This is a genomic window from Pseudomonas sp. rhizo25 (assembly GCF_031931935.1).
GTDB lineage: Bacteria > Pseudomonadota > Gammaproteobacteria > Pseudomonadales > Pseudomonadaceae > Aquipseudomonas > Aquipseudomonas synxantha.
In genome coordinates this window covers 1-57,199 of the sequence record NZ_JAUJXA010000003.1, presented here as the reverse complement: position 1 = coordinate 57,199, position 57,199 = coordinate 1, and the positions used below count along the sequence as shown (strand labels likewise).

The following is a 57,199-nucleotide window of genomic DNA, read 5'->3' as shown; positions in this document are numbered from 1 at the left end:
GATGGTGCCCTTGAGGTTATGCCCAACCAGGTCTTCGTTGACCAGCCGCGTCCAGCGAAAACGGTGCAGCCAGGCGATGGCGGGCACATTGATCAAGGGTGAGGCGATAGCTATAAACAGTAGGAAAGTGGCCGAAGCCCTGGGGGATTCGCGCAGGACAAAGGTGGCGACCACCACATGGACGAGGCACAGGAACGCCACCGGCAACTGTGGCAGGCGGTGCCGGATCGCCAACATGTAACCGATGGAGGCCGCGACCAGCAGGGGGATCACCGAACTGATCTGGTTATGCAGCCCTGCCAGGAACCCCACCACCTGCTGGTTGAACCCCAGCACCCGGGCGCATTCGGACAGGATCAGGAAACCGGCCGATACCAGCAGGCAAGGCAGGATCCATAGCAGCCCTTCACGAATCGCACGCAACGATTCGGTGCTGGCCAAGACTGCCAGGCGCTGGGTAAGGAAAAGTCTGAACAGCGTTTGTGCCATGAGCCGCCCTCTGCCCGTCACCTTACTGCCGCTGAAAACCAGGGCCGGAAACCCTCGCTAACGCTACACGTCCTGATGGTGGGAGTGAAAGCCTTTTGCCCACGACTCTCAGGCTTTTTCGGAACTATCTGCGGGGTTGCTACACGAATTCTCTACTGAATTATCGAACTTTCTGACTTGAGTCATCCCCTAAGCCTATCTGAGTCGGTATCATCCGCGCCTTTCTGCGTGTCAAAGGATGTTACAACCTGCGTAGCAACGGGTGCGCTCAGGGAATCTAGCCTGGAACGACAACAGGCATAAAGGAGAGAGCCTTACTATGCAAGACAAGCGTCCAAGCAACATGCGTCCCCTATTTGTGACCATCCTGCTCTGGTTATGCAGCGTGGTGCTGCTGTTCGTGATCAAGAACGTCATTGAACTGTTTACCGGGCCCGTTGCCGAGACCTGGGTAGACTTGGCATTGGTGCTGGTCGCCTACCTGACGTTCTTTTTGCTCGCACCGTTGCAGAACTGGATGCGGCGCAGGTCGCGCAAACGCGCTCGACGTCACATCAGCAACCCTACGCCCGATGCCGGGTCCCGGCCTTCCCATTAAGGTGTACGCCGTTGTCAGCACCCAGTGATACTTACCAGCTTGCACTGGACAGATTCCTGCGCGAACACCCGCACATCGCCAGTGAGCTGGACAACCTCAATCCGCTGGCGGCCCAGGCCAGGGGCGAAACCCTGGCGCAGTATCGCGCCGAACGCCTGCACGAAGCGTTCGAAGCACACGCTGAACAGCAGCATCTGTTCGCCTGGGAACTGACGCTCAAGCTGACGGCCGAGTCCATCGAGGCCTTCGAGGCGCAACGCCGCGAGGTGCATAAGGAAGTCGCACAGATGGCCGGCCTGGACTGGGTCGAATACTGTCAGTTACATGACTTGATGGTTTGACCCTCGCCCTACAGATACCAACGCGACTGTTTGCAACCGATCACCTTGCCTAATTCGGCGGCTGTGATGGTTCGCCGTTGCGGGTCTGTTGCCAGCGCCAGTCGCAACGCCGACCAGCAGCGCCTGGGCAGTTGCCTCGGGCAGGTCAATCTATCCATCGGCGTGTGCTTGCCAAGACGCTTGCCGTGAGCCAATTCGTAAATGATGCAGGCCACGCCATACACGTCGGCGGCAGCGCTCAATACACCGCCCTCGCGCAGCTCCGGCGCTGCATAAGCGGGCGTCCAGGCATTGAACCGGCTGCGACTCAGGCACGACAGGCTCGCCACCTGCGCTTGTGCGTACCCCAGGCCAAAATCGAACAAGCACACCCCCTCCTGTCCCACCATGACATTGGCCGGCTTAACGTCGCCGTGCAGCACATTCTGTTGATGAGTGTAGGCCAGGGCGTCCAGCAACTGCAGGGCCATGGGTTGCAGCTCCCGCCAGGGCAAGCCGTCGGGGCACTCCAGGAGCAGCCGGTCCAGGGTCACGCCTTGCAGCCACTCCATGGTGAAAAACGCGATCTGGCTCTGGGTATCGACCTCGAACGAAAACATCCGCACCACACGCGGGTGCCGCAGGCTGCGCGCCAACGCGAATTCACTGAACAACAACACATGTGCATCCGGGCACTGGGCAAAAGGCTCGGCCAATAGCTTGAGTGCCATAGGCGAACCCGCCTCGCCTAATTGTTCGTGCAACAGGTCACGCGCACGATACACCACACCCATCCCACCTTTGCCCAGTACGGACTCAAGGTGATAGCGCCCGCCCAGCAAACGCGGCGGCTCACTCGCCGGGCTCAAGGCTGCACCACTACAGCGGTCAGGTCATCCCGTGCCGCCCCACGCAACGCCCCGGCAAACAGCCGCTCCAGCGCCTGCTGCGGCGCGCCCAGGCGTAACGCTCGGCCCAGGTCTGCATGACTGAGCGTCTGGTAGAGGCCGTCACTGCACAACAAAAACACATCGCCCGGACGGGTACTGAGTTCCAGTACCTCCAGATGCAGTGGCGAACGTGCACCAATGGCCCGGGTCAGGGCCCGGGCGCCAGGGTAACCCCGGGCTTGGGTCGCACTGACTTGCCCCTCGTTGATGAGGCCTTGCAGCAGCGAATGGTCCCTCGACAACTGATAAAGGCGCTGCCCACGCCATAGATAGCAGCGACTATCCCCCGCCCAGAGACAGGCCGCACGCCCATTCTCAAGCAACAACGTCACCACCGTACTGCCCATGGTGGCATCAGCGCTTGTGTCAGGCCCGGCTCGGCAACTTCTCAAGCGCTGGTTGACGCCTTGCAAGCTCTTGCGGACCGCGTCGATGCGTTGATCGAGGTTGCCCCGGGCCGACACTGAAGCGAGGCTGCTGACCACCCAGCGGCTGGCGACATCTCCATGTCGATGCCCGCCCATCCCGTCGGCCACTGCCCAGCAGCCATGTTGTGGGCAGTCCAGGAACGCGTCTTCGTTGCGCAACCGCGCCTGCCCGCGCTCGGTGCGCCCGGCACTGCGCCACTGACGGGGCCCCTGGCTCACAGTTGCTGCGCCAGTCGGAAGGTGCGCCAGGTGCCGATGTCAAACGGGCCAGGTGTACGCTGGCTTGTCAGCAGGTAATTGGCACGCAGTCCGGCGAGGTCCGCCTTGAAAATCTGTGTGTTTCGCCCGTTTGCGGGCTCTTTGTGCAGCAGATCCAAAAAGCGGAACAGCGACCACGCGCCTGCGTTTTTCTCGATCCCCAGTGGCCGTTGGTTCACGCCTCTCTCCAGGACAAGGCTGCTGCGCCCATTGTCTGCATCGGTTGGCCAATGGAACGCCATGGGCACGATCGGGCCGTGGCGATACTCCAACTGCTGGTCGCCAAACCGCAGGATCGCCCGGCTGACTGACTGATCCAGGCTGTAGGGCGCCAAGGTAAACCGAACCGACAGATCACCCTGGTCCGGGGTGAAGAAGCCACGGCGGATAACCTGGGCCTTCATCAGTTGATCCAGTAGCGAGCGCGACACCGGCAAGCTCTGACCATCCAGGCCACGCAACCGATAGCGGACCCCGTCGACACTGACGAACGGCCGCAGATACCCGTCGTAAAAGCGTGCCATGACCCCATTCGGTTTGAAAAACTCATGAAAGTCATTAAGGGCGACCTCGCTGGCCGCATGGGCATCGAAGGGATATCGCTGGCGAATCGCCTTGGCGTAGAGGCTATAAACCTCGCTCTGGTAACGCTGGTTGACATGCACATAAGCCCGTTCCAACAAGTGCTGCCAACTGACATCGGCCACCCCCTCAAACCAGCCCGCAAGCGGCAACGGCAAGCGCGCGGCAGCATTACGCAGGTTCCCTATCACATCCTGCTGCCCCTCCATACGCCCCTTCACCCTCAGGAACGCCGCCTGCTCCGGTGCGCTGTCGCGGTTCAATGCCGTCAGTTGCAGGTGCAGCTCATCCAGCAGCCGCAATGCCTGGGACAGCGCCACACCGGGGTCCTGCTGCTCGTCCAGCAACTGGTGCAAGGGTTCAAAACGCCGTTGCAATGCCCGCCGGCCGGCGTCGGGAAGGCCCGCCTGCGCCAGCGTCGCCTTGGCTATCCCCCCTAGTTCGCCCGAGCGCTGGGCCGCCTGGTCCAACAGCTGGTGACCCGGCAACAGGCGAGTGTTTTCACGCAGTTGCTGCAATAGCTGGATCAAGGGGGACTGGGCCGACGTCAGCGCTGTGAGTTGCTCGGCATCTTCGCGCAGGTTGTCGGTTTGCCGCAGCCGGACGCGGCCGAGCGCCCCACTCCAGGCATCGGCATATTCACCGAAGTAACGCTGCTGCAATTGGATCATCAGCCGGCGCAAATCCTCGGAGCCCAAGTCGGTGGCCTCCCCCAGCACCCAGTTGTCCTGGGCAATGGTATTCACCAGCCTCGGGCCTTGAGCATCAAGGAACTGCACATAGCGCTTGGTATAGAACCCGGGAATCGGTGGGTCGAACGCAGCAAATACCTTACCTTCGGCCAGGCGCAAGGGCTCCAGGTCGCGTGCCTGCTCGCGCAACACCCGATACACCACATCGGCCAATGATTCCCCCCTCAGGGCTTCGCGGGCCTGGGCCACAAGGTTGTCATCAAGGGAAGCTACGAACGGTCGTTCAAGCAACCGTGCCAAGTGCTGGCCCAGGCGTTTGCGGGTCGACAGGTCTGCGGCAAAGCGTACTGCCCAATGGCTCGTCAGGTGTCGTGCCAACCAATCGTTATTGCGACGCTCGCGCACGTTGAGCATCAGGTATGCGCGCAGGTGATCCAACAACTGCTCGCGGTCTCCAAGGCTGGCACGCACCTGCTCTTCAAGCTGGGCCTTTATCCACGCCAGCATGCGCTGTTGCAGCGCCTGATCATAAGCCTGGGCGACCCATGGGCGGCTCAGTTCACCTTGGTACAAGCCGGCGCGTTCAATCAGGCGCACCTCTGCCGACGCAGGAAAAACCTGGGTTGCCGCCAAGCGTGCATCCAACAGCTGCAGTAGCGGCGACGCGTCATCATGACCCTGCGGAACGGGTAAGACGGCGGTTGTCAGCGCCGCCATTTGCGCCAGTCGTTGATGATTGCTGGAATAACTGTGCATCCACAGCGCTGCGGCACTGCCGAGTACCAGCGCCACAGCCATTGCCAGCAGCCCCTGGCGTCGCCGGATACGCTGCTGCTCCGGGGCCTGCAAACCTGCAAGGTCGGCCTCGGCAAAGATCACCCGGCTGAACAGGCCTTGGACAAAACGAGCGTGCTTGTCGCCGGCGCAGGTCAGGTAGAAGCCGCGCAGGCCGTTGACGCGCTGGTAGCGATGAGCCGAAAAAGCCGACTCAATGAACAGGCAAATACGCTCGCCTATCCGCGCAGCCTGCTGCGGGAATTCAAGCATCAGACCGCGGCGCTCGAGATTGCGCTCCTGGTGCAGGCGGCTGATCAGTTCAGCGTTCAAACGCTGCAACAACTGCTCGACGGCTTGGCGAACCTGCGTGACGTCAGTCGCGCAGCTGCCATCGAGGGGCTGGCCCAGCACATCGTCGGGTGCCTCCCTGAGCGGCACATCGAAAAACTCGGTGAAGCCCGGCAATCGCTCAGCCTGTGTCAGCACCAGGTAGATCGGTACGTCCACATGCAATGACTGCTGAATGTCCTGCATGCGCGACTGCACATGCCGCGCATGCTGATCCAAGTCGTACTCGGTGGTGGCCAGCAACGCGTCCACCGAGAGCGTCACGACCACGCCACTGAGCGGGCGTACGCTGCGCCGCCGCCGGAGCCTGTCCAGCAACGTCGCCCACCCTGCTGCATCCACGGCACTGTCGGGTTGGCTCAGGTAGCGTCCAGGGGCATCGATCAGCACGCCGGCATCGGCGAAGTACCAGACACAGTGGTTGTCCAATGAACGCGTGTCGGCGTGATCAAGCGGCCACTGCAAGCCGCCTGCTGCCAGCAGCTGCGTCTTGCCACTGCCCTGGTCGCCGATCATCAGGTACCAGGGCAGATCATGGCGCCAGCGCGCGTTGTGCATCCCGTAACGGCGAGAAGTCCTGAGCACCTGGAGCGCTTCCTTGAACCGACTGCGCAGGTGTTTCTGCTCGTCCTCCACCCATTTCAAGGCTTGAGGGGGCGCCAGGCGTTCTGGTCGTTCGCGCCCACCAGCCCGTCGTCCGTCGACCACCACCATCGCCACCCCCCACAGCAGGAATAACACGCTGATGCTGGCCAGGCGGGCAGTCGGACCTTGCCAGAAGCGGTGGTCGGCTACCGCCAGCAGCGGCCCGAAACACCACACCAATACAGCGCTGCAAAGCACCAACAGAAGGCTCCAGACCCAAACCCGACACAGCACGGCGCCAACGCCCTTGAAAAATGCGCTCATTGATTGCTCCAGCGTTTACAAGGGCGTGCGGATCAGGTCCGACGCCAGGAATTGAAGGGGTTGTAACGCATGAGCACGCTCCTGGCTCAGCAGCCAGGCGAACCCCGTGTACATCGCCAGCAGACAGGCCAAAGTGGAGGCCACCCACCACGCGGTCGGGATCACACACAACCGCCTGCGCCGCGCCTGCCCAAGGGGGGGCGGTAATACGGGCCCTGTCGGCGCATCCCCGCGCACATGCCTGATCTGCCGATACAAGGCATCGCGAACGGCTTCGACTTGCAACACACCTCTCTCCATGACCCGGTATTTCCCTTCGAAACCCAAGGACAGGCACAGGTACATCAGCTCGAGCATGGCAACGTGCTTGAGCGGATCACGGGACAGTCGCTCCAGCAGTTGGAAAACCTTCTCGCCCCCGAAGGTCTCGTTATGGAAGCGGCTCAACAAGCTCATCTTCGACCAGTCGCTCTGCGCCCCCCAAGAGGTGGTGACGACCGCCTCATCGAGAACGCTGCACAACACATAGCGCGCGGACATGACCTGGTTGTTTTCAACACCACCCTGCAAGGCACGGGTTTCGAATTGAGTCATCGCCAATGACAACCGGTCGTTGAGCATGCCCAGGTCTTCGCGCTCGGCGCTGACCTTGAGTCGCACAATTTCCGACAATAACTCTCCGGCTGCGGCGACCATCGGGTTGAGCCCCGCGTTGAAACTCTGCGCGTCAAGCAAATGGCCCGCGTAGATCATGCGGTCCTCAAGTTGCTCGTAGCGCGGCGGCGACGGGAAGTCCGTCAGCGGCCCCTGTACTGGCCCATGGCTCTCGCGGTCGAGCAGGACGGTTTTTTCATCTTGTGAGTAGTCGCTGTCCATGGCATTCAGTTCCTGATGGCCCAAAAATCGAGTTCAAGCCCGACGAACTCACCTCCCACATGGAAAGCGAAACCACCGGACTGCTCCAACTGCGCGATATCGCGGGCGCTCATGTCGAGCATGAAATAGGTCTTGGCGGCATGAAACGGAATCTGCCGCGGCGCCACCGGCAGTGGCTTGACCTTGATCCCGGCAAGATGCAGGTTGACCAACTCCCGTATGCGCTCTACCGGCCCAATCTTCAGATGAGCCGGCAGGCGCTGGCGCAGTTCCTCTGCGTCACACTGCGCCCTGGCGGCCAGGATGAATGTGGCCGCACCGAGCAATTTCAATTCGCTCACCGGACACACCAGCACGCCGTACTGGCGTTGCTGCAGGGTCAATTCGATAGCGTGCTGTTCCAGCACCATCGACAACACCGCTCGCACGGGCTCCATCAGCCCGCGAAAACTCGCGCCCTGGTCGCCATGCCGGTAATGCACCTCCAGTTGCGCACGCTTGCTGTCGTTGGCGAAGGTCGATAACTCGCCAAGCATCGACACCAACGCGCGGAACACCGCTTCAGGACGCACCTGGGGCTGGCTCAGGCGGTGACGCAGTTCCAGCTCTGTGCGATTGATCACTTGCAGCATCAACAAGTCACCGATTTGCGCGCCAGCGCCGTTGCCTCCGGCACGGATCCGCGCCGCAATGGCATCGCCTCGGCTGGCAAGCAGGCCGATTACCTCCTTCAGGCACGACGCCACATAGCCATGCGCCTGCACAAAAATGAACGACGGGAGAAAGTCCGTATCAAGGCTCAGGCCCCCCTCGGCGCTGGAGTTCAGCACCTGCGCGATCTTGAGTTTGACAAAGCGCTGGTCGCTCTGGTGCTCGCCCAGCAGCAGACGCAAGTCGGGGCGTGCGCAGTGCACCAGGCAAAGCGAATCCACTCCCACGTTGCTATCCCCCACTTCCACTTCACAGCTCAGGTAACGCGCCAGGACATCGCTATGCTGCGGTTGGCGCACTTCGACCTGATTGCCGCTCGCCAGGGGCAGCGCCAGGTAAATCCCTTGCTGTTCCGTATTCGGCGGCACCTGCAAGACCAAGGGTTCCATGGCTGCGCTCAACTCAAACAGGCTGCCGTCCGGCAAGACGCCGCTGGCCTGATTGACCACCAGCTTGCCCAGGTTCAGGTACTGCACGTTGAGGTCCAGCGTCAGGAAACCCCAGGCGTCATTGCCCAGCAGGCGCGTCTGATCAAGTTGCTGGTGGTAATAACGGTCGTTGTGCTGCAAGTGCTGTGGGCGCAACAGCATGCCTTCCTGCCAGATGACTTTATGAATCGGCATATCAGCGCGCCTCCAGGTCAGGCAAATGGCCGGCGACCCGAATGCCGGCCCCGTCCAGCACCAGCTCGGCCCGTGTCAGTTGCCGGGCGGTGACGGGAATCAGCAGCCGCCAGCGTACATGGGGCAAATCTCGATACGCCGCCAGCACACCCACGAAGCGACTGTCAGGCCCGACCCTGAGTTTGAGCGCCAGGCCGTCGCCGGGGCGCAGTTCAACTTCCTCACTGCTCACCCAGTCCTTGGGCAGCACCTGCTCAGCGTGGCCATACAGGCTGAAGAAGTCGGCATTCTCGAAGGCCACGCCATGGCGCAGTTCAATCAGGTGGACCACCACTGGAGAGGGCCGACCGTGCAGGTCTGGGTTGACCTGTTCGCTGGCGGTCAGCACCAAATCCAACTTGGTCAGCGTCGAAAAAGGCGAAATCGCGCTGCAGCCTGCCAACGGACCGAGCAGGAACAGCAGGGCTGCAAGGGTAATTCGATGCATGACTCTCATCCTGGGAAATCCATATGCAAGGCGCCAATCAGGCGAACCTGCTCCTCGTAGGCCTTGGCAAAATCACCTTCCAGCGGACGCCGATTCAGTTGTTCATCCGCCGCCAGCCGCTGGTAGTAACGCTGGTAAGCCCGCCAATGCCACGCATCCGCAAAAAATCTGGGCGGCCTGCCCTGGGACTCAAAACACCCCAGCAGGTAGCTGGGCTCGAAGGCGGTCCTGGCGTTACGCAGCGTGCTTCGGCATGCGGCCAGCAGGGCGGCTTGGCGCACTTGCAGGTCCCGATGGGCCTGGACGATCGCCCGTTCAGCGGACAACTGGCCCAATACCTGCGAACCCAGCATTGCGGCTAGCGCAGCCCCCGTATCGGGGCACACCTTCAAAGGGTTCTGGGCCAGGTCCAGACTGGCACCTGGCGCCGAAGCAAACTCGCTGTTCAGTTCGTCACAGGTACGCAGCGTCTGTTGCAGGCCATTCACGCCCAGGTGGAACAGGCGCGCCACCTTGATTGCCAGGGCTTCCCGGCCGGACCTCTCGAGGGTATTCAGGTCGATGCCCAACGCTGTTGCAAACTGCCCCCAGAACAGCTCGTCGGAGGGCGCCGCCACCGCTATCGGGTCCACCGCGCCAGGCGCCACCGCGGGAACGACCGGGCAAGGCACTACCAGGTGTTCCCGCTCGGCGCCCTGGCTGTCAATCCACATGCCGGGCTCATCGACTATCTCGCTCAATGCCTCCAGGTCCTCCGAGCGGGCTCGACGCGGGTGATCATGGTCGAGCGCATGCAGAGGATCCAAAGACAGGAACGCATCATCTGGAATCGGCCCCCCTGTGATGACCCGCTGCTCGCTGCCGTGGCGGGGCGCTTTCAGCAATTGCGCGCGTATCGTCACTGGCCCAAGGTCAAATACATCGCCATCACTGATCAAGCGCGCCTGCCCTTTGCGCAGGCGTTCTGCGCTGCCCGCCATCCCGGTCCCATTGCGGCTGATATCCGTCAGGAAATAGCGGCCTCCACGATAGCCGACCAAGCCGTGATGACTGGAGAGCACGCGGCTCGGATCGGGTATTACCCAGTCACACCCGGAGCCGCGGCCGATCACACCGCCTGTGCCGTCAAATACTTTGCGGGCCAGGGGTATGTTTTTTGCGCGTTCGACTTCACAGACCTCAAACACCAGTTGCATCCTCTGGCCCCCTCCATTCATCGGCCACGGGGGACCGCCTGGGGGTCGCCCAAAGGACGATACTCGGCATCGTCAAAGACGGTGTTGGCGTTACAGCCGCCCAACAAACACAGCACCAGCAAAACGGCTTGCAACGGACGATCAGGCATCCGGTTTCTCCCTCAGTCAAAATCATGTGTGCCATTCAGCGCTCTTCCCTGGCACCGCCAACAGGTATGTTCAAGCGTGCAAGCCGGTAGAGCAGTGTGCGCCGTGCCACCCCCAGCTCCCGCGCGGTACGGGTACGGTTGCCGTGGTTTTTGTGCAGGCAATCGAGCAGGAACACGCGCTCGACCCGCTCCATACGCTTGCGTAGCGTCGCGTCGTCAGCCGCCGTCGGCGTCAGTGGCATCGACAGGTGCAGCGGTAGAACCAGGTTGTCGTCACACATCAGGACGGCGCGTTCGACCAGGCATTTGAGCTCGCGCACATTGCCGGGGAAACCATGGCTCGACAGCTGGTCAAGCGCAGCGTTCGACCACTCGACCGGCGCCCTGCCCAACTGTGCACAGGCCTGATCGGTGAAATGCCGGGCCAGTTGCAGCACATCGCCGTCACGCTCACGCAGTGCGGGCAATTGGAGGGGGAACTGCGCAAGCCGGTAATACAGGTCTTCGCGAAAGCGCCCCTCGGCGACCATGGCCGCCAGGTCGCGATGAGTTGCGGCGATGATGCGCACATCGACCTTGTGCGCCGCACTGGCGCCCAGCGGACGAATCTCGCCTTCCTGCAGAACCCGCAACAACTTGGCTTGCAATAGCAGCGGCATGTCACCGATTTCATCGAGCAACAACGTACCGCCGTCGGCAGCGTCAAACAGCCCCGCATGATTGCGGTCTGCACCGGTAAACGCGCCTTTGCGATAGCCGAACAGCTCACTCTCCAGCAACCCTTCGGCAAATGCTGCACAGTTCTGCACGACAAAGGCCCTGGCACTGCGTGGGCCCGCCGCGTGAATGGCCCGGGCCACCACCTCCTTGCCAGTGCCGGTCTCGCCGAACAGCAGGACGGTGTAAGGGGTATGCAGGACTTTGCTGATCAACTGGCGCGTCTGTGCCATGGCTGCACTGTTGCCGATCAAACCGTATGCCCCGTCCAACGGCACAGCCTGCCTCGGCGGCGCGCCAACCCTGGTGCGCATGCCGCGCAGCACATGCAACCGCTCCACGGCAAAACTGCCCAGTTGGCCCAGGGATATTGCGTAGCCGTGCAACTGGACCGGGCGTTGGCTGGCGCACAACAACACTCCGGTAAGCCGGCCAGATCCGCTGAACAGCGGCATGCTCAGCAGTGCACGCCACGGTGCCGGCGACATAGGCAGGAAGCGGGTGTCATAGCAACTGCCTTGTACCTCATCGAGGCTGAAGGCGGCGCGCTGGTTCAAGGTGTAGTGCAGCAGCTGTTGATTGCGCGGGTCTGCGCGTGTGCATGCCGAGTCCAGCGAAGGCCCGTCGGGATAATGTTGGGCGACCAGCTCCAATCGGTCGCTCGCTTCATCGAACAGATACAGCTGGCTGAGCTCGCACTGGGCCAGTTGCGCGACGTCCGCCACGCATTTCCCGGGCAGCACGTGTTCATCATGTTCAAATCCCAGGCGGGTGAAGCAGACGGACAGCGCATCGACAGTGAATGCACACGTGCCGGTCAGCGCTTGCATATCCTCATTAAGCATGGTCATCAGTCCCTAAAAAATGGCCGGCAAGCGTCACCGCGCCATCGGCTCGCTCATGGTTCAGCCAACTGGTCCAACCCAGGCGGCAAACGTTGTCCTGGCCAATGTGCAGCGCCTTGATTTCGCTGCGCGCCAGCACCAGGCGCAGGTCATAGTCCAAAGGGCTGCCAGTAGCCAGGCGCACCAGTGCACACAGCGGCTGATGGGCCTTTCCGGTCGGCAGGAAGTCGTGAAACCGTTGCCAGCCCAGCGCCTGCAACTGCACCCTGAACTTGCCGCAGCGGTCCGCAACCTGCTGCCCCAGGACCAGGTCCTCACCGAGTGCACAGTTGGCGCGCCCCAGGCCGTTGCGCTGCACAGGGTTGATATCAACCCGGCGCTCGACCCATTGCTCGATGAACAACGCGTCGTGCTTGAAGTAGTGACGCAGCACGGACTCGACCACGGCAGCCGAGCGCGCTCGCAGGCTCAACAGCCCCAGGTAAGGCAGAAGGTGTTTGCAGTCCAGTTGCGATGCACGCCGTATCGCGTCGCCGCCCAGGCCGATCAGCGCAAACATCTGCGCGGAGAACGCATCGTTGGCACCCGTCTGGAAACACGCCCGATAGCGATATTTACGCCAGATCGGCAGCATCAGACGGTGCAGACGGTGATGAAACATATCCAGAAAGTCACGGGTAGGATTGCCCCCTGGTTGCTCAGCTAGCGCCTGTTCAGCATAAAACGCCGGCAGTGGCGACCCTGCGCCGAATAACCCCAGCACGTTGAGGCGCAGGCGGGCACGCAAACGCCCGTGGTCCATGAAGAACTCCACCCGGTCAATATCGTGTGCCGCAAACCCCAGGCTCGGGTTGGCCTGGAATTCCAGTTGGTCGTACAACGCATCTTCGTCCAGCAGCGGATGCGCCTCGCGCAACCGTTCGGTCACCTGCAAGACCGCCTGGAACAGCGTGTACTCGCGGATAACACGGCAAAGCCGGGTCAGAGCAGGGGTTGCTGGCCCGTCCGGGATGGCCATAGATACACGTCTCCTTGTGTGCTGAGGACCCGCAACTCGTGATACGAATTGAGGTTGGCATAGAGTGCAAAGAACTGATTGATGACAGAGGCAAACAGAAACAGGTCGCCGTGGCCGACGAAGCCTTGGGGATCGACGGTCAGGTCGATGCGCAGCCCCCGGATGGGCAGCCCGCGGTGCAGCCGGTCCACCGCCTCGTGGCGAATGGAACGCAACGCACCCAACCTTTTCTGGCTGACCTTGAGTGCCTGTCGATCGTGATAGCGCGGCAGGTCGTAGGTTTCGAGGACCACTTTCAAGGCGTTGATATCGGTCAACGACAGATAGTTGAGCGACATGTTGCTGATCAGCCGCCACAGGAAGTCTTGTTCCAAGGGCGGCGTGAAGCTCGCGGTAGGCGTCGTGATGTTGTGAAACGTCAACGACTCCGGTGCCTGCTCGCCGGGCTGGTTGATTTCGCCTAGACGGATCTGCTGCGCCAGGTTGCTATTGGTACAGGTCAGTTCTATCGACAACGTTTCCTGGCCCTGCGCGCGCCGCGTGCCAAAGCCCATCCAGGTCTCCAGCCCGCCATGCTGCACCGAGGAGCGTTGGCGAATGCTGTAGCTGGGAGGTGCAGCCAGCGATTCATGGCTTGCATCATGTTCAAAGGACTCGAAAGGCACATAGGCTTGGTGACCCAACCCACCAGGGCGCCACCCAGTGACCCGATCCACGGAGAACACACTGGCGTGCCCCGGCGCATATCCACCGGGCATCAGGAGGTACTCGTCCTGCTTGCCGTCCAGGCGAATGGGAATCGCGTCTTGATTGAACAGGTTGGCGATAGGCGTGCAATACAGCTTCACGTTATCCAAGCTCGGGCGCAGGCCATCGCGCCCCTGCGTGTGCAATTGGAAACGCACGACCATTCCGTGCGCCTGCTTGAGCAGCTCGCGGGGCAGTGTGTGCAATACATTCAGTCCTTCAACGTCGACAAACAGGTACTTCTCGGGAAAGGCAAAGTACTCCTGCAGGTGGCGATAACCACCGAACGTGTTTTGCGGGTAAGGCATCAGCGCCTGTTCCGGGGCAAAACCCACTGGCTGAACCTGGCCGGCACTGAGATGCAGCGTCACGGGATGTCCATCGGCGGTGTTGAGCGGCAAGCCGTCGTGGCCCGACAGCAACACCTGGATACCGTCAAGATGGCGCAGCAGGCCAAGGTACAAGCCCTGGCTGACGTAGTGGTCGCCGGCCAGGTGCAACCGCAACGAATCAAACGCCAGGTCATTGAAGCTGCCTTCTGCGCTCATGGTCAGGCGCAGGTCCAGCCACGCGCCTTCGGCTTGGCACCGGTACTCCAGGCCGCTGAGTTGCAGGGCCATGACGTCGGTGGCATAACAGGTACGAAAACGGCAACGTTCACCTTGTATCGGCGTGCTTTCCACCGCAGTGTCCCGCGCCACTCGGACGCTGGGTCCTGCACGCTTCAACGGGTCAAACTGCAGGATGCTGAAGGCCGGAATGGGTCGCATATAATTGGGCCACAGCAAATGCATCAACGAATGCGTCAACTCCGGCAGTTCATCATCGAGCTTCTGGCGCAGGCGTCCGGTCAGAAACGCAAAACCTTCCAGCAAGCGCTCGACGTCCGGGTCCTGGCCGGCCTCTGCGAGAAACGGCGCCAGGGCAGGATTGCGCTCGGCAAAGCGCCGCCCAAGTTGGCGCAGGGCACTGAGCTCGTGTTGAAAATAACGGTTAATGGTCATCGACACAGACCTTGATTTGTCCGGCATCCGTCAGGCGCGCCTGGAACACGACGGGCTGGGTAGTACCGTCGATGACCAACCCGGCATCAATGGCAAATGCCAAGGCCAAAGGCTCGCTGGCAGCGGGTAAGAGCCTCACACGTACGTTCGCCAGCCGCGGTTCATAGGCCTGGATGAACCGCTCGATCAGCAGCCGTGACTGGGTCAGGGACTCATGCAGGCTCAGTTGCATATCATTGAAGTCGGGCAAACCATAATCAGGCAGCGCCTGGACGCTGCCTGCGCGGGTGCTGAGCATCCTGCCCAAATGTGCGGCGACGGACGCAACGGGGCACGCGCGGGTCGACGCATCGCGTTCAAGCCGTTCGAACAGGCTGTTGTGGGGGGACATCCCCTGGCCTCTGCTCATGCTTTATCGAGCTTACCGACCAGGGACAAGGTGAAGTCGGCCCCCATGTATTTGAAATGCGGGCGCACGCTCAGGTTGACCCGATACCAGCCAGGCTCGCCCTCGACATCGCTGACGACGATGCGCGCAGCACGCAATGGGCGCCGCCCCCGCACTTCGGCACTGGGGTTTTCCTGGTCCGCCACGTACTGGCGAATCCATTTATTGAGTTCCAGCTCCAGGTCCGTGCGCTCCTTCCACGCCCCCAATTGCTCGCGTTGCAGCACCTTGAGGTAATGGGCCAGGCGATTGACCACCATCATGTAGGGCAACTGGGTACCCAGCCGATAATTCAACTCTGCAGCCCTGCCCTCTTCACTGGTACCAAAGGACTTGGGTTTCTGCACCGAGCTGGCGGAGAAGAACGCGGCGTTATCGCTACCCTTGCGCATGGTCAGGGCGATGAAACCTTCTTGTGCCAGCTCATACTCGCGCCGGTCCGATATCAGTACCTCGGTAGGAATCTTGGTTTCTATCTCTCCCATGCTCTGGAAGTGGTGCAGCGGAAGATCCTCGACGGCCCCTCCACTTTGCGGGCCGATGACATTCGGGCACCAGCGAAAATGCGCGAAACTGTCGGTCAGGCGCGTAGCAAAGGCATAGGCGGTGTTGCCCCACAGGTAGTGCTCGTGGCTGTTGACCACGTTCTCCTGATAGGTAAAGGTCTTGACCGGGCACTCAAGGGGGTCGTACGGGGTGCGTAGCAGAAAGCGCGGTGCGGTGAGGCCCATGTAGCGGGCGTCTTCGCTCTGGCGAAAACTTTGCCACTTGGCAAACTGCGGTCCTTCGAAATGATCCCGCAGGTCTTTCAGGTCCGGCAGCCCGGTGAAGCTTTCGAGGCCAAAGAAACTCGGCCCCGCGGCAGCGATAAAGGGCGCGTGGGCCATGCTGGCGACACTGGATGCGTATCGCATCAGCTTCACATCGGGGGCACTGGGAGAAAGAAAGTAGTCGGCAATGATCGCGCCCACCGGCTGGCCGCCGAACTGGCCGTATTCGGCACTGTACGCATGCTTGTAGAGCCCGGACTGAGTGACTTCCGAGGAGTCCTCGAAATCGTCCAGCAGGTCCTGGCGCGAGACATTCAGCAGCTCGATCTTGATGTTTTCGCGAAAGTTCGTGCGCTCGACCAGCAACTGCAGCCCTCGCCAGGAAGCCTCCAGCGCCTGGAAATCGGGGTGGTGCAGGATCTCGTCCATTTGCTGGCTGAGCTTGGTATCGATCTCGGCAATCATCCGGTCAACCAGGCGTTTCTTCACCGGTTCTTCGCGGTTATGCGGCTTGAGCAGCTCTGCGATAAACGCCGACACACCGCGCTTGGCAATGCCATAGGCCTCGTCGTCAGCGCTCAGCAATGTCTGGGCAATGATGTTATCGAGGATGCTGCCGGCACCTGGGGTGTGTACGATTTGCAGTTCGTGTTCGATCGTGGTCATGCTCTCAGTGTCCTTTTACTGAATAGGTTCGGCGTGGGGTCCGGGCAACCCCAGCTCGGCCAGGACCTGGGCGCGGCAATCGCCATTGGCCAAGGCCTGTTCAATGGCTTTGCGAAAGCTCGGCGTATTACCCAGCGGGCCCTTGAGCGCCACCAGTGCTTCACGCAATGCCATCAGTTTTTGCAACTCGGGGATCTGCTCGACCAGGTTCGCGGGATTGAAGTCCTTCATCGCGTTGATCCGAACCTGGATCGCCAACTCCTCCACGCAGGCTTGCTCCTGGAGGCGATTGGGCACGCTCAGCGTCAAGTTCAGCGCTTGTTTGGCCAGCACGTCGTCGAAGGTGTGCTTGTCGATGCCAATGGGCTTGCGATCCTCGAGCTTGCGCAGGTCCTCGCGCTGGGTGAAATCACCCAGCACCAGCAACTTCAACGGCAGTTCAACGTCCTCTTGTGCGCCGCCGATGGCCGGTTTGAAGGTGATGTTGATACGTTCCTTGGGGGCTACCGAACTTCCTTTAGCCATGGTGCTATTCCTTTTTGACAGGGCTTTATTCAAGTACTGCTTCGAGATCGAGTTGGCATAACCGTCTATGGAGAGACTCCTTGCACTCGCGTATGCCGTGGCCTTGTGGCAACAGGTCATAACATCGGTACAGGCACTGGCCCACTTGCAGGGCCAGTTGCGGCTCCCAGCGTTCCAGGCCGTTACGCTGCAATTCATCTTGCAGCTGCTCCAGTTGGCCCCTGGCCAGGTCGTGCTTGCCCGCTTTCACACACAACCTGGCCAGTGCCAGGCGCCAGTGAAAACGCGCGCGCTCGCCGGGCGCGGCGTGCAAGCCCTGCTTGAGCACCACGACCGCTGCCTTGAGCCCCTTTGTGCGCAAGCAAGGCAGCACCGCCTCCAAGGCCGCCTCCCAGGGCTCGCGGGAAGTGTCTGTAACGACGGTTGAAGGCTCGCTGCGGTGCAGATGAGGCCTGACATGGAGCGCAATCCACCCACAGGTGGCAGGGTCGGCAAAGGGTGTGCCATCGTCGAACCGGTACTCGGGCAGGTTCGGCAGGCGTTGCAACAGCAGCGCGAAATGCATTTCCAGCTCGGTCATGGCCAGGTCTGCGTGCAGGGCCTCAAGGCACTCCCAGGCCATGCGTAAACCATCGAACCAGAACATTGCGCCCGTCAGGCTGACTTCTAGCTCAAGCAACAGCTCGGCATATTGGCCTTGGCCCAGACGCTCCTCGTAGCGTTTGAGCTTGTCGGCGGCCAGTGGGCGCAGCGCCGTAACCCGCTCACTGTCGGCATCGGGGTAGTTGATGAGCGTCATCCACGCCAAGGTCCGGCCCAGGCGTAAGGCACGCGGATCCCTGGTGTCCTGGCGCAACCACCAGGCACACAAAGGGCGGGCCTGCTCTTGCAATGAACGCAGCAGCCTGTGCGCGTCCTTTTCGTTGTCAATGGGTTGCCCGGGTTGGGGCAACTGGGTGGTTACCGGCTTGACGGGAGCGATGGCACCCACGACGACCTCAGGTTTGGCACCGTCTTGTTCGGTGCGGGCCAGGCGTTCCGACAGTTGCCTGCGGACCGGCAACAGCTGGGGCGCCTCATTGCCAAGCTTTTGACCCCACAGCTGATCAAGCCGCACGAGGTGCTCAAGCAGGGCCTGCAACACAGGCACCTGCTCGGCAACACAGAGGTTCTGCGCAAACAACGGCTCAAGGCGCAACACCAGCCAGCCCAATGCGGCCACGCGTGTACGCAACTTGCTGGGGTGAACCTGCGCCCAATGGTGCTCACAAAGATTGCGCAGCAAACCGAGACCGGCCAGCAACCCAGTGAATGAATGACATTGATACAGAGCCCAGGTCAACCAGACGGCCACTCGCAGGTCCTTGGAATGCTCGCGCAATAAAGACTCGCTGAGCCGGCAGACCTTCGGCCAGTCAGGTAGCCCTTGCGCATGAATCGATCGGGTCTTGCCCAGTTCGTCCTCGAGGGTTTCAAACTCCCCGGAGAAACGCATGTCGTCACCGGTAAAACTGTCAGCTCGACAAGGTACTTTCGCAACTTCCTGATAATAATCGAACAGCTTTTCGGAATATTCCATTTCGTCGAACACATCACCTTCCAAGGCAAGACAAGAAACTTTTAATATTATTAAAAAACGTATCAGAGCAAACTTTAACTTCCGTTAAAGTGCTTACTGGAGGCTGTGAACCTTAGCCATAAAAAAAGCGATCAGCAAGCGACTGATCGCGACTTAAGCATTGTCCTACGCCCGTTATATAAAGGGGACCGCGCAGTTATTTGCGCAGTGCAATCGGAGAAAAAACCGCGTGCCCCCTGCACTAACTGATCCATGGGCGCGAGCAGACAATTGCGCACACCTGCGCAACAACAACCTCTAAAAACCAATTATTTCCCGACAACTTCCTGCTCATTCTTTTTATCAGCCTTGCCGACTGCAGTTTTATTGAGCCCCACACTTTCAGGCACGTTTCTTGTAATAGGCAGCTGCCGGTCCGGCAACTTAGCCGTTCGGCATACCTACTCAACCAGGCAAGGAAAACCATCATGCCAACACCCGCGTACCTCTCTATCACCGGCGTCAAACAAGGTTTGATCACGGCAGGTACATTCACCCAGGACTCGGTAGGCAACATTTATCAGGAAGGTCACGAGGACCAGATACTGGTGCAGGCGTTCGCTCATCAGGTAATCATTCCACGCGACCCGCAATCAGGGCAGCCAACCGGCCAACGCGTGCATAAACCGATGATGATCAGCAAGGTCTTCGACAAATCATCACCGTTGCTGTTCAGCGCGCTGACTACCGGTGAAGAAGTGTCATGCCGCCTGGAATGGCTGCGCACCTCTTCGGCCGGCACCCAGGAGCACTACTTCACCATTGAACTGGAAGGCGCAACCATCGTGGACATCCAGTCGCGCATGCCCAGTTGCCAGGACCCTGACAACGCCCATTTCACCCATCTGGAGGAGGTGTATTTCACCTATCGCAAGATCACCTGGACCCACGAAGTGGCGGGTACGTCGGGTTCGGACGACTGGCGTAGCCCGGTAGCCGGCTAGCAGCGCTTGAAGCAGGAACGGCTGTCGGGGAAGGCGCCGTTCCTGCTCACGAACTAAACCATCGCCAGCGGGTGCTTACGCTTGGGCGCGCCAAACACACGATCAATCGCTTCAAGGTCGTGCTCATCCAGCGCCAGGGCGGCCGCCCTGGCATTGAGTCGTATGTGTTCGGGGTTGACCGCCTTGGGGATAGCGATCACGCCATCCTGGCGCAGGACCCAGGCCAGGCACACCTGGGCCGGTGTCACCTCATGGCGATGGGCGATCTGCTTGAGGGTTGGGCTGGACAGCAGCTCACCGCCCTGGGCGATCGGACAGTAAGCCATCAGCGGCAAATGATGCTGTTGCCACCATGGCAGCAGGTCGAATTCGATCCCGCGTTCTTCGATGTTATAGAGCACTTGGTTGGTTGCGCACGCTGGAGATGCAAGCTCCTGCAGGTCCGCTACATCGAAGTTGGAAACGCCCCACCGGCCGATCTTGCCCGCCTCGCGCAAACGTTCGAAGGCTTCAACGGTTTCTTCCAGTGGGTACTGGCCGCGCCAGTGCAGCAGGTACAGGTCAATGTAATCGGTGCCCAGGCGTTGAAGGCTGGCTTCACAGGCGCGAGGCACGCCGTTGCGGCTGGCGTTATGGGGGTAGACCTTGCTGACCAGGAACACTTGGTCGCGCTTGCCGCGAATGGCCTCGCCGACCACCTCTTCGGCGCCGCCTTCGCCATACATCTCGGCGGTATCGATGAGGGTCAGGCCCTCGTCCATACCCAGTTGCAGCGCGGCGACTTCGGCGCGGCGCCGACTCGGGTCTTCGCCCATGCGCCAGGTCCCCTGGCCGATGACAGGGACGGGAACGCCGGCCAGATCAATGGTACGCATGACAACCTCCTGGTGAATTCGCGGATTAACACTGTGGCACTGAGCGGACAAAAGGGTTCAATCCCAGTATGGTTGCCCTCTCGCCAGTCGCCAGGAATCACCCGCAATGCTGTTTGTCGTCATGCTCGGGGGCAAGCACCCACGGGCCAAAATCGAGGTGCACGATGTGGTGTTCGCAGTGGCAGACACCTTGCAGGCCACCTACCCACAACTGCGCGATGCCTGGTTCGGCAGCTCCAAGGGCGTGCACATCGATTCGTGGATGGCGGTGGATGGCGTCGACGGCTGGAAGGTCGAACTCAGCCCACTGGCGCCCCACGGCGATGCCCATCACCTGTACTTCATCAACCTCGGCGGCTACGAGGCCAAGCGCTTCGGAGAAGATCATCACTACCTGCTGGTGGTCGCCCGCAACAAACGCGAAGCGATGAGCATGGGCAAACGGCAGATGTTGCGCCAATGGTCCCAGGCCCACACCGACGCGGTCATGGATATCGACGATTGCCTGCCGATCGACCTGGTGGACGGGCGTTATGTCCATCTCGTACAAGGCCCGCACGCCGCTATCGTCCAGCACAACGACTACATCGTGTTGCCCTGAACCCTGGAACGCGTTCGGAGCGACTCAAACAAGTGACGGGAACTTTGCCAGGAAATAACCGACTGAATCCGGTAGGCTCACCGTTTTTTACTCTAGGAGTTATTCCCCATGGCCAAAGCCACCGCCCGTCACATCCTCGTTGCCACCGAAGACAAGTGCAACGAACTCAAAGCCCAGATCGAAGGCGGCGCTGATTTCGCAGAAATCGCCAAAGCCAATTCCAGCTGCCCATCCAGCCGTCAAGGCGGTGACCTGGGTTCCTTCGGCCCAGGCCAAATGGTCAAGGAATTCGACACCGTAGTCTTCAGCGCACCGGTCAATACCGTGCAAGGTCCGGTGAAAACCCAGTTCGGTTATCACCTGCTGGAAGTCACCAGCCGCCAGGATTGATTCAATCCGCGCTGATGCTATAAACAACGGCCCACCCCTTGGTGGGCCGTTGTGCATCTGATGACTGGCGATGCCCCGGCCGTTAGCGTACAAATCCTTATTCTTCTTCACCCGGCGCTCAAGGCTGATAATGCGATTGGCTTTTTCATCTCTGCTCTCTTCCACCCTGGCCCTGTTGTTGGCCAGCACTGCGGTGATCGCGGCCCCGCAAACCTACCTGACGGTCTACGGCGAGCCGGCCAAATACTCTGCCGGTTTCAGCCATTTCGACTATGCCAACCCCGATGCGCCCAAGGGCGGCAGCCTGCGGCGTTCGGCGCTGGAGGTCGGGCGGTTCGACCATGTGCTGCCGTATATCGACAAAGGCATCGGCGTTTCCCAGGTCGACGGCTGGGTGTATGCGCCCCTGGCCCTGCGCTCGCTGGATGAGCCCTACACCGTCTACGGCCTGGTAGCAGAAAAGATGGAGCGCGCCGACGACGGCCTGTCGCTGCGCTTTTACCTGAACCCCAAGGCGCGTTTTGCCGATGGCACGCCGATTACCGCCGAAGACGTGCGCTACAGCTTCGACTTGCTGATGACCCAGGGCAGCCTGCGCTTTCGCACGTTGTTCGCCGACGTCAAGCATGTCGAAGTCGAAGGCGAGCGCCAGGTGCGCTTTGATTTTTCCAGCAACGAGAACCGCACCCTGCCCCTGGATATCGCCACCTTGCCGGTGTTCCCCGAGCACTGGTGGAAGACCCGTGACTTTGCCAATGGTGGCGGCTACGAAGCCCCACTGGGCAGCGGCCCGTACAAGGTCAGCAAGATCGACTCCGGCAGCACCATCACCTTTACTCGTGATCCCGACTGGTGGGGCAAGGACTTGCCGGTCAGCCGTGGCCTGTACAACTTCGATCACCTGAGCCTGGAATACTTCGGCGACACCGAGGTGGCGCGCCAGGTGCTGCGCGGCGGCGCCTACGATTTCAACCGTGAGTTTTCCGCCACCGGTTACTCTATCGGCTACAACGGCCCGGCCCTGGACGATGGCCGCCTGCAACGTGCGCACCTGGCCAAGGAAATGCCGCAACCTGCCCAGGGCTATGTGTTCAACGTGCAAAAACCGATATTCAAGGATCGCCGTGTGCGCCAGGCCCTGGCGATGCTGTGGGATTTCGAATGGGCCAATCGGCAGATGATGCGCAACCTGTACATCCGCCAGCAGAGCTACTTCTCCAACAGCCCGTTGGCGGCCACTCAGTTGCCGACCCAGGAAGAACTGGCGATCCTCGAGCCATTGCGCGGGCAGATCCCCGACGAAGTGTTTACCCAGGTGTTCAAGGCCCCGGTCACCGACGGCAGCGGTATGATCCGCGATAAACAACTGCAAGCCCTGGCCCTGCTGGAACAGGCCGGCTGGAAACCGCTTGGCGACAAGCTCGTCAATGCCGAGGGCGAACCGCTGGAGTTCACCTTCCTCAATGTCCAGAACGGCCTTGAGCGCCTGTTGCTGCCTTACAAACGCAACCTGGCGCAGATCGGCATCACCCTCAACATCCGCCGCATCGACTCCTCGCAATACGTCAACCGCCTGATGGCCCGGGACTACGACATGATCGTCACCGGTTTTCCGGTCACCACCTCGCCGGGCATGGAGCTGTACAACTACTTCGGTTCCGCCGCCGCGTTCGATTCGGGCGCCAATAACTACATCGTGCTCAAGGATCCGGCCGTCGATACGCTGATCAATGGTCTGGTCAAGGCCAATACCCAGGCGCAGATGCTCACCTACGCCCATGCCCTGGACCGCGTGCTGCAATGGAATTACCTGTGGATCCCCAACTACTACCCGCCTGGCACCTCCGCCGCGTGGTGGAACCGTTTCGGCCGCCCGGCGATCGAGGCCAGGAACGACGAAGCCTTGGAAACCTGGTGGGAGGTCAGCCCCACGCCGCTGACCAATGAGCAAATGCAAGCCGAGCTGAAAAAACGCGGAGGGGCCCGCTGATGCTTGCCTATATCCTAAGGCGCCTGCTGCTGATCATTCCGACGCTGGTAATCATCCTGCTGGTGAACTTCGTGATCGTGCAGGCCGCCCCTGGCGGGCCGGTAGAACAGGCCATCGCCCATCTGCAAGGCATCGGCGGCGGTGGTGTCGCCGGCGCATCCGGCGAAGGCATCAGCGGCTCGCGGGCCAGCCGCGGCCTGGACCCGAAGTTGATCAAGGACATCGAAAAACAATACGGCTTCGACAAGTCCGCGCCGGAACGCCTGTGGCTGATGCTCAAGAACTACGCCCAGCTGGATTTCGGCAACAGCTTCTTTCGCGGCGCGACGGTCACCGACCTGATCCTGGAAAAGATGCCGGTCACGATTTCCCTTGGCCTGTGGGCGACGCTGATCACTTACCTGGTGTCGATCCCCCTGGGCATACGCAAGGCCGTGCGCCATGGCAGCAGCTTTGATATGTGGAGCAGCACCGCCATCGTGATCGGTTATGCGATGCCGGCGTTCCTGTTCGCGATGTTCCTGATCGTGGTGTTCGCCGGCGGCACCTCGCTGAACTGGTTCCCGGTGCGCGGGCTGGTCTCGGAAAACTTTGCCGAGCTGAGTACGGTGGGCAAGATTGCCGACTATTTCTGGCACCTGGTGCTGCCGGTGACGGCGCTGGTGATCGGTGGGTTCGCCACCTTGACCATCCTCACCAAGAACTCTTTCCTCAATGAAATCACGCGCCAGTACGTGGTCACCGCCCGCGCCAAGGGCTTGAGCGAACGCCGGGTGTTGTACGGGCACGTGTTCCGCAACGCCATGTTGCTGGTGATCTCGGGCATCCCCCAGGCGTTCATCAGTGTGTTCTTCGCCGGCTCGCTGCTGATCGAGGTGATCTTCTCCCTCGATGGCCTGGGTCGCATGAGCTACGAAGCCGCCGTATCGCGGGACTACCCGGTGGTGTTCGGTTCGCTGTTCATCTTCACGCTGTTCGGGCTCTTGATAAAGCTCATCGGTGATCTCTGCTACACCCTGGTGGACCCGCGTATCGACTTTGCCGCGAGGAACGCCTGATGCCTAACCTGTCTCCCGTAGCTCGTCGGCGTTTCGAGCGGTTCAAGAAAAACCGTCGCGGCTGGTGGTCACTGTGGTTGTTTATCGGTCTGTTTATCCTGACCCTGGGCGGCGAGTTGATCGCCAACGACAAACCGCTGGTGCTGAGCTTCAAGAACGAGCTGTATTTCCCGGTGTTCAAGCGCTACACCGAGCAACAGTTCGGCGGGCAACTGCCCTTCCAGGCCGACTACCGCAGTGACTACGTGCAAAAGCTGATCAAGCAGGACGGCGGCTGGATGCTGTTCCCGCCGATTCCATTCAGCGACGACACGCCCAACTACGAATTGACCCGCCCTGCCCCGAGCCCACCGTCGGCGGTGAACTGGCTGGGCACCGATGACCAATCCCGCGATGTGTTGGCGCGGGTGATCTTTGGCGCGCGAGTGTCGATCCTGTTTGCCCTGGCCTTGACCGCCATCAGTGCCGCCATCGGCATCGCCGCCGGAGCCTTGCAGGGTTACTACGGCGGCTGGGTGGACTTGCTCGGACAGCGCATTCTCGAGGTGTGGTCCGGTCTGCCAGTGCTGTACCTGCTGATTATCCTGTCCGGATTTGTGGAGCCGAATTTCTGGTGGCTGCTGGGGATCATGGCGCTGTTTTCCTGGCTGGCCCTGGTGGACGTGGTGCGTGCCGAGTTCCTGCGCGGGCGCAACCTGGAATACGTCAAGGCCGCCCGCGCTCTTGGCCTGGGCGACGGCAAGATCATTCGCCGGCATATCCTGCCCAATGCCATGACCGCCACCTTGAGCTATTTGCCGTTCATCCTCACCGGGGCGATTTCGACCTTGAGCGCCCTGGACTTTCTCGGCTTCGGCATGCCTGCCGGCAGTGCTTCGCTGGGTGAGCTGATCGCCCAGGGCAAGCAGAACCTGCAAGCGCCGTGGCTGGGCCTCACGGCGTTTTTTACCCTGGCGCTGATTCTGTCGCTGCTGGTGTTTATCGGCGAGGCGTTGCGTGACGCCTTCGACCCTCGCTCATGAGTAATTGCCTATGAACCTGATCGAAATCCGCGACCTGTGCGTCGCGTTCAGCGGCCAGACCGTGGTGCGCAACCTGAGCCTGGACGTGCGCCCCGGCGAGTGCCTGGCGCTGGTGGGTGAGTCGGGCTCGGGCAAGTCGGTGACGGCCCATTCGATCCTGCAACTGCTGCCCGAAGCCGGCACATTGAGCACCGGCTCGGTGAAGTACCGTGGCCAGGAGCTGATGGGCGCGTCGCCGGCCACCCTGCAAAAGCTGCGCGGCAACCGCATTGCGATGATCTTCCAGGAGCCGATGACCTCCTTGAACCCGCTGCACAGCATCGAAAAGCAGATCGGAGAAACCCTGCTGCTGCACAAGGGCCTGGGCGGCAAGGCGGCGCAGGCGCGCATCCTCGAACTGCTGGAACTGGTGGGCATCCAGAAGCCCCAGGAACGACTCAAGGCCTACCCGCACCAACTGTCCGGTGGCCAGCGCCAGCGGGTGATGATCGCCATGGCCCTGGCTTGCGAGCCGGAGCTGCTGATTGCCGATGAACCCACCACAGCGCTGGATGTGACCGTGCAGCGCAAGATCCTGCTGCTGCTCAAGTCCTTACAGCAACGCCTGGGCATGTCACTGCTGCTGATCAGCCATGACCTCAACCTGGTACGCAGCATTGCGCAGCGTGTCTGCGTGATGCGTGCCGGCGAAATCGTTGAGCAGGCCGACTGCCAGACACTGTTTACGGCCCCGCAGCACCCCTACAGCCGCCTGTTGCTGGACGCCGAGCCGACGGGCGATACGCTGTGCGGTGATGAGCGCGAGACGGTGTTGCAGGTGGATGACCTAAGCGTGAAATTCCCCCTCAGCGGCGGATTGTTTCGGCGCAAGACCTACCTGCATGCAGTGGACGGCATCAGCCTCAGCGTGCAACGCGGCAAGACCCTGGGGATTGTCGGTGAGTCAGGCTCGGGCAAATCCACCCTGGGCCAGGCGATCCTGCGCTTGCTCGACTCCAGCGGCAGCATCCGCTTCCAGGGCGAGGCCCTCGACCCACTTAACCATCAGCAGATGCGCCCATGGCGCAAGCAGATGCAGGTGGTGTTCCAGGACCCCTATGGCAGCCTCAGTCCACGCATGTCGGTGCAGCAGATCATCAGCGAAGGCCTGGAAGTGCATGCACCCTGCAGCCTGGCCGAGCGCGATGCGCAGGTGATCCAGGTGCTCAAGGATGTGGGCCTCGACCCCGCCAGCCGACATCGCTACCCCCATGAATTCTCCGGCGGCCAGCGCCAGCGTATCGCCATCGCCCGCGCCCTGGTGCTCAAGCCGGCGTTGATGCTGCTCGACGAGCCCACATCGGCCCTGGACCGTACGGTGCAGAAACAAGTGGTGGCGCTGCTGCGTGAACTACAGGACAAATACGGCCTGACCTACCTGTTTATCAGCCATGACCTGGCCGTGGTCCGCGCCATGGCCCATGACCTGATCGTGGTCAAGGATGGCAAGGTGGTGGAGCGCGGTGCCAGTCATGCTGTGTTTGAATCACCCCAGCATCCCTATACCAAAGAACTGCTGGCTGCAGCGCACATCCCTTTGTGATGATTAACAGGATTCTGCCTCCATGAGCACTAGCCTCAAGGACTACCAGCAAGTCCGCGGCCTGGCCATCCAGTCGCTGTTCGAGATCATCGAGCAGTCCAGCGAAGGCACGGTCATCGTCGACCGCGATGCGAATATCGTCTGGATGAACGAGCGCTATGCCAAGCGTTTCGGCCTCAAGAGGGCCGATGAAGCCATCGGCCAGCCCTGCGAACAGGTGATTTCCAACAGCCTGTTGCGCCAGGTGGTGCGCAACGACCAGCCGATCCTGCTGGATATCCAGGACACACCCAAAGGGCCGCTGGTGGTGATGCGCCTGCCGATCCACGACGATGCCGGCGCGGTCATCGGCGCGATTGGCTTTGCGCTGTTCGATGAGCTGCGCAACCTGTCGCCGCTGATCGAGCGCTACCTGAGCATGCAGCAGGAGCTGGCTTCGACGCGCTCGCTGCTGCGTTCGCGGCAAAGCAAATACAACTTCGCGCACTTTATCGGCACCAGCGCCGCCAGCCTCGAGGTCAAGCGCCGGGCGCGGCGCAGTGCGAGCGCCGAGTCACCGGTGTTGCTGCTGGGGGAGACCGGCACCGGCAAGGAACTGCTCGCCCAGGCCATCCACGGCGCGTCACCGCGGGCGCACAAAGCCTTTGTGAGTATCAACAGCGCGGCGATTCCCCATGACCTGCTCGAGGCCGAGTTCTTCGGCACCGCCCCCGGCGCGTTTACCGGCGCCGACCGCAAGGGCCGCCCCGGCAAGTTCCAAATCGCCCAGGGCGGCACACTGTTCCTCGACGAAATCGGCGACATGCCGCTGCCGCTGCAAAGCAAACTGCTGCGGGTATTGCAGGAAAAGGAATTCGAACCGGTGGGTTCCAACGAGATGCTGCACAGCGATGTGCGGGTGATTGCTGCCACGTCCATGGACCTGGAAGCCGCGATCAAGCGCGGCGAGTTCCGTGCGGATTTGTACTACCGCCTCAATGTACTGCCCATTCAAGTGCCGCCGTTGCGCGAGCGCCTGGAAGATATACCGGCGCTGAGCGAGGCGATTCTCGAAGAGCTGCGCAGCCAGCATGAGCTTGATCGTGATGCCTTGGCGTTGTTGGCCCAGCATGCGTGGCCGGGGAATATCCGCGAACTGCGCAATGTGTTGGAGCGGGCGGCGTTGTTGAGTGATGACCTGGTATTGAACGCCAGTGAGATTCGCGCAGCGATTGGCACGTTCAGCCCGGTGGCCCGTGGCACGGTGGCGGCGGTCGAGGATGAAACGTTCGCGGCGGCGCGGGAGCGGTTTGATCGGCAGGTGATTGGTGCGGCGTTGAGGATGTGCGAAGGCAATGTGGTGGAGGCCGCCAAGCGGTTGGGGCTGGGGCGGTCGACCCTGTACAAGAAAATGGTAGCGCTGGGCCTCACCCATTCTCCAAATTGAGACAGCATTCTCAATAAAAAGACAATCCAATGTGGGAGGGGACTTGCTCCCGATAGCAGTGTGTCAGGCTGAGCATCTGTACCTGACCCACTGCTATCGGGAGCAAGCCCCCTCCCACATTAGGTAATTGTTTGTCTCCAAATAGAGATAAAATTTCAAAGTGCTGTTAAAGATCCTGAAAATATTGTTGTTTTTCAATTAGTTAAAAACATGGCACACATCTAGCTATAGCCTCTCTCACCGCTTCACCCACAACAATAACAATCCGATGGAGACACACCATGAGTGTGATCATTGCCCTGGCCGCGCTCGCGCTGCTGATGCTGGCGGCCTACCGTGGCTATAGCGTTATCCTGTTTGCCCCCATTGCCGCCCTTGGTGCGGTGCTGCTCACCGACCCGTCCGCCGTGGCCCCTGCCTTTACCGGGGTGTTCATGGAAAAGATGGTGGGCTTTATCAAGCTGTATTTCCCGGTGTTCCTGCTTGGCGCGGTGTTCGGCAAGCTGATCGAGTTGTCGGGTTTCTCACGTTCCATCGTCGCCGCTGCGATCCGATTGCTGGGCACGCGCCAGGCGATGCTGGTCATCGTGCTGGTCTGCGCCCTGCTCACCTACGGCGGCGTGTCGCTGTTCGTGGTGGTGTTTGCGGTGTACCCGTTCGCGGCGGAGATGTTCCGCCAGAGCAATATTCCCAAGCGCCTGATCCCGGCGACCATTGCCCTTGGCGCGTTCTCGTTCACCATGGACGCCCTGCCCGGCACGCCGCAGATCCAGAACATCATCCCCAGCACCTTCTTCAACACCACTGCCTGGGCCGCACCGTGGCTGGGGTTGATCGGCACGATCTTTGTGTTCTGCGCCGGCATGCTCTACCTGGCGCGCCAGCGCAACAAGGCCCAGCGAGCCGGCGAAGGCTATGGCACCGAGCTGCGTAACGAGCCGGAGACGGCTGAAAACCTCACCCTCCCCAACCCCTGGATCGCGCTGTCGCCGCTGATCCTGGTGGGGGTGATGAACCTGCTGTTTACCCACTGGATCCCGCAGTGGTACGGCAAGACCCACAGCCTCAGCCTGCCGGGCATGAGCGCGCCGGTGACCACCGATATCGCCAAGCTCACCGCCATCTGGGCGGTGCAGGCGGCCTTGTTGGTGGGGATTATCATGGTGTTGGTGTTCGGCTTCTCGGCGATCAAAAGCAAGCTGGCCGAAGGCAGCAAGAGCGCGGTGAGCGGTGCCTTGCTCGCCGCCATGAACACCGCTTCGGAATACGGCTTTGGCGCGGTGATCGCCTCATTGCCAGGCTTTCTGGTGCTGGCGGACTGGCTCAAGGGCATCCCCAACCCGTTGGTCAACGAAGCGATTACCGTGACCTTGCTGGCCGGTATTACCGGTTCGGCTTCCGGCGGCATGAGCATCGCCCTGGCGGCGATGTCCGAGAGCTTTATTTCGGCGGCCCACGCGGCCAATATCCCCCTTGAAGTGCTGCACCGGGTCGCGGCCATGGCCAGCGGCGGCATGGACACCCTGCCCCACAACGGCGCGGTGATCACCCTGCTGGCGGTCACCGGGCTGACCCACCGCGAGGCCTACAAGGACATTTTTGGCATCACCATCATCAAGACCCTCGCGGTGTTCGTGGTGATCGGTACTTTCTACGCCACTGGCATTGTGTGAGGTTTTCATGACGACTTTGAATGGCAAGACCGCCCTGGTCACCGGCTCCACCAGCGGCATCGGCTTAGGCATAGCCTTGAGCCTGGCCAAGGCCGGTGCCAGCCTGATCCTCAATGGCTTCGGCGACGCCAGCGCGGTGATCGCCCAGGTGCAGGCGTTTGGCGGCAAGGTCGGGCACCACCCGGCAGACGTCAGCGACCCGGCGCAGATTGCCGACATGTTCGCCTACGCCGAGCGCGAGTTCGGCGGCGTCGACATCCTGGTCAACAACGCCGGCATCCAGCATGTGGCGGCGGTGGAAGACTTTCCAGTGGAACGCTGGGACTCGATCATTGCCATCAACCTGTCCTCGGTGTTCCACAGCACACGCCTGGGCTTGCCGGGCATGAAGGCCAAGGGCTGGGGGCGCATCGTCAACATCGCCTCGGTGCACGGCCAGGTCGGCTCAGTGGGCAAGGCCGCGTATGTGGCGGCCAAGCATGGGGTGATTGGCCTGACCAAGGTGGTGGGTTTGGAGACTGCCACCAGCAACGTGACCTGCAACGCCATCTGCCCGGGCTGGGTGCTGACGCCGTTGGTGCAGAAGCAGATTGACGACCGGGTGGCCACGGGGGTCGACCCGCAGCAGGCGCAGCAGGATTTGCTCGCGGAGAAACAGCCGTCTCTGGAGTTTGTGACGCCGTCGCAGTTGGGCGAGCTGGTGTTGTTTTTGTGCAGTGAGGCTGGCAGTCAGGTACGTGGCGCCGCCTGGAATATCGACGGCGGCTGGCTGGCCCAATAACCCTCCCAGACACCGGAGATCAAAATGTGGGAGGGGGCTTGCTCCCGATAGCGGTGGTTCAGTTACAGACGTTTGCCTGACACACTGCTATCGGGAGCAAGCCCCCTCCCACATTGGAACTCTATTGTTTGGAAGACCGATACAAGAACAAGAGATTTCGCTATGTCCGACATCCTCTGGCAACCCTCCCCCGAACGCATCGCCAACACGCGGATGGACCAGTTCCGGCGCTTTATCAACGATCGCCACGACCTGCAGCTTGGCGACTACCCCGCCCTGCACCAATGGAGCATCGACCAGCGCCCGGACTTCTGGCAGGCGATTGTCGCGTTCTTCGACGTGCAATTTCGCAGCCCACCCACCACGGCCCTGGTCGAGGGCGCTGAAATGCCCAGCGCCCAATGGTTCCCCGGCGCGACCCTGAACTTTGCCGAACACTTGTTGCGCCGCCGCGACGATCACCCCGCCGTGGTGGCCATCAGCGAGGACGGCCAGCGCGAACAACTGAGCTATGCCGAACTGGCCGCCCACGTCGCCGGCCTGCAACGCAGCCTGCGGGCGGCAGGTGTGGGCATCGGCGACCGGGTGGCGGCGTGCATGCCCAACACCTGGCAAACCCTGGTGGGCATGCTGGCTACCACCAGCCTTGGTGCAATCTGGTCATGCTCCTCGCCGGACTTCGGCACCCAGGGCGTGATCGACCGCTTCGGCCAGATCGAACCCAAGGTGCTGATCACCTGCGCCGGCTACCGCTATGCCGGCAAGGCCATCGACCAGAGCGCCAAGCTCAATGAAATCCTCGAACGCCTGCCGTCCCTGCAACAGTTGATCATCGTGCCCTACACCCAGCCTCAGGCGCGGGTCGGGGACTACCGCACCCAAGCCCGGGTCGCGCTGTGGAACGACTTTTACCAAGCCGGTGGCGAGCCCGAATTTGTCGCGGTGCCCTTCGATCACCCGCTTTATATCCTCTATTCCAGCGGCACCACTGGCGTACCCAAGTGCATCATCCATGGTACCGGCGGCGTGCTGCTCACCCACCTCAAGGAGCACGGCCTGCATGCCGACCTCGGCCGCGAGGACTGCCTGTTCTACTACACCACCTGCGGCTGGATGATGTGGAACTGGCTGGTGTCGGTGCTGGCGCTCGGGGCCACCGCGGTGCTGTACGACGGCTCACCGTTTCATCCCGGCCCTGAGCGCTTGATCGACCTGATCGATGCGGAAAAAATCAGTGTGTTCGGCACCAGCCCCAAGTTCCTTGCGACCCTGGAGAAAGCCGGGTTGCAACCGCGCCTGAGCCACGACCTGAGCAGCCTCAAGGGCCTGATTTCCACCGGCTCGCCGCTGTCGCCCCAGAGTTATGACTATGTGTACCGCGAGATCAAGGCCGAGCTGTGCCTGTCGTCGATGTCCGGCGGTACCGATATCGTCTCCTGCTTTGTGATTGGCAATCCGGTACTGCCGGTGCGGCGCGGTGAGATGCAGTGCAAGAGCTTGGCCATGGCCATTGAAGTATGGGACGACCAGGGCCGACCACTGCTTGGGGAGAAAGGCGAACTGGTGTGCACCCGGCACTTTCCCGCCATGCCTATCGGCTTGTGGAACGACCCGCACCAGCAAAAACTACGCGCCTCTTATTTCAGCCAGTTTCCCGGTGTGTGGGCCCAGGGTGACTACGCCGAGCAACGCGCCAATGGCAGCCTCTTGATCCACGGGCGTTCGGACGCTGTGCTCAACCCCGGTGGCGTACGCATCGGCACCGCCGAGATTTATCGCCAGGTGGAAAAACTCCCCCAGGTGCTGGAAAGCCTCGCCATCGGCCAGCGCTGGCAGGACGATGTGCGCGTGGTGCTGTTTGTGCGTCTCGATGATGGAGTCGAGCTGGCTGAGGCGCTGCAACAGCAGATCCGCCAGGTGATCCGCGCCAATACCACACCGCGCCACGTACCGGCAAAGATCCTCGCTGTCACGGATATCCCCCGCACCATCAGCGGCAAGATCGTTGAATTGGCCGTGCGCAACGTGGTGCACGGGGAGCCGGTGAAGAACACCGATGCCCTGGCCAACCCCCAGGCGCTGGACCAGTTTCGCAATCGGGCTGAACTGGATTATTAGATGAAAGGTTTCAGCGCTGACGCAGCGTTTTGAAGAAAAACCCTCAAGACATGTTATTTTTCGGGGGTAGTCACCCGTTGTTATCCCTTGGGACAATGGGTGTTGTCATATTTCAAAGCGTCATGCTCAGGGCTTTTTCATGAATGGAACATCCACCGGTAGCGAAGCCGCTGCATTGATCAAGCGGCTGGACTGGGCGCAAAGCCCCCTCGGTGAGGCCACTGATTGGCCGCAGAGCCTGCGCACCGCCGTCGATATCGTCGTGCATTCCCCGATGCCGATGGTGCTGCTGTGGGGCCCGCAACTCACTCAACTCTACAACGACGCCTTTGCCCTGCTGGTGGGCAACAAGCACCCCGGCGCCCTTGGCCAGCCGGCGCACCATACGTGGCCGGAGCTGGAAAGCTTCGCCGGGCCGGTCTACGACGCGGTCCTCAGCGGCCAGGTGCGCACCTTCAGCGAGCAGCGCTTCGTGGTGCAACGCCAGGGCCGCGACACCGACATCTGGCTCGACTTGACCTACAGCCCGGTGCGCGATGAAAGCGGCCTGGTGGCCGGTATCCTGGTCACCGCCATCGAAACCAACGAGCGGCGCAGCAAAGCCCTCGAACTGCAGCAGCGCTCCGAAGAGAGCCTCAAGGCCCAGCACAGCACCGAGCAGCGCCTGCAACTGGCCCTGGCGGCGACCGATGCAGTAGGCACCTGGGATTGGGATATCGGCGAAGACCGCTTTATCGCCGACGCCCATTTCGCCCACCTGCATGGCGTCGACCCCAATGACGCCGGCCTGTTGCCCATCAGTGCCTACCTGCAAGGCGTGCACCCCGAAGACCGTGGCATGGTGGCGCGCAGCATCAAGCATTGCATCACCTTTGGCACCGAATACGCCGAGGAATACCGCCTGCTGCAAGCCGACGGCCAAGTGCGCTGGGTGTTCGCTCGTGGCCGCTGCTACAAGGATCAGCAGGGCCGCCCTGCGCGGTTCCTCGGCGCCGCGCTGGACCTCACCGAGCGCAAGCACACCGAACAGGCCCTGCGCCAAAGCCAGACCGAGCTGCAACTGATCATCAACGCCATGCCGGTGCTGATCGGTTATGTCGACCATGAGCAGCGCTTTCGCCTCAACAACAGCGCCTATCTCGACTGGTACGGTATGACCCCCCAGGAGCTGTACGGCAAGACCATCCGCGAAGTGCTCGGCGACGAGGTGTATGCCGGGCGCGCAGACAAGATCGAAGCCGCCCTCAACGGCAAGGCGTGCAGTTTCATGACCATCACGCCCCATCGCGACGGTCGCCCGCGCCACGCGCTGATGAAGTACCTGCCGCGCTTCAGCAACGACGGCTCGGTCAATGGTTTCTACATCTTTGTGATTGATGAGACCGAACGCAAGCTCACCGAAGAAGCGCTGCGCCATCTCAACGAAAACCTTGAAGAACGCGTGGCCCAGCGCACCCAGGCCCTGGCCGAAGCCAACCAGCGCCTGCAAAACGAGATGTTCGAGCGCGAGCGCGCCGAAGATGCCTTGCGTCACGCGCAAAAGATGGAAGCGGTGGGCCAGCTCACTGGCGGTATCGCCCATGACTTCAACAATATGCTCACCGGCATCATCGGCAGCCTCGACCTGATGCAACGCTACATCGCCGCCGGACGCAGCGACGATATCGGCCGCTTTGCCGACGCCGCCGTCGCCTCCGCCCACCGTGCCGCGGCCCTCACCCATCGCCTGTTGGCGTTCTCGCGGCGCCAGTCGCTGGACCGGCGCCCCACCGATCCCAACCAGCTGGTGGCGTCCCTGGAAGACCTGTTCCAGCGCACCAAGGGCGCGCATATCACACTCAATGTGCGATTGGGCAAGGACATCTGGCCGGTGAACACCGACGCCAGCCAACTGGAAAACGCCCTGCTCAACCTGGTGATCAACGCCCGCGATGCCATGCCCGATGGCGGCGAGTTGCTGATCGAAACCGCCAACAGCTATTTGGACGGCACCGACATCACCACCCTGGAGCCGGTCAAGGCCGGCGACTATGTGATGCTCGGCGTGAGCGACAATGGCAGCGGCATGGCGCCGAAAATCCTCGCCAAGGCCTTCGATCCATTCTTCACCACCAAGCCCATCGGCCAAGGCACCGGCCTGGGATTGTCGATGATCTATGGATTTGCCCAGCAGTCTGGAGGCCATGTAACCATCCAGAGCGAACCGGGCCAGGGCACCTGTGTGCGCCTGTACCTGCCACGCCTGTATGGCACCGCGCTGGAAAGCAACCTGCCCGCCAGCCTGGCCGAAGCCCCCGTGGCCCAGGCCGGTGAAGCCGTGGTGGTGGTCGAGGACGACCCGGCGGTGCGCATGCTGGTGGTCAACGTGCTCAATGAGCTGGGCTATACCGCCCACCAGGCGGCGGATGCCCGCGCGGCGCTGCCGCTGCTGGAGTCGGACCTGCGCGTCGACCTGCTGGTGACCGACGTCGGCCTGCCGGGCATGAACGGTCGGCAACTGGCAGAAATCGCCCGCCAGCATCGCCCGGGCCTGCGGGTGTTGTTCATGACCGGTTATGCCGAGAAAGCCGCTGAGCGCCAAGGCTTCCTGGAAGACGGCATGGACATGGTGGCCAAGCCGTTTTCCATCGACCTGCTGGCCACTAAAATCCGCAGCATGCTCGGCGTCGAGACATGAGTTCAGGCATAATCGCGCGCCGTCGCACAGCTGGTAGAGACCAATGAAAGCCCAAGCCCGTCATATTCTGGTGAAAACCAGCGAAGAAGCCGAACAGCTCAAACAGCGCATTGCCAAGGGCGAAGCCTTTGATGTGCTGGCCAAGAAGTACTCCACCTGCCCGTCGGGCAAGCGCGGCGGCGACCTGGGTGAAGTGCGGCCAGGGCAGATGGTGGGGGCAATTGATGCGGTGATCTTCAAGAAGCCGGTGAAGGTGGTGCATGGGCCGATCAAGAGCAAGTTCGGGTATCACCTGGTGCAGGTGTTTTACCGGGACTGATGGGCTTGGCTTTCAGCCCTCATCGGGGCAAGCCCCCTCCCACACTTGCCCCTGTTCCAACTGAAGGAATGCAGTCTAATGTGGGAGGGGGCTTGCTCCCGATCCGCCCCAGGCGGCCATTCACCTCGGTATCAAAGCCCCCGACACCTGAATCACCCGACTCGCCAACCGATGCCCCGCCAAGGCAGCCTCTTGCGGCGACTCACCTTTAAGCCGCCCAGCCAAATACCCCGCACTGAACGAATCCCCCGCCGCCGTGGTGTCCACCACCTTCTCCACCTTCAACGCCGGCACCACGAAACGCTCCCCCGCACAACGAATCAGACAGGCGTCCGCCCCACGCTTGAGCACCACCTCTGCAATCGATGGATACGCCGAAAACACCTGCTCGCTGTCCTGATAGCCAAACAACGCAAACTCGTCATCCTCGGTCAACAAGGCGATATCCACTTCGGCCAGCACCTTGCTATAAGCCTCACGGGCCGCTGCGACATCAGCCCACAGCCGTGGCCGGTAATTGTTGTCGAACACCACCCTGCCACCCCGACGGCGGGTTTGCACCAAGGTTTGCAGCAGGCGCCCGCGCCCCATCGCTCCCAACACCGCCAGGGTAATGCCGCTGAAATACACCACGTCATAATCCGGCAGCGCCGCCAGTATCGGCTCGGCCGCCGGCGTGGTGAAGCAGTCGCGCACCGCCGCTTCGTTGCGCCAATACAGAAATTTGCGCTCGCCATTGGCATCGGTCTGGATGCAATACAAGCCCGGCAGGCGTCCGGGCAGGCGCTGGACCATGCCCAGGCCAACGCCCTCTTCGTGCCATTGCTGGCACATGGCATCGCTGAAACTGTCATCGCCCAGGGCGGTGACATAGTCGACGCTGCCGGCCTCGCCCAGTTCGCGGCGCAGGTACACCGCCGTGTTCAGGGTGTCGCCACCGAAGCTCTGATGCAGGCTACCGTCGGCGCGGTGTTGCAGTTCGATCATGCATTCGCCGATAAGGGCGATACGCGGTTGGTTGGTCATGGCTGCGGTCTCGGTGGGGCTGATGGCCTCATCGGGGGCAAGCCCCCTCCCACAGGGGAACGCATTCCAAATATGGGAAGGGCTTGCCCCCGATAGGAGCGACTCGGTCTAGAAACAGGTACGCAGGGACTCGACCACCTGCAACTGCTCATCCACCAGGCAGCCCAGCTGCCATTTGTCGAAGGTCAGGCAAGGGTGGGAAGTACCAAACGAAATAATGTCGCCAATGCGCAACTCAACCCCCGGTGCCACGGTCATGAACGCATGCTGGTCCATCACCGCCGTGACCTTGCAGGCACTCACATCATCGCCTTGGGCCGGCACAATCCCGGCCTTGTAGCGCTTGAGCGGCACCGGCAAACCGGCGTCATAAGCCACATCGCGCTTGCCCAGGGCAACCACCGCAAAGCCCGGCTCCGGCAGCGACTGCACATGGGCCCAGACTTCCAGCGCCGGGCGCAGGCCTTCGTTGAGGTCGCTGCGGCGCTCGAGCACACAGCACTGGGCTTCTTTGTAGATACCATGGTCATGGGCCACATAGCTGCCGGGGCGCAACACACTGAGGAAACGCCCGGCGGCATTCTGCGCTTCGAACGACTCGGCGATCAGGTCGTACCAGGCCGAGCCCGAGGCCGTGACGATCGGCTTGGGCAGGTCGAACAGGCCGTTGTCTTGCAAGTCCACCGCCAGGCGCACCAGGCTGGCGGCGAAGTCACGAATGCCGCTGATGGCATGCTCACCGTGGATCACCCCTTCGTAGCCTTCGATACCGGTCAGGCCCAGCGCGGGCTGGGCCTTGATTGCCTTGGCCAGCTCGCGCACCTCCTGCTCGCTACGGCAACCGCAACGGCCGCCGACCACGCCGTACTCGATCATCACGTTCAGGCGCAGGCCACGGGCGGCGAAGAACAGTCCCAGGTCGGCGACGTTATCCGGGTGATCGACCATGCAATGGAAGTCGAAATCCTTGTCGGCCAGTAGCTCGGCGATCAACGCCATGTTCGGCGCGCCCACCAGTTGGTTGGCCATCAGCACGCGACGCACGCCACCGGCGTAGGCGGCACGGGTCTGCACGGCGCTGGCCAGGGTGATGCCCCAGGCGCCGGCGCTGAGCTGGCGCTGGAACAGCGCGGGCATCATGCTGGTCTTGCCGTGGGGCGCCAGCTCAGCGCCGCTGCGGCTGACAAAGTCCTGCATCCAGCGAATGTTGTGTTCCAGGGCGTCGCGGTGCAGCACCAGGGCCGGCAGGCTGACGTCGCGGACCAAGTGGGCACCGATAGCGGCGGCGCCTTTTTCAACGGCATTGAGGGCAGACATGGAAAACTCCTATTCGTTGATACGCCGGGCCAGGCTGTTGGCGCTGTCGATCAGCACCCGGCGATAGTCGTGGTAGTTTTTGCTGGCATCGGCCCGGGGGGCGACGATGCACAGGGTCGCAATGCTGACGCCCTGGGCGTCCCGCACCGGGGCGGCAAAGCAATGGGTAAAGGTATCGGCCACACTGTCGAAGGAAAAAAAGCCATCGAGGGTGGCCTGGCGGATCTGTGCCAGGAAGATGTGCAACGGCAGGCGCTGGCCGTCCGGCAGGATAAAGTCGTCGGGGTCGATCAGGTCGATGATCTGCTGGTCGCTCAAATGCCCGAGCAGCAGGCGCCCGGAAGCGGTCCACGGGATCGGCGCGTTTTCACCGATATCCGAAGAAATCCTGAAATGCCGCTGGCCCTCGCGCATCAGCGCCACCGTGTATTTGCGCCCATTGAGCAAGCACATCTGCGCGGTTTCGTGGGTCTGGCTGACGATGTCCTGCAGGGCATGGTCGGCCTCGCGGGTCAGGTCGAAGTGGCGCAGGTGCGCCTGGCCGAGAAAATACAGCTGGCGGCCCAGATACACGTGACCGTCCTTGCCCACGGTCTCCAAAATGCGCCGTTCGAGCAACGAAGCGACCAGCTCATAGACCGTTGATTTTGGGCTGCCGATGCCGCTGGCAATGTCATTCGGGCGCAGGGGCTGGCCGATCTCCTTGAGAAAATCAAGGATATCGAACGCACGGTCCAGGCCTTTGGCGCGGCGCTTGATGAGGTCTTCGGTCATGGCGGACTCGGTCCCGAGTGGTATGAAGTCTTCTGTAGGAGCGAGCTTGCTGGCGAAAAACTTCAGGACAACGCGTTCATACAGAATACCCGCGTCATCATTGACGATCTTCGCGAGCAAGCTCGCTCCTACAGGGTTTGAATATTCAGCCCTTTTTCTTGTAGGCCACGCAATCGATCTCGACCTTGCAATCGACCATCATATTGGCCTGCACACAGGCCCGCGCCGGGGCGTGTTCCGGGGTGAAGTATTCGCCGAAGACCTTGTTGAAACTCCAGAAGTCCCGTGGATCTTCCAGCCACACGCCCACGCGCACAACATCCTTGAGCTCATAGCCGGCTTCTTCGAGGATCGCCACCACGTTGCGCATGGTCTGCCGGGTTTGCTCGACGATGCCGCCACTGATGATTTCGCCATCCACCGCCGGCACCTGGCCCGACACATACAGCCAGCCATCGGCCTCCACCGCACGTGCGAACGGGCGTGGCTGGCCACCACCTGCGGTGCTGCCGGTACCGTAACGAGTAATGCTCATAAAAGTTGCTCCTTGTTAAAAACGAATGTTCTTTAAAAATTCCGCCAGTCGCGGCGACTGCGGCCGCTCGAAGATATCTTTGGCGGTACCCTGCTCTTCAATGCGGCCCTGGTTCATGAAGACGACCTGGTCCGAAACTTCATAGGCAAAGCGCATTTCGTGGGTGACCAGCAACATGGTCATGCCCTCTTCCGCCAGCCCCTTGATCACGCTGAGCACTTCGCCCACCAGCTCCGGGTCAAGGGCCGAGGTGACTTCGTCGAACAGCATCAGGCTGGGGTTCATCGCAATCGCACGGGCAATCGCCACACGCTGTTGCTGGCCGCCGGAAAGCTGGCCGGGGAAGTGATTGCGGCGCTCCAGCAGGCCGACGCGCTCCAGCCATTTTTCCGCCAGGGCCACCGCTTCATCCTTGCCCATCTTCTTGACCTTGAGCAAGCCGAGGGTGACGTTCTGCAGCGCGGTCAGATGCGGGAACAGGTTGAATTGCTGGAACGCCATGCCGGTCATTGCGCGGTGCTGGGCAATCACGCGCTCCGGATGGCGCACGCGCTTGCCGCCGACCTCGCGGTAGCCGATGGACTCGCCATCCAGGGTGATCTGCCCGCCCTGGAATTCTTCCAGCAAGTTCACGCAGCGCAGCAAGGTGGTCTTGCCCGAGCCGCTGGAGCCGATCAAGGTCACTACATTGCCGCGCTGCATGGACAGGTCCACGCCCTTGAGCACTTCCACCTCGCCGTATTGTTTACGCAGCCCGCGAATAGCCAGCAGCGGTTGGTTGGTTTGAGCTTGGTTCATGGCAAGGCCACCCGCTTTTCAATGTAGCGCCCGAATAATTCAATGGCGTAGTTGATGACAAAGAACAGAAACCCGGCGAACAGGTAGAACTCCAGGGTCATGAAGGTGCGTGCGATCACCTGCTGGGTACTGAGCAGCAATTCAGCCACGCCGATCACCGACAGCAAGGTCGAGGCCTTGACGATTTCCGTGGAAGAATTGACCCAGGTCGGCAGGATCTGCCGCAGCGCCTGGGGCAACAGCACGTAGCCCAGGGACTGGTAAAACGTCAGGCCAATTGCCTTGCCTGCTTCCAGCTGTCCACGGGGAATGGCTTGCAGCGCGCCGCGCACGATTTCCGACACATGGGAGCCACAGAACAACGTGAGCCCAACCGCACCGGCCTGGAATGCGCTGATGTGCCAGCCGAGCGCCGGCAGCATGTAGAAACACGCCAGTACCAGCACAAACACCGGTGTGCCCCGGATCAAATCGACGTACAGGCGAAACGGCGCGCGCATCCAGAACTTGCCGTAGGTCAGGATCAACGCGGCGACGATGCCGATCAGGGTGCCAAAGATAATCGCCAGGGCCGACACGTATACACTGGCCTGGAAGCCGGCCCAGAGCGTATCGCGGGCGACCCATAATTCATGCAGCCAACTGGGGGATTCGTACATGGAAACCCTCCTTAACGACGGATCGCCAGACGCTGCTCAAGGTAACGCAGCAGCATGGCAATGAGGTAGCAGGCAGCCACGTAGAGCGCAGTCGTGACCAGCCAGGTTTCAATCACCCGGTAGCTTTCGACGTTGATCTTGCGGGCGTAATAGGTCAGCTCCGGCACCGCAATCGCAGCGGCCAGGGAGGTGTCCTTGAACAGCGAGATAAAGTTGTTCGACAGCGCCGGCAACACGTTGCGCAACATCACCGGCACGGTGATATAGGCGCGGATCCGCCACTCGCCAAGTCCGATGGCCAGCCCGGCTTCGCGCAGGCCCTTGGGAATATTCAGTAGCCCGGCGCGGAACACTTCGGTCAGGTAGGCACCGGCGTAGAGCGACAGGGTGATGATGAACGAGGGAATCTTATCCAGGCGGACCCCCAGGGACGGCAAGGCAAAGTAGATCAACAGGATCAGCACCAGGATCGGCGTATTGCGCACAACCGTCACGTACACCGAAGCCAGGATGCGCAACGCGCGGTGCCGGGACAGCATGGCAAACGCCATCAGCAGGCCGATCACGCAGCCGATGGCAATCGACAGCAACGCCAACTGCAGGCCCAGGCCGAGCCCCGCCAGCAAGGTGTCGAAATCACGCCAGACGGCGGCAAAATTCAACTGATAGTTCATGGTTAGCAATATCTGAGTGGGGCGTGTTCAGGCACGCCCCTATTGTTGCGGATCACTTGAATTCCACGGGAAAACCAATCGCCGGTTCTGGCAGGTCCACGCCAAACCACTGCTTGAATGAAGCTTTGTAGGTGGGGAATTCCACACCGGTCATGGCTTCGTGCAGCGCGGTGTTGACGAAGTTCAGCCAATCCTGGTCGCCGCGCTTGACCGCGCACGCGTAGGTTTGCGGGCTCCAGGCGTATGTGGGGCTGCGGTAGCGGCCAGGGTTCTGCACCATCAGGTATTTGACCGAAGACTGGTCGGTGGCGGCGGCATCGGCGCGACCGGAGTTCACGGCCTGGTACATCAGGTCGACGCTGTCGTACTGGTCGACCTTGGCCTTGGGCAGCGCCTGGTGCACGAGCTCTTCGGCATACACGTTTTGCAGCACAGCCACAGTGACGTCATCGCCCGCCGCCTGCAGGTCTTCGATTTCCTTGTACTTGCTGTTGTTCGGCAGCAACAGGCCGACACCTTCGCGGTAGTACGGCAGGGTGAAGGCCACCTGCTGCGCACGGCTGGCGGTGACGGTGATGAACTGGCAGCTCATATCGACCTTGTCGGTGAGCAGGTTGGGAATGCGTGCGTCGGACGACTGCACCACAAACTCGACCTTGCTCGGGTCATTGAACAAACCCTTGGCCACCATGCGGCCGATGTCGATATCGAACCCCTGCAACTTGCCGTCCGCTCCCTGGAAGTGCCACGGCGCATTAGTACTGCCTGTACCCACGATAAGGTGCCCGCGCTTGAGCACATCATCCAGCTTGCTGTCCGCCGCTTGCACCATGCTTGTGAAGGAAGCCGATGCGGCAACAAGAAATACACACGCTTTGAATACGGAAGGTCGGTGATGCATGACAAGCACTCCAGGGATTGTTTATTCCGCTATACCGGAACTTGGTATGTAACAACGGAATAGACAGCAGAAAGTGTGCCACAGCCACGGCAGGAAAAATATGCTGTCGGGAAACTCTTTATGGTTCAGTAAGATAGGTATTGAAGCGCTTAACGGCGTTGCGCCGAAAGCGTAGGGTTTTGCTACGCAACGCCCCACAACGGTGTTACTGCGCACCTATCTGGGTGCCTGGATGACGCTCCAGATGCAAGGTGCGTGAAGACGGCCCTGTGAAGGTTGACAGTAGACCTGGACGATTTTCCGACTTAGCGTGAGCCATGGAGTGACAGGAGATGCCCGATGGACTACGTCAATGCAGTGATCAGAGATAAGGCGCAATTTGACCGCGAACTCGATACGAAGCAGCCCGTATTCGTTGTATTCATTTCCCATGGTTGCGCGGCATGCACTGATGCGATGCCACGCTTTATGCGGATAAGCCAACGGTACGAGAACCAGGTCAAGATCATGATCCTCGATTGCGCCGAAACACCGCGCCATCCAAGCGTGGACCGGATTCCAATGCTGCTGATCTACCAGGACCAACAGCTTCAGGAAACCGTTCCCGGACTCGGCGAGCAAGCGCTTGAAGACGCGTTCAAGCGGTTCGCTCGCCTTCAGATCAAGGGGCCGTTAGCGGCGACAAACAAACCTGCGTCACCCTCCGCTCTTCCACCGCGACCACAGTCAGGCGCCACCCCTCGTATTCAAGACTATCGCCCACAACCGGCAAGCGATCCAACAGGCTCATCACCAGGCCGGCCAGGGTCTGGTAATCTTCCGTCGCCACGGCCTTGAAGCCGGTGCGTCGGCTCACCTGATTAAGATTCAAGGCACCATTGGCACGAAAGCCCGCGCCCTCCTCGACAATGTCCGGGCCTTCGATTTCACTGGCATCGGGCAATTCACCGGCGATGGATTCCAGAATATCGGTCATGCTCAACACGCCCATGAAGTCCCCGAATTCGTTGATCACGAAGGCGATGTGGGTGGACTCCTGGCGCATCTGCTCAAGGGCATTGAGGATCGAAAAGCTCTCCAGCAGGTTGATTGCCCGGCGCGCCAAGTGCTCCAGGTTCGGCTCGTTACCGGCCAGGTATTCCTTGAGCAGCTCTTTCTTGTGCACAAAGCCCAGGGGCTCATCCACCGCGCCATTGCGGATCAACGGCAGGCGCGAGTAGGACGAATGCATCAACTTCAGGCGGATAGTCTCGGGATCGTCCGCCAGGTCGATGCAGTCAACCTTGGCCCGAGGCGTCATCAAGGAGCGAATCGGCCGCTCGGCCAGTTGCAGCACACCGCTGATCATCACCCGCTCGCGTCGGTCAAACAGCGGACCTTGGGCTGCATCCGGCTCGCCCAACAGATCAGCGACATCCTCACCCACCTCCTCCACCGCCAGGCTGCGCCCGCCCAATAAGCGCATTACCGCATGGGCAGTACGCTCACGCACGGGCAGCACACCCTGCGCCGACTTCTTGCGCCGCGACCGGGCGATCTGGTTGAACAGCTCGATCAGAATCGAGAAGCCAATGGCCGCGTACAGGTAGCCCTTCGGAATATGGAAGCCCAAGCCTTCGGCGGTCAGGGCGAAACCAATCATCATCAAGAAGCCCAGGCACAGCATGATCACCGTGGGGTGCGCGTTAACGAAGCGGGTCAACGGCTTGCTCGCCACGATCATCAGGCCGATGGAGACGATCACGGCGATCATCATCACCGCCAATTCGTCCACCATGCCCACGGCGGTAATTACAGCGTCGAGGGAGAACACCGCATCCAGCACCACAATCTGCGCGACAATCGGCCAGAACATGGCGTAGGCCACACTGCCCTTGTGCTGGGCCACGTGGCCCTCGAGGCGCTCATGCAATTCCATGGTGGCCTTGAACAACAGGAACACACCACCAAACAGCATGATCAGGTCGCGACCGGAGAAGCTCTTGTCAAACACCTCGAACAGCGGCTGCGTGAGGGTCACCAACCAGGAAATACTCGCCAACAGGCCCAGGCGCATTAACAGTGCCAGGGACAAACCGATCAACCGCGCACGGTCACGCTGTTCCGGCGGCAACTTGTCCGCCAGGATCGCGATAAACACCAGGTTGTCGATACCCAGCACCAGTTCCAGCACAATCAAGGTCGCAAGGCCGAGCCAGGCCGTTGGATCCGCTAACCATTCCATTTATAGAGTCTCTGTATTCAAGTGTTCAGAATGCCGGACACGGCAATGCGCGGTCAGTGGACCGGGCCAAGGTTAGCAGTCGGAATACGGGGTGCTTCAGGGGGAACGACGACAGTGGTGGTCTTGGGGAAAGACGACTGGGAGGCTCCGAGAGGGTGTTCATGCAAGTCCTGAGATAACAAAGGGACTTGAATCCTACAGCCCAAATACACAATTCCCACATAGCAAACTATTACAAAACCTGTCTCCCAGACTCCCACACAAGCCCCCATCCCACATTTGGAACGGTGTGGTATCAGGACTTTCGGGTGGCATCATCCAGGGCCAGGATGGTGTGGGCATTGGTGACGGTTGTCGCCAGCGTATTGATCACCCCCGAGCGCAACGCCCCCAACGTCGCCGCCGCCTTGGTGTTCTCACTGGCAATCGCCACCACATCCGGGATGCGGAACAGCTCCTGCACGGTCAGTCCGATCACCCGACCCTGGATGGCGTTGACCGCGGGCTGGCCGTGAATGTCGATAAAGTCATAGCCCATCATGTCGCCCACGGTGCCGGATAACCGCGCCTGGGCAATCTCCTGGGGCGAGAACCAGCCCATGCGCACCATGTTGCTGTTCTCGCTCATGTCACCGATGCCGATCAGGGCAATGTCGGCTCGCCGTGCACGGTCGAGGGTGGAGCGCACCGTGTCGTTATTGATCAGCACGCCGCGCAGTTCCGGGTTGGCCACCAGCGCCGGCGCGTACAGGCTTTCGCTCTCGCCGCCAAAGCGCAGGGCCAGGCGCCGGCAGATATGGTCGGGGTTCATGTACTCGCCGGCCTTGAGCGAACCGCCAATGGCACACACAAACGTGCAGTTGCGCGTCACCGGCAGAAAGACGTTGTCGGCCACCGCGCCGACGTTACGGCCCATGCCGACGGCGACGATCATGCCGTCACCGAGGGTCTTGTTCAGGTAGTTGGCCACCAGGCTGGCGACCGCCGAGCGTTGGGTGTCAGGGTCGCTGTGGTCGACCGCGATCAAGGCGCGGTCAAGTTTGAAGCGCTCCACCAGCGCCCTCTCCAGCTCGTTGTTCATCGCCGGGTGCTGCAACACGCGCACCTCGACAATACCTTCATCCCGCGCGCGCTTGAGCAGGCGACTGACTTTTGCCCGCGACAGATCGAAGCGTTTGGCGATGGCCTCCTGAGTGACGTTCTCAAGGTAATAGAGCATCGCCACTTCGGTCATCTGATCGATATCACTGGCCATGCGCTGGGTACTGTCACTCATGGGGACGGGCTTCCGTTTCGGCGTCAAAGGCGCATTCTCCCGACTCTTGCCCCGTGCCGTCCACTACTGATGCCCATCGCGCTCGATCGCATTGATGCGTTCGACCTTGGCCCCCGAACGCGCCACCTCGAACTCCGAGGCCAGAAACGCAGTGACGATGCTCTTGGCCAGCTCTGCGCCGATCACCCGCGCACCGATGGACAGGATCTGAGCATCGTTGCTCTTGCGCGCCCGCTCCGCCGAATAGGTGTCATGGGCCTGGGCCGCACGAATACCCATCACCTTATTGGCTGAGATGGCCATGCCGATCCCGGTGCCGCACACCAGCACGCCCAGGCGCTGCTGCCCGGCATTGATGGCATTGGCCACAGCCAGGGCGATGTCCGGGTAAAGCACTGGCGCGGTGGAGTGAGTACCGAAGTCGGTCACCGGGTAACCCAGCGCCTCGATATGGCGCCTCAACAGTTCTTTAAGCTCAAAACCCGCTTCATCGCATCCGATAGCCACCGGGAAAGGTGTGTTCATAGCGTCTGGCTCCGCTGCCGAGATCCTGATTAAGACTGATCATATGATCACTCAATGAAATTTCGCTCAGTCATTTCGCGGGCATTTTACCTTCTATGTCAAGCTTGATTTAACTGACCTCCCAGTCAATGCTGCTCAAAAAGCCGATAACGTCGCTAAAGATGAGAATCATCGCTTTTAAGTGAAAGAGATTGACTGATCAGAATTTCATTTGATACACATATGCTCACAGCGAAACATGACTGTGCGACCTAATAAGAATTCACAGCACGAGGACACGCCGATGGCCACGCCATTACTGCTCCAGGCTGAACACGTCGCCAAGGCTTACGCCGGGGTGCCCGCCCTGCGTGACGGGCGCCTTTCTCTGCGGGCCGGCAGCGTCCACGCCCTGTGCGGCGGCAATGGCGCCGGCAAGTCGACCTTCCTGAGCATCCTGATGGGCATCACCCAGCGTGACGCCGGCAGCATCTTGCTCAACGGTGCGCCGGTACAGTTCAACCGCCCGAGCGAAGCCCTGGCGGCGGGGATCGCGATGATCACCCAGGAGCTGGAACCCATCCCCTACATGACCGTCGCCGAAAATATCTGGCTGGGCCGCGAACCACGCCGCGCCGGCTGCATTGTCGACAGCAAAACCCTCAATCGGCGTACCCGCGAACTGCTGGAAAGCCTGGAGTTCGAGGTCGACGCCACCAGCCCCATGCACCGCTTGAGCGTGGCGCAGATCCAATTGGTGGAAATCGCCAAGGCGTTCAGCCATGACTGCCAGGTGATGATCATGGATGAGCCCACCTCGGCCATCGGCGAGCGCGAGGCCGAAACGTTGTTCAAGGCCATTCGCCGCCTCACCGCCCGCGGCGCCGGCATCGTGTATGTGTCCCATCGCCTGAGCGAACTGGCGCAGATCGCCGATGACTACAGCATCTTCCGCGATGGCGCCTTTGTAGAAAGCGGGCGCATGGCCGATATCGACCGCGACCACTTGGTGCGCGGTATCGTCGGCCAGGAGCTGACGCGCATCGACCACAAGGTCGGCCGCGAATGCGCCGCCGACACCTGCCTGCAGGTCGACAGCCTGAGCCGCAACGGCGAGTTCCACGACATCAGCCTGCAACTGCGCCAGGGCGAAATCCTCGGCATCTATGGGCTGATGGGCTCCGGGCGCAGTGAGTTCCTCAATTGCATCTACGGCCTGACCGTGGCGGACTCTGGCAGCGTCACCCTGCAAGGCAAGCCCATGCCGATCGGCATGCCCAAGGCCACCATCGACGCTGGCATGTCCCTGGTCACCGAAGACCGCAAGGACAGTGGCCTGGTACTGACCGGCAGCATCCTCTCGAACATTGCGCTGTCGGCCTACAAGCGTTTGTCGAGCTGGTCGCTGATCAACGCACGCAAAGAAACCCAGCTGGCCGAGGACATGGTCAAGCGCCTGCAGATCAAGACCAGCTCCCTGGATTTGCCGGTGGCATCCATGAGCGGCGGCAACCAGCAGAAAGTGGTGCTCGCCAAATGCCTGTCCACCGAGCCGGTGTGCCTGCTCTGCGACGAACCGACCCGGGGCATCGACGAAGGCGCCAAGCAGGAGATCTACCGCCTGCTCGACCAGTTCGTACGGGCTGGCGGCGCGGCCATCGTGGTGTCGTCGGAAGCCCCGGAACTGCTGCACCTGAGCGATCGCATCGCCGTATTCAAGGGTGGCCGGCTGGTGACCATCAGCACCGACACCGCCCTTTCCCAGGAAGCCTTGTTGAGTCTTGCCTCATGAATGCCAAAACCATCGCCGCACCTATTACTACCGCCCCACGCAGCCGCCTGCGCCTGTCCCTCGACCGTTTCGGCCTGCCGCTGGTGTTTATTTTGCTGTGCGTGGTGATGGCGTTTTCCAGTGAATACTTTATGACCTGGCGTAACTGGATGGACATCCTGCGCCAGACCTCCATCAACGGCATCCTCGCCGTGGGCATGACCTATGTGATCCTGACCAAGGGCATCGACCTCTCTGTGGGTTCGATCCTGGCGTTTGCCGGGCTGTGCAGCGCCATGGTCGCCACCCAGGGTTACGGCCTGCTGGCGGCGGTCAGCGCCGGGATGTTTGCCGGGGCGATGCTCGGCGTGGTCAATGGATTTATGGTCGCCAACCTGTCGATCCCGCCGTTCGTGGCGACCCTGGGCATGCTCAGCATCGCCCGGGGCATGACCTTTATCCTCAACGACGGCAGCCCCATCACCGACCTGCCCGACGCCTACCTGGCCCTGGGTATCGGCAAGATCGGCCCGATAGGCGTGCCGATCATCATCTTCGCCGTGGTCGCACTGATCTTCTGGATGGTGCTGCGCTACACCACTTACGGGCGCTATGTGTACGCGGTGGGCGGCAATGAAAAGAGCGCACGCACCTCCGGCATCGGCGTGCGCAAGGTGATGTTCTCGGTGTACGTGGTCTCGGGCCTGCTCGCCGGATTGGCCGGCGTGGTGCTGTCGGCACGTACCACCTCTGCCCTGCCCCAGGCCGGGGTTTCCTACGAGCTGGACGCAATTGCCGCAGTGGTGATCGGCGGTACCAGCCTGTCGGGCGGCACCGGCAGCATCGTCGGCACCTTGTTCGGTGCGCTGTTGATCGGCGTGATCAACAACGGCCTGAACCTGCTCGGTGTGTCCTCTTATTACCAACAGGTCGCCAAGGGCCTGATCATCGTGTTCGCAGTACTGATCGACGTGTGGCGCAAGAAAAAACGCTGAAGAACGACCGATAACAATAACTGGAGTTCGACTTATGAAACTGGGTACCACCTTGGCCGCTGCGGCGGCCCTTTCCCTGCTCGCCAGCAGCATCGCCATGGCTGCCGATGGCAAGACCTACAAGATCGGCGCAGCCGTCTACGGCCTCAAGGGCCAGTTCATGCAGAACTGGGTGCGTGAGCTCAAGGAACATCCGGCGGTCAAGGATGGCACCGTGCAGTTGACCGTGTTTGACGGCAACTACGACGCCCTGACCCAGAACAACCAGATCGAAAACATGGTGACCCAACGCTACGACGCGATCCTGTTCGTGCCGATTGATACCAAGGCCGGTGTCGGCACCGTCAAGGCTGCCATGAGCAACGACGTGGTGGTCATCGCCTCCAATACGAAAGTAGCCGATGCCAACGTGCCGTATGTCGGTAATGACGACGTGGAAGGCGGCCGCCTGCAGGCTCAGGCCATGGTCGACAAGCTCAACGGCAAGGGCAACGTGGTGATCATCCAGGGCCCGATTGGCCAATCGGCGCAGATCGACCGGGAAAAAGGCGAGCTGGAAGTGCTGGGCAAGCACCCGGATATCAAGATCATCGAGAAGAAAACCGCCAACTGGGACCGCGCCCAGGCCCTGACCCTCACTGAGGACTGGCTCAACGCCCACCCCAAGGGCATCAACGGTGTGATTGCACAGAACGACGACATGGCCCTGGGCGCCGTGCAGGCCCTGAAGTCCCACGGCCTTACCTCCAAAGACGTGCCCGTGACCTCCATTGACGGCATGCCGGATGCGATCCAGGCAGCGAAAAAAGACGAAGTCACCACCTTCCTCCAGGACGCCCAGGCCCAGTCCCAGGGCGCGCTGGACGTAGCCCTGCGCGCCCTGGCCGGCAAGGACTACAAGCCGCAGTCGGTGATCTGGGAGCGTTATGCCAAGGATGTGAAATGGGGTGAAGGCACGGCCAAGAACTACATCCTGCCGTGGGTGCCGGTGACCAATGCCAATGCGGATGCTCTGTACAAGCAAGTCAGCGGCGGCAAGTAGTCAGTGGCTTGAAACACAGTCAACTGTGGGAGGGGGCTTGCTCCCGATAGCGGTGTATCAGCCACCTGATTTATCACTGTTACACCGCTATCGGGAGCAAGTCGAATCGTCGCACCGCCCCTCCCACATTTTGATCTTCACCGTTTTCGAAAATGGAGTCATTCATGTCTGGATTCTGGAACCAAGCCTTCGACCTCAGCGGCCGTTGCACGGTCATCACCGGGGGCGCTGCCGGCATCGGCCTGGCCTGCGCCGCCTTGCTGGTGGAACGTGGTGCGCGGGTGGCGCTGCTGGACCGCGATCCTGCAGTGGTCGAGGTGGCCGCCCGCCTCGGTACCGGGCACCTGGGCATTGCCGTCGACCTCGGGAAGATCGACCAGATACAACCGACTGTCGACCACGTTTTCGCTCACTTCCAACGCCTGGATTATCTGATCAACAGCGCCGGCGTGGTGCTGCTGGACAAGGCCATCGAGGTCAGTGAAAGTGCCTGGGACACCACCCTGGATATCAACCTCAAGGCCAGTTTCTTCGTGGCCCAGGCGTGCGCCAAGCACATGCTCGCCCAGGGCAGCGGGCGCATCGTCAACCTCGCCTCCCAGGCTGCCGTGATTGGCCTGGACCGTCACGTCGCCTATTGCGCCAGCAAGGCGGCCATCGTCGGCATGACCAAGGTCCTGGCCATGGAATGGGCGCCGCAGATCAACGTCAACGCCATCTCACCCACCATCGTCGAAACCGCCCTGGGCAAAAAAGCCTGGGCCGGCGACGTGGGTGAGCGCGCCAAGTTGCAGATCCCGGCGGGGCGTTTTGCATTGCCTGAAGAAATCGCCGGGCTGGCGCTATACCTGCTCAGCGATGCCGCGCAGATGATCACCGGTGCCAACATGGTGATCGATGGCGGCTACAGCATTCAGTAATTCCATCTTTATGTCGTGAGGTCCTGTCATGTCCACCGTCACCGAACGCACACCGCAACAACTCGCCCCGAGCATCCCGAAAACCATGCAGGCCGTGGTCTGCCATGGCCCGGAAGACTATCGCCTGGAAACCGTCGACGTGCCCACGCCCGGCCCCGACGAGATCCTCACCAAGGTCGAGCTGTGCGGCATCTGCATGGGCGATATCAAGACCTATCGCGGCGCGCCGTCGTTCTGGGGCGACGCCGAGCAACCGCGCTACGTGAAGCCGCCGATGATTCCCGGGCATGAGTTCGTGTGCCGTGTCGTCGCCCTTGGCCCAGGCGCCGAAAAGCGCGGCGTGGCGGTCGGCGACCGGGTGATTTCCGAACAGATCGTGCCATGCTGGGGTTGCCGCTTCTGCAACCACGGCCAGTACTGGATGTGCCAGAAGCATGACCTGTATGGCTTCCAGAATAATGTGCAGGGCGCCATGGCCCAGTACATGATTTTCACCAAGGAAGGCATCATCCACAAAGTGCCGGAATCCATCGCCCCCGATGAAGCGATCCTGATCGAGCCATTGGCCTGCTCGCTGCACGCGGCCGAGCGCGCCGACGTCGACCATGACGACATTGTGGTGGTCGCTGGCGCCGGCACCTTGGGCCTGGGCATCATCGGCGCGGTGCGGTTGCGCAACCCGAAAAAACTTATCGTGCTGGACATGAAACCCGAACGCGCCGCCCTCGCCCTGCGCATGGGCGCCGACGAAGTCTGGAACCCGGCAGAGGTAGATGTGCTGGCGAAAATCCGCGAGATCACGGATGGCTACGGTTGCGACATCTACATCGAAGCCACCGGGCACCACAAGGCGGTCAACCAGGGCCTGGCGATGCTGCGCAAGCTGGGGCGCTTCGTCGAATTCAGCGTGTTCAACGACGAGGCCACGGTGGACTGGTCGATCATCGGCGACCGCAAGGAGCTGGACATCCTCGGCTCGCACCTGGGGCCCTATATGTACCCGCGGGCCATCGACTTTATCGGCAACCGCAAGATCGACATGCGCGATGTGGTGACCCACAAGTTTGCCCTGGCGGACTTCAAGGAGGCGTTTGCGGTGATGGAGCGCGGCGATAAATCGCTCAAAGTTGTGCTTGAACCTTAGAACTTACACAACCGCTTTTACTGTAGGAGTGAGCTTGCTCGCGAAAAACGTAAACGATTACGCGGGCGGTCTGATTTAACGCGGCGATCTTGAGTTTTTCGCGAGCAAGCTCGCTCCTACAGTGAACAAAAACAAGAACACAGGAACCCGCGTTATGAATCGAGTCATCAACGATCCCGACCAAGTGGTCGAAGACATGCTGCGCGGCATCCTGGTCGCGCACCCCGAACTGCGCCAGTACGAGACCAACCCACGGGTCATCGTCAAGGCCAGGCCGTCCGCCCAGGGCCGTGTCGGCATCGTCACCGGCGGCGGCTCCGGGCATGAGCCGGCGTTCCTCGGCTATATCGGCCCGGGCCTGGTAGACGCCGTGGCCGTCGGCGAGATTTTCTCCTCGCCCACCGCCAAGAGCTTTTTCGACGCCTTCCGCGCCGCCGACCATGGCGCGGGCGTGGCCTGCCTGTATGGCAACTACGCCGGCGACAATATGAACGTCAAGCTGGCGATGAAGATGGCCGCCAGCAAAGACATGCGCATCCGCACCGTAGTGGCCAACGACGATGTGGCTTCGGCACCCAAGGCCGATATCGCCAAGCGTCGTGGGGTCGCCGGGGAAATCTTCATGTGGAAGATCGGCGGTGCCGCCGCCGCCCAGCATTACGACCTGGACGGGGTGATTCGTGTCGCACAGAAAACCGTCGACCATTGCCGCTCCATTGGTATCGGCCTCACGCCCTGCACCATCGCCGCCGTGGGCAAGCCGAACTTCCAGATTCCCGACGGCCAGATGGAACTGGGCATCGGCCATCATGGCGAGCCAGGCATCGAAGTCATCCCGATTGAGCCGGCTGCCGCCATGGCTGAGCGCATGCTCGCACCGATCCTCGCCGACCGCGATTTCAGCCAGGACGACAGCGTGGTGGTGCTGGTCTCCGGCCTTGGCGCCACGCCTGTGATGGAGCTGTACATTTTCTACGCCGAGGTGGAAAAACAGCTCAAGGCCAAGGGCTTGAAGATCCACCGGTGCTACGTCGGCAACTACTTCACCTCCCTGGAAATGATGGGCGTGACCTTGACCCTGCTCGGCCTCGACGCCGAGCTGAAAACCCTGATCGACCAACCCTGCCGTTCCATCGGCATGACCCAGGCGGAGTGAACCATGAGCCAGCACTTTTCCACCCGTGACGGCAGCGCCATCATCGCCGACCTGGTCAGCGTCATTGTGGCCAATCGCGAATACCTCAGCGAAGTCGATGGCGCCATTGGCGACGGTGACCACGGCATCAACATGGCCAAGGGCTTCGCCCATTGTGGTCGCACCATCGAAGGCCGCCAACTGAGCCTGGCGCAAGCCCTGGATGAACTGACCCTGAGCCTGATGGAAGGCATCGGCGGCTCCATGGGCCCGCTGTATGGCAGCCTGTTTATTGGCATGGCCGACGAAGTGCGCGACAGCGAAGACATCGACGCCGCGACCTTCGCCCAGCTGTTGCGCGGCGGCTTGACCTCATTGCAGGACATCACCGAGGCGGGCGTGGGCGACAAGTGCCTGATGGATACCCTTATTCCTGCAGTAGAGGCGTTTGAACAGGCACATGCATCCGGGGCGTCTTTCAACGATGCGCTGGAGGCGATGAAAACCGCCGCCTCCCAGGGGCGCGATTCGACCAAGGACCTGGTGGCCAAGATCGGCCGCGCCAGTCGCCTGGGCGAGCGCTCTCTCGGGGTGCTGGACGCCGGGGCGGTGTCGTGTTGCCTGATTCTTACGCGCCTGGCCGACTCGGTGCAGCCGCGACTGACTGCTTGACCTGCTGGATATACCGCGCCACCGCCGGCGCTTTTTCAAAGCGCCGGTAAATCAACGACAACCACGACGACGCCTCATTGCCCTGGATATTGCGATACACCACGCCGGGCAGGCTCACATGCCCGACCATCGATGCCGGCACTACCGCAACCCCCTGCCCCAACGACACCAAGGCCACCACCGCCACCAACCCGCCCGGCTGCGCGCCCAGACGCGGTGCGTAGCCGCCCTGGGCGGCGACATGCAAGGTGCCGCTGATTTGTTCCGGCAGGATAAACGTCTCGTTTTCCAGGTGCTCGCAGGTGATTGCCTTGAGTCCCAGCAGCCATGAGTCATGAGCCAGCGCCAGCACAAAGCCTTCGCTGTCCAGGCGCACCGCCTCAACGCCGTCCGGCAGGGTCATCGGCGAACGGATATAACCGATATCGCAGCGCCCATCGGCCACCGCGCCCGGTAGCGCAGCCATGGCCCATTCGCGCAGGTTCACGTTCACATCGGCAAACGCCTGGCTGAACCCTCGCACCTGGCGCTGCAACAGCCCGCAGTACAGCGCCGAGGCCACGTAACCCAACTCGATATGCCCGATCTCGCCACGCCCGGCGCGCTGGGCACTGCGCTGGGCGAACTCGAATTGGCGCACGGCGGCTTCAGCCTCGCTCAGCAGCGCGGCACCCGCTTCGGTGAGGCTGACTTCGCGCTGCCGGCGGATAAACAAGCGCGTGCCCAGGCTGGTTTCCATGTCCTGGATTTGCCGGCTCAGGGTCGGCGGCGCAATACCCAATTGCTCGGCGGCGCGGGTGAAATTGCGCTGCCGGGCCACGGCCAGAAAGTAACGAAAATGGCGGATTTCCATGGCAGCATTAGCTCAAAGGTAATGAAGTACTTCCTGGCGCCTAACAAAAATTTGATTAGCCAGGGATAAGCTCGTAGCTCCTGAACACTAGAGAGCCCTTGCAATGCAAGTCAACCGAGATTTCCGTATTGCCTACCAGGTAATTTGCTTGTGAGCCGGGTCAGTCCACGCCTGACGCTGGTAACCGCCTCCGCTGTCTGCTCGTTGATCGTGCTGGATACCAACATCGTTGCCGTCACGCTGCCGAGCATCGCCCGCGACCTGGGCGCCAACTTTGCCGATATCGAGTGGGTAGTCAGCGCTTATATGCTGGCGTTCGCCGCCTTGTTGTTGCCGGCCGGGAGTATCGCCGACCGCTTTGGCCGCAAGAAAACCCTGGTCTGGGGCCTGGGTATTTTCATCCTCGCCTCCCTGGGCTGCGGCGCAGCACCCACCGCGCTGTGGCTGGACATCGCCCGGGCCGTGAAGGGGGTGGGTGCGGCGCTGCTGCTGACCTCGGCACTGGCATCTATCGGGCATACCTTCCACGATGAAATAGAACGCGCCAAGGCCTGGGCGTTCTGGGGCGCGTGCATGGGCGTGGCGATGACCGCCGCGCCGACCCTGGGCGGCTTGATCACCGAGTACCTGGGCTGGCGCTGGATTTTCTATCTCAACCTGCCGGTGGGGCTGGTACTGATGGCCTTGGTGCTGCGGGCGATCCCCGAGTCCCGCGATACCCGATCGGCGCGCCTGGATCCCTGGGGCAGCCTGGCGTTCAGTGGCAGCTTGCTGTGCCTGATCTGGGGGCTGATCGAGGCCAATCGCATCGGTTGGGATAGCCCGCTGACCTACGCCCGCCTCATCGGTGGCGGGCTGTTGATGGGCGTATTTGTGCTGGCCGAGCACCTGCAGCAGCGACCGATGGTGGACTTACAGCTGTTTCGGCACCCGCGCTTTATCGGCGCCTTGCTCGGCATGTTTGCCTATGCCGGGTGCGCCCAGGTGATGATGACGCTTCTGCCGTTCTACCTGCAGAACGGCCTGGGTTTTTCCGCGATTGCCTCGGGCCTGGGCATGTTGCCGTTTGCCTTGACCATGCTGGTCTGCCCACGCATCGGTGCACGCCTGGCGGGCCGCTTCACACCGGCGACCATGATGGCGAGTGGCTTGACCCTGGTGGGCTGCGGCAATCTGTTGAGCGCGTGGGCCGTGCAGGCCGGCGGTTATCTGCCCTTTGCCCTGGCGATCGCCGTCACCGGTGCAGGCGCGGGGTTACTCAATGGTGACACGCAGAAAAACATCATGGCCTGCGTGCCGCGGGATCGCGCAGGCATGGCCTCGGGCATGAGCACCACCATGCGTTTCAGCGCAATCATGTTGGCCATCGGCGTGTATGGCGCATTGCTGAGCAGCCACAGCGAGCAGTTGCTGAGCGCGAGTATCGACCCGCAGTGGCAGGCGCAGGTGACGGGTATTGCTTCGCGGGTGGTAGCCGGTGATATGCCCGCGGCGCTGGATCTGGTGCCCGAAGCAGCGCGGGTGACGGTGCAACCGCTGGCGCGGCAGGCGTTCGTGGGTGGGTTCAGCGGGGTGTTGTGGGTGGCGGGTTTGTTGGGGTTGTTGGGCGCGCTGGTGGTGGGGAGCCTGATGCGCAAGCCGATACCCACACACAGCTGAATGTGGGAAAGGCTTGCCCCCGATGAGCATCGGCACCTACACAACTTCGTAGCAGCTAAAGGTAACCACGATGCGAAGCGAGCCGCTCTTGATCTTGATCTGCTTTTGATCTG

General features: G+C 61.4%; 52 protein-coding genes and 1 pseudogene (1 of these 53 cut by a window edge). 24 read left to right on the top strand and 29 right to left on the bottom strand.

Going from position 1 to position 57,199, the window contains the following annotated elements:
* Positions 1–489 carry the 5' portion of an EAL domain-containing protein gene (locus QZR30_RS07355; RefSeq protein WP_311903113.1) on the bottom strand. The gene continues 1,581 nt to the left of window position 1, outside the view, so only the first 489 of its 2,070 coding nucleotides appear in the window; the start codon lies at positions 487–489; its stop codon lies off the left edge, out of view.
* 343 nt (positions 490–832) lie between these two features.
* On the opposite strand from QZR30_RS07355, the gene QZR30_RS07350 reads away from it, so the two are divergent.
* Both QZR30_RS07350 and QZR30_RS07345 read left to right on the top strand, forming a co-directional pair.
* Entirely contained in the window at positions 833–1,087 is a 255-nt protein-coding gene (locus tag QZR30_RS07350) for a hypothetical protein (RefSeq protein WP_233518707.1), read from the top strand.
* 11 nt (positions 1,088–1,098) lie between these two features.
* Positions 1,099–1,428, top strand: a complete 330-nt coding sequence (locus QZR30_RS07345) for a DUF6388 family protein (protein WP_046068425.1) — start codon at positions 1,099–1,101, stop codon at positions 1,426–1,428.
* A gap of 8 nt (positions 1,429–1,436) precedes the next feature.
* Here QZR30_RS07345 and QZR30_RS07340 read toward each other — a convergent pair whose 3' ends face one another.
* Genes QZR30_RS07340 through tssA form a run of 15 tightly spaced genes read right to left on the bottom strand, consistent with a single transcriptional unit; the run spans position 1,437 to position 18,712 of the window.
* Positions 1,437–2,276 carry a serine/threonine-protein kinase gene (locus QZR30_RS07340; protein ID WP_046068426.1) on the bottom strand — a complete coding sequence of 280 codons (840 nt, stop codon included), beginning with the start codon at positions 2,274–2,276 and terminating at the stop codon, positions 1,437–1,439.
* Positions 2,273–3,004, bottom strand: a complete 732-nt coding sequence (locus tag QZR30_RS07335) for a PP2C family protein-serine/threonine phosphatase (RefSeq protein ID WP_311903111.1) — start codon at positions 3,002–3,004, stop codon at positions 2,273–2,275. Before QZR30_RS07335 ends, QZR30_RS07340 begins: the two co-directional genes overlap by 4 nt.
* Positions 3,001–6,351 carry a type VI secretion system membrane subunit TssM gene (gene tssM / locus QZR30_RS07330; RefSeq protein WP_311903110.1) on the bottom strand — a complete coding sequence of 1,117 codons (3,351 nt, stop codon included), beginning with the start codon at positions 6,349–6,351 and terminating at the stop codon, positions 3,001–3,003. Before tssM ends, QZR30_RS07335 begins: the two co-directional genes overlap by 4 nt.
* Before the next feature lie 15 nt (positions 6,352–6,366).
* Positions 6,367–7,227 (bottom strand): type IVB secretion system protein IcmH/DotU, encoded by an 861-nt coding sequence (gene icmH, locus QZR30_RS07325; protein ID WP_046068429.1) that lies wholly within the window; start codon positions 7,225–7,227, stop codon positions 6,367–6,369.
* A 5-nt stretch (positions 7,228–7,232) separates the two neighbouring features.
* Positions 7,233–8,561: a type VI secretion system baseplate subunit TssK gene (gene tssK / locus QZR30_RS07320; protein ID WP_311903109.1), complete on the bottom strand. Its 1,329-nt coding sequence runs from the start codon at positions 8,559–8,561 to the stop codon at positions 7,233–7,235.
* Position 8,562: 1 nt separating this feature from the next.
* A complete protein-coding gene (gene tssJ, locus QZR30_RS07315; RefSeq protein WP_056846205.1) occupies positions 8,563–9,048 on the bottom strand; it encodes a type VI secretion system lipoprotein TssJ in 486 nt (161 codons plus the stop codon).
* A gap of 5 nt (positions 9,049–9,053) precedes the next feature.
* On the bottom strand, positions 9,054–10,244 hold the full coding sequence (gene tagH / locus QZR30_RS07310) for a type VI secretion system-associated FHA domain protein TagH (RefSeq protein ID WP_311903108.1): 1,191 nt from the start codon (positions 10,242–10,244) through the stop codon (positions 9,054–9,056).
* A 17-nt stretch (positions 10,245–10,261) separates the two neighbouring features.
* Entirely contained in the window at positions 10,262–10,393 is a 132-nt protein-coding gene (locus tag QZR30_RS07305) for a hypothetical protein (protein ID WP_059397885.1), read from the bottom strand.
* 35 nt (positions 10,394–10,428) lie between these two features.
* The gene (locus QZR30_RS07300; protein WP_311903107.1) at positions 10,429–11,955 is read right to left on the bottom strand and encodes a sigma-54 interaction domain-containing protein; all 1,527 of its coding nucleotides are present in this window, start codon (positions 11,953–11,955) and stop codon (positions 10,429–10,431) included.
* Complete coding sequence (tssG, locus tag QZR30_RS07295) at positions 11,948–12,973, bottom strand: type VI secretion system baseplate subunit TssG (RefSeq protein WP_311903106.1); 1,026 nt, start codon at positions 12,971–12,973, stop codon at positions 11,948–11,950. Before tssG ends, QZR30_RS07300 begins: the two co-directional genes overlap by 8 nt.
* The gene (tssF, locus tag QZR30_RS07290; RefSeq protein ID WP_056846209.1) at positions 12,937–14,724 is read right to left on the bottom strand and encodes a type VI secretion system baseplate subunit TssF; all 1,788 of its coding nucleotides are present in this window, start codon (positions 14,722–14,724) and stop codon (positions 12,937–12,939) included. Before tssF ends, tssG begins: the two co-directional genes overlap by 37 nt.
* Positions 14,714–15,115, bottom strand: a complete 402-nt coding sequence (gene tssE, locus QZR30_RS07285; RefSeq protein WP_046068480.1) for a type VI secretion system baseplate subunit TssE — start codon at positions 15,113–15,115, stop codon at positions 14,714–14,716. Before tssE ends, tssF begins: the two co-directional genes overlap by 11 nt.
* 14 nt (positions 15,116–15,129) lie before the next feature.
* Positions 15,130–16,608 (bottom strand): type VI secretion system contractile sheath large subunit, encoded by a 1,479-nt coding sequence (gene tssC, locus QZR30_RS07280; protein WP_311903105.1) that lies wholly within the window; start codon positions 16,606–16,608, stop codon positions 15,130–15,132.
* Positions 16,609–16,623: 15 nt separating this feature from the next.
* Positions 16,624–17,133, bottom strand: coding sequence for a type VI secretion system contractile sheath small subunit (tssB, locus tag QZR30_RS07275; protein ID WP_046068482.1), 510 nt, complete (start codon positions 17,131–17,133; stop codon positions 16,624–16,626).
* Between the two features lie 25 nt (positions 17,134–17,158).
* On the bottom strand, positions 17,159–18,712 hold the full coding sequence (tssA, locus tag QZR30_RS07270) for a type VI secretion system protein TssA (protein ID WP_311903104.1): 1,554 nt from the start codon (positions 18,710–18,712) through the stop codon (positions 17,159–17,161).
* A 467-nt stretch (positions 18,713–19,179) separates the two neighbouring features.
* On the opposite strand from tssA, the gene QZR30_RS07265 reads away from it, so the two are divergent.
* Complete coding sequence (locus QZR30_RS07265) at positions 19,180–19,695, top strand: Hcp family type VI secretion system effector (RefSeq protein ID WP_043050510.1); 516 nt, start codon at positions 19,180–19,182, stop codon at positions 19,693–19,695.
* 53 nt (positions 19,696–19,748) lie between these two features.
* On the opposite strand, the gene QZR30_RS07260 is transcribed toward QZR30_RS07265, so the two are convergent.
* On the bottom strand, positions 19,749–20,570 hold the full coding sequence (locus QZR30_RS07260; protein WP_046068483.1) for an aldo/keto reductase: 822 nt from the start codon (positions 20,568–20,570) through the stop codon (positions 19,749–19,751).
* Between the two features lie 106 nt (positions 20,571–20,676).
* Here QZR30_RS07260 and QZR30_RS07255 point away from each other — a divergent pair, with 106 nt between their 5' ends.
* The 12 genes from QZR30_RS07255 to QZR30_RS07200 all read left to right on the top strand — a co-directional run bounded on the left by QZR30_RS07255 (position 20,677) and on the right by QZR30_RS07200 (position 36,207).
* Positions 20,677–21,171 (top strand): DUF1543 domain-containing protein, encoded by a 495-nt coding sequence (locus QZR30_RS07255; protein ID WP_046068484.1) that lies wholly within the window; start codon positions 20,677–20,679, stop codon positions 21,169–21,171.
* Positions 21,172–21,279: 108 nt separating this feature from the next.
* The gene (locus QZR30_RS07250) at positions 21,280–21,561 is read left to right on the top strand and encodes a peptidylprolyl isomerase (RefSeq protein ID WP_044274278.1); all 282 of its coding nucleotides are present in this window, start codon (positions 21,280–21,282) and stop codon (positions 21,559–21,561) included.
* Positions 21,562–21,691: 130 nt separating this feature from the next.
* Positions 21,692–23,551, top strand: a complete 1,860-nt coding sequence (locus QZR30_RS07245) for an extracellular solute-binding protein (RefSeq protein WP_046068485.1) — start codon at positions 21,692–21,694, stop codon at positions 23,549–23,551.
* The gene (locus tag QZR30_RS07240; protein WP_056846212.1) at positions 23,551–24,609 is read left to right on the top strand and encodes a microcin C ABC transporter permease YejB; all 1,059 of its coding nucleotides are present in this window, start codon (positions 23,551–23,553) and stop codon (positions 24,607–24,609) included. Before QZR30_RS07245 ends, QZR30_RS07240 begins: the two co-directional genes overlap by 1 nt.
* Positions 24,609–25,631 carry an ABC transporter permease gene (locus QZR30_RS07235; protein ID WP_068967342.1) on the top strand — a complete coding sequence of 341 codons (1,023 nt, stop codon included), beginning with the start codon at positions 24,609–24,611 and terminating at the stop codon, positions 25,629–25,631. The genes QZR30_RS07240 and QZR30_RS07235 overlap by 1 nt, the downstream gene beginning before the upstream one ends.
* Positions 25,632–25,641: 10 nt before the next feature.
* Complete coding sequence (locus QZR30_RS07230) at positions 25,642–27,213, top strand: ABC transporter ATP-binding protein (RefSeq protein WP_311903103.1); 1,572 nt, start codon at positions 25,642–25,644, stop codon at positions 27,211–27,213.
* 22 nt (positions 27,214–27,235) lie between these two features.
* On the top strand, positions 27,236–28,639 hold the full coding sequence (locus QZR30_RS07225) for a sigma-54 interaction domain-containing protein (RefSeq protein ID WP_046068488.1): 1,404 nt from the start codon (positions 27,236–27,238) through the stop codon (positions 28,637–28,639).
* Positions 28,640–28,920: 281 nt separating this feature from the next.
* Complete coding sequence (locus QZR30_RS07220) at positions 28,921–30,312, top strand: GntP family permease (RefSeq protein WP_311903102.1); 1,392 nt, start codon at positions 28,921–28,923, stop codon at positions 30,310–30,312.
* Between the two features lie 7 nt (positions 30,313–30,319).
* Positions 30,320–31,093 carry a 3-hydroxybutyrate dehydrogenase gene (locus QZR30_RS07215; RefSeq protein ID WP_046068490.1) on the top strand — a complete coding sequence of 258 codons (774 nt, stop codon included), beginning with the start codon at positions 30,320–30,322 and terminating at the stop codon, positions 31,091–31,093.
* Positions 31,094–31,255: 162 nt separating this feature from the next.
* Complete coding sequence (locus QZR30_RS07210) at positions 31,256–33,211, top strand: acetoacetate--CoA ligase (protein WP_311903101.1); 1,956 nt, start codon at positions 31,256–31,258, stop codon at positions 33,209–33,211.
* Between the two features lie 139 nt (positions 33,212–33,350).
* The gene (locus QZR30_RS07205) at positions 33,351–35,888 is read left to right on the top strand and encodes a PAS domain-containing hybrid sensor histidine kinase/response regulator (protein ID WP_046068492.1); all 2,538 of its coding nucleotides are present in this window, start codon (positions 33,351–33,353) and stop codon (positions 35,886–35,888) included.
* A 43-nt stretch (positions 35,889–35,931) separates the two neighbouring features.
* A complete protein-coding gene (locus tag QZR30_RS07200) occupies positions 35,932–36,207 on the top strand; it encodes a peptidylprolyl isomerase (RefSeq protein WP_003174397.1) in 276 nt (91 codons plus the stop codon).
* A gap of 120 nt (positions 36,208–36,327) precedes the next feature.
* Here QZR30_RS07200 and QZR30_RS07195 read toward each other — a convergent pair whose 3' ends face one another.
* The 8 genes from QZR30_RS07195 to QZR30_RS07160 all read right to left on the bottom strand — a co-directional run bounded on the left by QZR30_RS07195 (position 36,328) and on the right by QZR30_RS07160 (position 42,891).
* Entirely contained in the window at positions 36,328–37,233 is a 906-nt protein-coding gene (locus tag QZR30_RS07195; RefSeq protein WP_046068493.1) for a sugar kinase, read from the bottom strand.
* A 108-nt stretch (positions 37,234–37,341) separates the two neighbouring features.
* Entirely contained in the window at positions 37,342–38,550 is a 1,209-nt protein-coding gene (locus QZR30_RS07190) for an amino acid deaminase (protein WP_059397891.1), read from the bottom strand.
* Between the two features lie 9 nt (positions 38,551–38,559).
* Complete coding sequence (locus QZR30_RS07185) at positions 38,560–39,324, bottom strand: IclR family transcriptional regulator (RefSeq protein WP_046072489.1); 765 nt, start codon at positions 39,322–39,324, stop codon at positions 38,560–38,562.
* A gap of 145 nt (positions 39,325–39,469) precedes the next feature.
* Positions 39,470–39,859 (bottom strand): RidA family protein, encoded by a 390-nt coding sequence (locus QZR30_RS07180; RefSeq protein ID WP_005788829.1) that lies wholly within the window; start codon positions 39,857–39,859, stop codon positions 39,470–39,472.
* A 15-nt stretch (positions 39,860–39,874) separates the two neighbouring features.
* On the bottom strand, positions 39,875–40,657 hold the full coding sequence (locus QZR30_RS07175) for an amino acid ABC transporter ATP-binding protein (protein WP_059397892.1): 783 nt from the start codon (positions 40,655–40,657) through the stop codon (positions 39,875–39,877).
* Positions 40,654–41,316 (bottom strand): amino acid ABC transporter permease, encoded by a 663-nt coding sequence (locus QZR30_RS07170; protein WP_311903100.1) that lies wholly within the window; start codon positions 41,314–41,316, stop codon positions 40,654–40,656. The genes QZR30_RS07175 and QZR30_RS07170 overlap by 4 nt, the downstream gene beginning before the upstream one ends.
* Before the next feature lie 11 nt (positions 41,317–41,327).
* A complete protein-coding gene (locus QZR30_RS07165) occupies positions 41,328–41,990 on the bottom strand; it encodes an amino acid ABC transporter permease (RefSeq protein WP_059397893.1) in 663 nt (220 codons plus the stop codon).
* 52 nt (positions 41,991–42,042) lie between these two features.
* Positions 42,043–42,891: a transporter substrate-binding domain-containing protein gene (locus tag QZR30_RS07160; RefSeq protein ID WP_005788838.1), complete on the bottom strand. Its 849-nt coding sequence runs from the start codon at positions 42,889–42,891 to the stop codon at positions 42,043–42,045.
* Between the two features lie 339 nt (positions 42,892–43,230).
* Here QZR30_RS07160 and QZR30_RS07155 point away from each other — a divergent pair.
* A pseudogene (locus QZR30_RS07155) lies at positions 43,231–43,509 on the top strand (thioredoxin family protein); the annotation flags it as partial.
* A 43-nt stretch (positions 43,510–43,552) separates the two neighbouring features.
* Here the strand turns inward: QZR30_RS07155 and QZR30_RS07150 are convergent.
* The 3 genes from QZR30_RS07150 to rpiB form a co-directional block, all read right to left on the bottom strand.
* Positions 43,553–45,115 (bottom strand): TerC family protein, encoded by a 1,563-nt coding sequence (locus QZR30_RS07150; RefSeq protein WP_046068499.1) that lies wholly within the window; start codon positions 45,113–45,115, stop codon positions 43,553–43,555.
* A 295-nt stretch (positions 45,116–45,410) separates the two neighbouring features.
* Positions 45,411–46,391, bottom strand: a complete 981-nt coding sequence (locus tag QZR30_RS07145) for a sugar-binding transcriptional regulator (RefSeq protein ID WP_005788844.1) — start codon at positions 46,389–46,391, stop codon at positions 45,411–45,413.
* Positions 46,392–46,454: 63 nt separating this feature from the next.
* Positions 46,455–46,916, bottom strand: a complete 462-nt coding sequence (rpiB, locus tag QZR30_RS07140; protein WP_043051432.1) for a ribose 5-phosphate isomerase B — start codon at positions 46,914–46,916, stop codon at positions 46,455–46,457.
* Between the two features lie 283 nt (positions 46,917–47,199).
* Here rpiB and QZR30_RS07135 point away from each other — a divergent pair, with 283 nt between their 5' ends.
* From QZR30_RS07135 to dhaL, 7 genes are all read left to right on the top strand, one after another.
* On the top strand, positions 47,200–48,687 hold the full coding sequence (locus tag QZR30_RS07135) for a sugar ABC transporter ATP-binding protein (protein ID WP_043051433.1): 1,488 nt from the start codon (positions 47,200–47,202) through the stop codon (positions 48,685–48,687).
* Positions 48,684–49,661 carry an ABC transporter permease gene (locus QZR30_RS07130; RefSeq protein ID WP_043051434.1) on the top strand — a complete coding sequence of 326 codons (978 nt, stop codon included), beginning with the start codon at positions 48,684–48,686 and terminating at the stop codon, positions 49,659–49,661. The genes QZR30_RS07135 and QZR30_RS07130 overlap by 4 nt, the downstream gene beginning before the upstream one ends.
* Before the next feature lie 34 nt (positions 49,662–49,695).
* Complete coding sequence (locus QZR30_RS07125; protein ID WP_046068500.1) at positions 49,696–50,703, top strand: substrate-binding domain-containing protein; 1,008 nt, start codon at positions 49,696–49,698, stop codon at positions 50,701–50,703.
* A 164-nt stretch (positions 50,704–50,867) separates the two neighbouring features.
* Positions 50,868–51,623, top strand: coding sequence for an SDR family oxidoreductase (locus tag QZR30_RS07120; RefSeq protein WP_311903099.1), 756 nt, complete (start codon positions 50,868–50,870; stop codon positions 51,621–51,623).
* A 28-nt stretch (positions 51,624–51,651) separates the two neighbouring features.
* Entirely contained in the window at positions 51,652–52,767 is a 1,116-nt protein-coding gene (locus QZR30_RS07115; RefSeq protein ID WP_046068502.1) for an MDR/zinc-dependent alcohol dehydrogenase-like family protein, read from the top strand.
* Between the two features lie 154 nt (positions 52,768–52,921).
* Positions 52,922–53,923 carry a dihydroxyacetone kinase subunit DhaK gene (locus QZR30_RS07110; protein WP_311903098.1) on the top strand — a complete coding sequence of 334 codons (1,002 nt, stop codon included), beginning with the start codon at positions 52,922–52,924 and terminating at the stop codon, positions 53,921–53,923.
* Between the two features lie 3 nt (positions 53,924–53,926).
* The gene (gene dhaL / locus QZR30_RS07105) at positions 53,927–54,574 is read left to right on the top strand and encodes a dihydroxyacetone kinase subunit DhaL (protein WP_046068504.1); all 648 of its coding nucleotides are present in this window, start codon (positions 53,927–53,929) and stop codon (positions 54,572–54,574) included.
* On the opposite strand, the gene QZR30_RS07100 is transcribed toward dhaL, so the two are convergent.
* Positions 54,531–55,427, bottom strand: a complete 897-nt coding sequence (locus tag QZR30_RS07100) for a LysR family transcriptional regulator (RefSeq protein ID WP_046068505.1) — start codon at positions 55,425–55,427, stop codon at positions 54,531–54,533. The two genes, dhaL and QZR30_RS07100, sit on opposite strands and share 44 nt — an antisense overlap.
* A 150-nt stretch (positions 55,428–55,577) precedes the next feature.
* Here QZR30_RS07100 and QZR30_RS07095 point away from each other — a divergent pair, with 150 nt between their 5' ends.
* Positions 55,578–57,086: an MFS transporter gene (locus tag QZR30_RS07095; RefSeq protein WP_311903096.1), complete on the top strand. Its 1,509-nt coding sequence runs from the start codon at positions 55,578–55,580 to the stop codon at positions 57,084–57,086.
* The last annotated feature ends 113 nt before the right edge of the window (positions 57,087–57,199 follow it).

Excerpts from the sequence above, each read along its gene's own strand:
- QZR30_RS07120 (WP_311903099.1), top strand. The coding sequence starts at position 50,868 with ATGTCTGGATTCTGGAACCAAGCCTTCGACCTCAGCGGCCGTTGCACG.
- QZR30_RS07230 (WP_311903103.1), top strand. The coding sequence starts at position 25,642 with ATGAACCTGATCGAAATCCGCGACCTGTGCGTCGCGTTCAGCGGCCAG.
- QZR30_RS07185 (WP_046072489.1), bottom strand. The coding sequence starts at position 39,324 with ATGACCGAAGACCTCATCAAGCGCCGCGCCAAAGGCCTGGACCGTGCG.
- QZR30_RS07125 (WP_046068500.1), top strand. The coding sequence starts at position 49,696 with ATGAAACTGGGTACCACCTTGGCCGCTGCGGCGGCCCTTTCCCTGCTC.
- QZR30_RS07145 (WP_005788844.1), bottom strand. The coding sequence starts at position 46,391 with ATGAGTGACAGTACCCAGCGCATGGCCAGTGATATCGATCAGATGACC.
- QZR30_RS07260 (WP_046068483.1), bottom strand. The coding sequence starts at position 20,570 with ATGCGTACCATTGATCTGGCCGGCGTTCCCGTCCCTGTCATCGGCCAG.
- QZR30_RS07350 (WP_233518707.1), top strand. The coding sequence starts at position 833 with ATGCGTCCCCTATTTGTGACCATCCTGCTCTGGTTATGCAGCGTGGTG.
- tssB (WP_046068482.1), bottom strand. The coding sequence starts at position 17,133 with ATGGCTAAAGGAAGTTCGGTAGCCCCCAAGGAACGTATCAACATCACC.
- QZR30_RS07210 (WP_311903101.1), top strand. The coding sequence starts at position 31,256 with ATGTCCGACATCCTCTGGCAACCCTCCCCCGAACGCATCGCCAACACG.
- dhaL (WP_046068504.1), top strand. The coding sequence starts at position 53,927 with ATGAGCCAGCACTTTTCCACCCGTGACGGCAGCGCCATCATCGCCGAC.
- tssG (WP_311903106.1), bottom strand. The coding sequence starts at position 12,973 with ATGGCCATCCCGGACGGGCCAGCAACCCCTGCTCTGACCCGGCTTTGC.
- QZR30_RS07215 (WP_046068490.1), top strand. The coding sequence starts at position 30,320 with ATGACGACTTTGAATGGCAAGACCGCCCTGGTCACCGGCTCCACCAGC.
- QZR30_RS07245 (WP_046068485.1), top strand. The coding sequence starts at position 21,692 with ATGCGATTGGCTTTTTCATCTCTGCTCTCTTCCACCCTGGCCCTGTTG.
- QZR30_RS07115 (WP_046068502.1), top strand. The coding sequence starts at position 51,652 with ATGTCCACCGTCACCGAACGCACACCGCAACAACTCGCCCCGAGCATC.
- QZR30_RS07200 (WP_003174397.1), top strand. The coding sequence starts at position 35,932 with ATGAAAGCCCAAGCCCGTCATATTCTGGTGAAAACCAGCGAAGAAGCC.
- QZR30_RS07250 (WP_044274278.1), top strand. The coding sequence starts at position 21,280 with ATGGCCAAAGCCACCGCCCGTCACATCCTCGTTGCCACCGAAGACAAG.
- QZR30_RS07190 (WP_059397891.1), bottom strand. The coding sequence starts at position 38,550 with ATGTCTGCCCTCAATGCCGTTGAAAAAGGCGCCGCCGCTATCGGTGCC.
- tssF (WP_056846209.1), bottom strand. The coding sequence starts at position 14,724 with ATGACCATTAACCGTTATTTTCAACACGAGCTCAGTGCCCTGCGCCAA.
- tagH (WP_311903108.1), bottom strand. The coding sequence starts at position 10,244 with ATGCAACTGGTGTTTGAGGTCTGTGAAGTCGAACGCGCAAAAAACATA.
- QZR30_RS07150 (WP_046068499.1), bottom strand. The coding sequence starts at position 45,115 with ATGGAATGGTTAGCGGATCCAACGGCCTGGCTCGGCCTTGCGACCTTG.
- QZR30_RS07180 (WP_005788829.1), bottom strand. The coding sequence starts at position 39,859 with ATGAGCATTACTCGTTACGGTACCGGCAGCACCGCAGGTGGTGGCCAG.
- tssC (WP_311903105.1), bottom strand. The coding sequence starts at position 16,608 with ATGACCACGATCGAACACGAACTGCAAATCGTACACACCCCAGGTGCC.
- tssJ (WP_056846205.1), bottom strand. The coding sequence starts at position 9,048 with ATGCATCGAATTACCCTTGCAGCCCTGCTGTTCCTGCTCGGTCCGTTG.
- QZR30_RS07255 (WP_046068484.1), top strand. The coding sequence starts at position 20,677 with ATGCTGTTTGTCGTCATGCTCGGGGGCAAGCACCCACGGGCCAAAATC.
- QZR30_RS07110 (WP_311903098.1), top strand. The coding sequence starts at position 52,922 with ATGAATCGAGTCATCAACGATCCCGACCAAGTGGTCGAAGACATGCTG.
- QZR30_RS07225 (WP_046068488.1), top strand. The coding sequence starts at position 27,236 with ATGAGCACTAGCCTCAAGGACTACCAGCAAGTCCGCGGCCTGGCCATC.
- QZR30_RS07130 (WP_043051434.1), top strand. The coding sequence starts at position 48,684 with ATGAATGCCAAAACCATCGCCGCACCTATTACTACCGCCCCACGCAGC.
- rpiB (WP_043051432.1), bottom strand. The coding sequence starts at position 46,916 with ATGAACACACCTTTCCCGGTGGCTATCGGATGCGATGAAGCGGGTTTT.
- tssK (WP_311903109.1), bottom strand. The coding sequence starts at position 8,561 with ATGCCGATTCATAAAGTCATCTGGCAGGAAGGCATGCTGTTGCGCCCA.
- QZR30_RS07265 (WP_043050510.1), top strand. The coding sequence starts at position 19,180 with ATGCCAACACCCGCGTACCTCTCTATCACCGGCGTCAAACAAGGTTTG.
- QZR30_RS07100 (WP_046068505.1), bottom strand. The coding sequence starts at position 55,427 with ATGGAAATCCGCCATTTTCGTTACTTTCTGGCCGTGGCCCGGCAGCGC.
- QZR30_RS07240 (WP_056846212.1), top strand. The coding sequence starts at position 23,551 with ATGCTTGCCTATATCCTAAGGCGCCTGCTGCTGATCATTCCGACGCTG.
- QZR30_RS07300 (WP_311903107.1), bottom strand. The coding sequence starts at position 11,955 with ATGCTTAATGAGGATATGCAAGCGCTGACCGGCACGTGTGCATTCACT.
- QZR30_RS07205 (WP_046068492.1), top strand. The coding sequence starts at position 33,351 with ATGAATGGAACATCCACCGGTAGCGAAGCCGCTGCATTGATCAAGCGG.
- QZR30_RS07170 (WP_311903100.1), bottom strand. The coding sequence starts at position 41,316 with ATGTACGAATCCCCCAGTTGGCTGCATGAATTATGGGTCGCCCGCGAT.
- QZR30_RS07175 (WP_059397892.1), bottom strand. The coding sequence starts at position 40,657 with ATGAACCAAGCTCAAACCAACCAACCGCTGCTGGCTATTCGCGGGCTG.
- tssM (WP_311903110.1), bottom strand. The coding sequence starts at position 6,351 with ATGAGCGCATTTTTCAAGGGCGTTGGCGCCGTGCTGTGTCGGGTTTGG.
- QZR30_RS07165 (WP_059397893.1), bottom strand. The coding sequence starts at position 41,990 with ATGAACTATCAGTTGAATTTTGCCGCCGTCTGGCGTGATTTCGACACC.
- QZR30_RS07235 (WP_068967342.1), top strand. The coding sequence starts at position 24,609 with ATGCCTAACCTGTCTCCCGTAGCTCGTCGGCGTTTCGAGCGGTTCAAG.
- tssE (WP_046068480.1), bottom strand. The coding sequence starts at position 15,115 with ATGTCCCCCCACAACAGCCTGTTCGAACGGCTTGAACGCGATGCGTCG.
- QZR30_RS07305 (WP_059397885.1), bottom strand. The coding sequence starts at position 10,393 with ATGCCTGATCGTCCGTTGCAAGCCGTTTTGCTGGTGCTGTGTTTGTTG.
- tssA (WP_311903104.1), bottom strand. The coding sequence starts at position 18,712 with ATGGAATATTCCGAAAAGCTGTTCGATTATTATCAGGAAGTTGCGAAA.
- icmH (WP_046068429.1), bottom strand. The coding sequence starts at position 7,227 with ATGGACAGCGACTACTCACAAGATGAAAAAACCGTCCTGCTCGACCGC.
- QZR30_RS07160 (WP_005788838.1), bottom strand. The coding sequence starts at position 42,891 with ATGCATCACCGACCTTCCGTATTCAAAGCGTGTGTATTTCTTGTTGCC.
- QZR30_RS07195 (WP_046068493.1), bottom strand. The coding sequence starts at position 37,233 with ATGACCAACCAACCGCGTATCGCCCTTATCGGCGAATGCATGATCGAA.
- QZR30_RS07220 (WP_311903102.1), top strand. The coding sequence starts at position 28,921 with ATGAGTGTGATCATTGCCCTGGCCGCGCTCGCGCTGCTGATGCTGGCG.
- QZR30_RS07135 (WP_043051433.1), top strand. The coding sequence starts at position 47,200 with ATGGCCACGCCATTACTGCTCCAGGCTGAACACGTCGCCAAGGCTTAC.